General features: G+C 53.1%; 46 protein-coding genes, 2 tRNA genes and 3 pseudogenes (2 of these 51 cut by a window edge). 20 read left to right on the forward strand and 31 right to left on the reverse strand.

Annotated features, from left to right (window positions below; genetic code table 11):
• A protein-coding gene (rssA, locus tag F3J31_RS02420) for a patatin-like phospholipase RssA (protein WP_045908968.1) crosses the window boundary here: on the reverse strand, positions 1-208 show its start. Its footprint begins 695 nt before the window's first position; only the first 208 of its 903 coding nucleotides appear in the window; it begins with the start codon at positions 206-208; the stop codon falls past the left edge of the window.
• A 114-nt stretch (positions 209-322) separates the two neighbouring features.
• Here rssA and F3J31_RS02425 point away from each other — a divergent pair, with 114 nt between their 5' ends.
• From F3J31_RS02425 to F3J31_RS02440, 4 genes are all read left to right on the forward strand, one after another.
• Positions 323-781 (forward strand): YchJ family protein, encoded by a 459-nt coding sequence (locus F3J31_RS02425; RefSeq protein ID WP_045908969.1) that lies wholly within the window; start codon positions 323-325, stop codon positions 779-781.
• A gap of 46 nt (positions 782-827) precedes the next feature.
• A complete protein-coding gene (gene purU, locus F3J31_RS02430) occupies positions 828-1,670 on the forward strand; it encodes a formyltetrahydrofolate deformylase (RefSeq protein WP_023312104.1) in 843 nt (280 codons plus the stop codon).
• A 157-nt stretch (positions 1,671-1,827) separates the two neighbouring features.
• Positions 1,828-1,912 (forward strand) — tRNA-Tyr (locus F3J31_RS02435).
• A 35-nt stretch (positions 1,913-1,947) separates the two neighbouring features.
• Positions 1,948-2,032, forward strand: a tRNA-Tyr gene (locus F3J31_RS02440).
• Positions 2,033-2,109: 77 nt separating this feature from the next.
• On the opposite strand, the gene F3J31_RS02445 is transcribed toward F3J31_RS02440, so the two are convergent.
• A complete protein-coding gene (locus F3J31_RS02445; RefSeq protein WP_021240337.1) occupies positions 2,110-2,553 on the reverse strand; it encodes an Lrp/AsnC family transcriptional regulator in 444 nt (147 codons plus the stop codon).
• A 107-nt stretch (positions 2,554-2,660) separates the two neighbouring features.
• On the opposite strand from F3J31_RS02445, the gene F3J31_RS02450 reads away from it, so the two are divergent.
• A complete protein-coding gene (locus tag F3J31_RS02450; protein ID WP_167211140.1) occupies positions 2,661-3,557 on the forward strand; it encodes a DMT family transporter in 897 nt (298 codons plus the stop codon).
• Here the strand turns inward: F3J31_RS02450 and narI are convergent.
• From narI to F3J31_RS02475, 5 genes are all read right to left on the reverse strand, one after another.
• Positions 3,554-4,231, reverse strand: coding sequence for a respiratory nitrate reductase subunit gamma (gene narI, locus F3J31_RS02455; protein ID WP_023312107.1), 678 nt, complete (start codon positions 4,229-4,231; stop codon positions 3,554-3,556). The genes F3J31_RS02450 and narI overlap by 4 nt on opposite strands.
• A complete protein-coding gene (gene narJ / locus F3J31_RS02460; protein ID WP_167211144.1) occupies positions 4,231-4,941 on the reverse strand; it encodes a nitrate reductase molybdenum cofactor assembly chaperone in 711 nt (236 codons plus the stop codon). Before narJ ends, narI begins: the two co-directional genes overlap by 1 nt.
• The gene (narH, locus tag F3J31_RS02465) at positions 4,938-6,473 is read right to left on the reverse strand and encodes a nitrate reductase subunit beta (protein WP_111966460.1); all 1,536 of its coding nucleotides are present in this window, start codon (positions 6,471-6,473) and stop codon (positions 4,938-4,940) included. Before narH ends, narJ begins: the two co-directional genes overlap by 4 nt.
• On the reverse strand, positions 6,470-10,213 hold the full coding sequence (locus tag F3J31_RS02470; RefSeq protein ID WP_167211147.1) for a nitrate reductase subunit alpha: 3,744 nt from the start codon (positions 10,211-10,213) through the stop codon (positions 6,470-6,472). The genes narH and F3J31_RS02470 overlap by 4 nt, the downstream gene beginning before the upstream one ends.
• A gap of 380 nt (positions 10,214-10,593) precedes the next feature.
• A complete protein-coding gene (locus F3J31_RS02475) occupies positions 10,594-11,991 on the reverse strand; it encodes a NarK family nitrate/nitrite MFS transporter (RefSeq protein ID WP_167211150.1) in 1,398 nt (465 codons plus the stop codon).
• A gap of 309 nt (positions 11,992-12,300) precedes the next feature.
• Here F3J31_RS02475 and narX point away from each other — a divergent pair, with 309 nt between their 5' ends.
• Together narX and narL are read left to right on the forward strand one after the other, a co-directional pair.
• The gene (gene narX / locus F3J31_RS02480) at positions 12,301-14,097 is read left to right on the forward strand and encodes a nitrate/nitrite two-component system sensor histidine kinase NarX (RefSeq protein ID WP_045908976.1); all 1,797 of its coding nucleotides are present in this window, start codon (positions 12,301-12,303) and stop codon (positions 14,095-14,097) included.
• A complete protein-coding gene (gene narL, locus F3J31_RS02485) occupies positions 14,090-14,740 on the forward strand; it encodes a two-component system response regulator NarL (RefSeq protein WP_008499531.1) in 651 nt (216 codons plus the stop codon). Before narX ends, narL begins: the two co-directional genes overlap by 8 nt.
• 3 nt (positions 14,741-14,743) lie before the next feature.
• On the opposite strand, the gene F3J31_RS02490 is transcribed toward narL, so the two are convergent.
• Positions 14,744-16,150, reverse strand: a complete 1,407-nt coding sequence (locus tag F3J31_RS02490) for a YchO/YchP family invasin (RefSeq protein ID WP_048029744.1) — start codon at positions 16,148-16,150, stop codon at positions 14,744-14,746.
• Between the two features lie 177 nt (positions 16,151-16,327).
• Here F3J31_RS02490 and F3J31_RS02495 point away from each other — a divergent pair, with 177 nt between their 5' ends.
• From F3J31_RS02495 to F3J31_RS02505, 3 genes are all read left to right on the forward strand, one after another.
• A complete protein-coding gene (locus tag F3J31_RS02495; protein WP_008499522.1) occupies positions 16,328-16,681 on the forward strand; it encodes a DsrE/DsrF/TusD sulfur relay family protein in 354 nt (117 codons plus the stop codon).
• Positions 16,682-16,787: 106 nt separating this feature from the next.
• Positions 16,788-18,572 carry a methyl-accepting chemotaxis protein gene (locus tag F3J31_RS02500; RefSeq protein WP_008499521.1) on the forward strand — a complete coding sequence of 595 codons (1,785 nt, stop codon included), beginning with the start codon at positions 16,788-16,790 and terminating at the stop codon, positions 18,570-18,572.
• A 211-nt stretch (positions 18,573-18,783) separates the two neighbouring features.
• Positions 18,784-19,023, forward strand: a complete 240-nt coding sequence (locus tag F3J31_RS02505) for a DUF1883 domain-containing protein (protein WP_013096243.1) — start codon at positions 18,784-18,786, stop codon at positions 19,021-19,023.
• A gap of 30 nt (positions 19,024-19,053) precedes the next feature.
• On the opposite strand, the gene F3J31_RS02510 is transcribed toward F3J31_RS02505, so the two are convergent.
• Both F3J31_RS02510 and chaB read right to left on the reverse strand, forming a co-directional pair.
• Entirely contained in the window at positions 19,054-19,749 is a 696-nt protein-coding gene (locus tag F3J31_RS02510; protein WP_023618421.1) for a gamma-glutamylcyclotransferase, read from the reverse strand.
• 177 nt (positions 19,750-19,926) lie between these two features.
• Positions 19,927-20,157, reverse strand: a complete 231-nt coding sequence (chaB, locus tag F3J31_RS02515) for a putative cation transport regulator ChaB (protein WP_045908986.1) — start codon at positions 20,155-20,157, stop codon at positions 19,927-19,929.
• 270 nt (positions 20,158-20,427) lie between these two features.
• On the opposite strand from chaB, the gene chaA reads away from it, so the two are divergent.
• The gene (gene chaA, locus F3J31_RS02520) at positions 20,428-21,528 is read left to right on the forward strand and encodes a sodium-potassium/proton antiporter ChaA (protein ID WP_045908987.1); all 1,101 of its coding nucleotides are present in this window, start codon (positions 20,428-20,430) and stop codon (positions 21,526-21,528) included.
• A gap of 114 nt (positions 21,529-21,642) precedes the next feature.
• On the opposite strand, the gene kdsA is transcribed toward chaA, so the two are convergent.
• The 6 genes and pseudogenes from kdsA to hemA all read right to left on the reverse strand — a co-directional run bounded on the left by kdsA (position 21,643) and on the right by hemA (position 26,687).
• Entirely contained in the window at positions 21,643-22,497 is an 855-nt protein-coding gene (gene kdsA / locus F3J31_RS02525) for a 3-deoxy-8-phosphooctulonate synthase (protein ID WP_023312123.1), read from the reverse strand.
• A gap of 36 nt (positions 22,498-22,533) precedes the next feature.
• A complete protein-coding gene (gene sirB1, locus F3J31_RS02530) occupies positions 22,534-23,343 on the reverse strand; it encodes an invasion regulator SirB1 (RefSeq protein ID WP_024907069.1) in 810 nt (269 codons plus the stop codon).
• A 29-nt stretch (positions 23,344-23,372) separates the two neighbouring features.
• Positions 23,373-23,495 (reverse strand): annotated as a pseudogene (locus F3J31_RS23355) (siroheme synthase); the annotation flags it as partial.
• A complete protein-coding gene (gene prmC, locus F3J31_RS02540; protein WP_167211153.1) occupies positions 23,477-24,307 on the reverse strand; it encodes a peptide chain release factor N(5)-glutamine methyltransferase in 831 nt (276 codons plus the stop codon). The gene prmC and the pseudogene F3J31_RS23355, both read right to left, overlap by 19 nt.
• The gene (prfA, locus tag F3J31_RS02545; RefSeq protein ID WP_021240360.1) at positions 24,307-25,389 is read right to left on the reverse strand and encodes a peptide chain release factor 1; all 1,083 of its coding nucleotides are present in this window, start codon (positions 25,387-25,389) and stop codon (positions 24,307-24,309) included. Before prfA ends, prmC begins: the two co-directional genes overlap by 1 nt.
• Before the next feature lie 41 nt (positions 25,390-25,430).
• A complete protein-coding gene (hemA, locus tag F3J31_RS02550) occupies positions 25,431-26,687 on the reverse strand; it encodes a glutamyl-tRNA reductase (RefSeq protein WP_024907067.1) in 1,257 nt (418 codons plus the stop codon).
• 201 nt (positions 26,688-26,888) lie between these two features.
• On the opposite strand from hemA, the gene lolB reads away from it, so the two are divergent.
• The 4 genes from lolB to dauA all read left to right on the forward strand — a co-directional run bounded on the left by lolB (position 26,889) and on the right by dauA (position 31,243).
• Positions 26,889-27,500 (forward strand): lipoprotein insertase outer membrane protein LolB, encoded by a 612-nt coding sequence (gene lolB, locus F3J31_RS02555; protein WP_063621904.1) that lies wholly within the window; start codon positions 26,889-26,891, stop codon positions 27,498-27,500.
• Positions 27,497-28,366, forward strand: a complete 870-nt coding sequence (gene ispE, locus F3J31_RS02560; RefSeq protein ID WP_167211156.1) for a 4-(cytidine 5'-diphospho)-2-C-methyl-D-erythritol kinase — start codon at positions 27,497-27,499, stop codon at positions 28,364-28,366. Before lolB ends, ispE begins: the two co-directional genes overlap by 4 nt.
• 125 nt (positions 28,367-28,491) lie before the next feature.
• Positions 28,492-29,439, forward strand: coding sequence for a ribose-phosphate diphosphokinase (gene prs, locus F3J31_RS02565; protein ID WP_003856663.1), 948 nt, complete (start codon positions 28,492-28,494; stop codon positions 29,437-29,439).
• 124 nt (positions 29,440-29,563) lie between these two features.
• On the forward strand, positions 29,564-31,243 hold the full coding sequence (gene dauA, locus F3J31_RS02570) for a C4-dicarboxylic acid transporter DauA (protein WP_063621908.1): 1,680 nt from the start codon (positions 29,564-29,566) through the stop codon (positions 31,241-31,243).
• Here dauA and F3J31_RS02575 read toward each other — a convergent pair.
• Positions 31,229-32,287, reverse strand: a complete 1,059-nt coding sequence (locus F3J31_RS02575) for a MerR family transcriptional regulator (RefSeq protein WP_167211159.1) — start codon at positions 32,285-32,287, stop codon at positions 31,229-31,231. The two genes, dauA and F3J31_RS02575, sit on opposite strands and share 15 nt — an antisense overlap.
• A 120-nt stretch (positions 32,288-32,407) precedes the next feature.
• Positions 32,408-32,683: a stress-induced protein YchH gene (gene ychH, locus F3J31_RS02580; protein ID WP_024907062.1), complete on the reverse strand. Its 276-nt coding sequence runs from the start codon at positions 32,681-32,683 to the stop codon at positions 32,408-32,410.
• Between the two features lie 274 nt (positions 32,684-32,957).
• Here ychH and pth point away from each other — a divergent pair, with 274 nt between their 5' ends.
• The 5 genes and pseudogenes from pth to F3J31_RS02605 all read left to right on the forward strand — a co-directional run bounded on the left by pth (position 32,958) and on the right by F3J31_RS02605 (position 42,042).
• Positions 32,958-33,542, forward strand: coding sequence for an aminoacyl-tRNA hydrolase (pth, locus tag F3J31_RS02585; RefSeq protein ID WP_023336005.1), 585 nt, complete (start codon positions 32,958-32,960; stop codon positions 33,540-33,542).
• A gap of 126 nt (positions 33,543-33,668) precedes the next feature.
• Positions 33,669-34,763, forward strand: a complete 1,095-nt coding sequence (gene ychF / locus F3J31_RS02590) for a redox-regulated ATPase YchF (RefSeq protein WP_003856650.1) — start codon at positions 33,669-33,671, stop codon at positions 34,761-34,763.
• 214 nt (positions 34,764-34,977) lie between these two features.
• Positions 34,978-35,231, forward strand: a pseudogene (locus tag F3J31_RS02595) (Arm DNA-binding domain-containing protein); the annotation flags it as partial.
• Between the two features lie 419 nt (positions 35,232-35,650).
• On the forward strand, positions 35,651-40,624 hold the full coding sequence (locus F3J31_RS02600; protein ID WP_167211162.1) for an AAA domain-containing protein: 4,974 nt from the start codon (positions 35,651-35,653) through the stop codon (positions 40,622-40,624).
• Entirely contained in the window at positions 40,621-42,042 is a 1,422-nt protein-coding gene (locus F3J31_RS02605) for a hypothetical protein (RefSeq protein WP_167211165.1), read from the forward strand. Before F3J31_RS02600 ends, F3J31_RS02605 begins: the two co-directional genes overlap by 4 nt.
• A 792-nt stretch (positions 42,043-42,834) precedes the next feature.
• On the opposite strand, the pseudogene F3J31_RS23360 reads toward F3J31_RS02605, so the two are convergent.
• The 13 genes and pseudogenes from F3J31_RS23360 to tssI (F3J31_RS02665) form a co-directional block, all read right to left on the reverse strand.
• Positions 42,835-43,224, reverse strand: a pseudogene (locus F3J31_RS23360) (tyrosine-type recombinase/integrase); the annotation flags it as partial.
• Positions 43,225-43,588: 364 nt separating this feature from the next.
• Positions 43,589-44,062: a hypothetical protein gene (locus F3J31_RS02610; protein WP_167211168.1), complete on the reverse strand. Its 474-nt coding sequence runs from the start codon at positions 44,060-44,062 to the stop codon at positions 43,589-43,591.
• Positions 44,059-48,474, reverse strand: a complete 4,416-nt coding sequence (locus tag F3J31_RS02615; protein WP_240152737.1) for an RHS repeat-associated core domain-containing protein — start codon at positions 48,472-48,474, stop codon at positions 44,059-44,061. The genes F3J31_RS02610 and F3J31_RS02615 overlap by 4 nt, the downstream gene beginning before the upstream one ends.
• 3 nt (positions 48,475-48,477) lie before the next feature.
• The gene (locus F3J31_RS02620; RefSeq protein ID WP_167211171.1) at positions 48,478-48,918 is read right to left on the reverse strand and encodes a DcrB-related protein; all 441 of its coding nucleotides are present in this window, start codon (positions 48,916-48,918) and stop codon (positions 48,478-48,480) included.
• 72 nt (positions 48,919-48,990) lie between these two features.
• Entirely contained in the window at positions 48,991-50,067 is a 1,077-nt protein-coding gene (locus F3J31_RS02625) for a hypothetical protein (RefSeq protein WP_167211174.1), read from the reverse strand.
• Positions 50,068-50,070: 3 nt separating this feature from the next.
• A complete protein-coding gene (locus F3J31_RS02630) occupies positions 50,071-50,625 on the reverse strand; it encodes a hypothetical protein (protein ID WP_345790436.1) in 555 nt (184 codons plus the stop codon).
• Positions 50,626-50,700: 75 nt separating this feature from the next.
• Entirely contained in the window at positions 50,701-51,198 is a 498-nt protein-coding gene (locus F3J31_RS02635; RefSeq protein WP_240152738.1) for a hypothetical protein, read from the reverse strand.
• Positions 51,191-53,113: a type VI secretion system tip protein TssI/VgrG gene (gene tssI / locus F3J31_RS02640; RefSeq protein WP_167211180.1), complete on the reverse strand. Its 1,923-nt coding sequence runs from the start codon at positions 53,111-53,113 to the stop codon at positions 51,191-51,193. The genes F3J31_RS02635 and tssI (F3J31_RS02640) overlap by 8 nt, the downstream gene beginning before the upstream one ends.
• Positions 53,114-53,173: 60 nt before the next feature.
• Positions 53,174-53,611: a hypothetical protein gene (locus tag F3J31_RS02645; RefSeq protein ID WP_240152739.1), complete on the reverse strand. Its 438-nt coding sequence runs from the start codon at positions 53,609-53,611 to the stop codon at positions 53,174-53,176.
• A gap of 364 nt (positions 53,612-53,975) precedes the next feature.
• Positions 53,976-55,076 carry an ADP-ribosylarginine hydrolase Tri1 gene (tri1, locus tag F3J31_RS02650; RefSeq protein WP_167211187.1) on the reverse strand — a complete coding sequence of 367 codons (1,101 nt, stop codon included), beginning with the start codon at positions 55,074-55,076 and terminating at the stop codon, positions 53,976-53,978.
• On the reverse strand, positions 55,076-56,416 hold the full coding sequence (locus tag F3J31_RS02655) for a PAAR domain-containing protein (protein WP_167211190.1): 1,341 nt from the start codon (positions 56,414-56,416) through the stop codon (positions 55,076-55,078). Before F3J31_RS02655 ends, tri1 begins: the two co-directional genes overlap by 1 nt.
• A gap of 2 nt (positions 56,417-56,418) precedes the next feature.
• On the reverse strand, positions 56,419-57,213 hold the full coding sequence (locus F3J31_RS02660; protein WP_167211193.1) for a DcrB-related protein: 795 nt from the start codon (positions 57,211-57,213) through the stop codon (positions 56,419-56,421).
• A gap of 11 nt (positions 57,214-57,224) precedes the next feature.
• Positions 57,225-57,671, reverse strand: the end of a protein-coding gene (gene tssI / locus F3J31_RS02665; protein ID WP_167211196.1) for a type VI secretion system tip protein TssI/VgrG. It continues 1,482 nt past the right edge of the window; only the last 447 of its 1,929 coding nucleotides appear in the window; the start codon falls outside the window, past its right edge — the gene reads right to left on this strand; it ends in the stop codon at positions 57,225-57,227.

A 57,671-nucleotide genomic window follows, 5' to 3' on the forward strand; every position in this document is an offset into this window, starting at 1 on the left:
CGTCCCAGTAGCTGAAGGAGCGCACCCATGTCTCGAGCTCCGGAAGCTTCCCGCACGCGTAAGCGGAGCCGACAAGCGATCCGATTGAACACCCTGCAACAATATCGACGGTAATGCCCATCTGATTTAAGGCATTAATCACGCCGATGTGCGACCATCCCCGGGCGGCACCTGAACCCAACGCCAGCCCAATTTTAACCTTTCTCATTAGTCCTGTTTTACTTCCCCTGGATTCCTGACATAGCGTCAACGCAACGCCTCAGTTAACATAGTGCTACCCGAAGCGTTTTACGCCTTTATATTTTGTTCCAGGAAGAGAATCGTGTCTCAACTCTGCCCTTGTGGTAGCGCTCTGGAGTATAGCCTATGTTGCCAGCGATATCTTTCTGGCGATCAGGTTGCACCAGACCCGTCACACCTTATGCGTTCACGGTACACTGCTTTTGTGATCAAAGACGCAGACTATCTGATTAAAACCTGGCATCCATCCTGCCGCGCAGCCGATTTCAAACAGGACATCGAAGCCGGGTTTGCGAACACGCAGTGGCTCGGCCTCACCGTCTATGAGTCCTCTCCAGGCAGTCATGTGGATGAAGGTTACGTCAGCTTTGTTGCCCGTTTTACCGAGAATAATAAACCGGGTGCCATTATCGAGCGTTCCCGGTTCTTAAAGGAAAGCGGGCAATGGTATTATATTGACGGAACGCGCCCACAGTTTGGTCGTAACGATCCCTGCCCGTGTGGTTCAGGTAAAAAATTTAAAAAGTGTTGCGGGCAGTAATGCCTGACAACCCAGACTTCGCAAATACAAACAGGATTTCCCGGCGATGCAATCATTACAACGTAAAGTTCTGCGCACCATCTGTCCCGATCAAAAAGGGCTGATCGCACGAATTACCAACATTTGCTACAAACATGAACTGAATATCGTGCAGAACAACGAGTTCGTTGACCACCGTACCGGCCGCTTCTTCATGCGTACCGAACTGGAAGGTATTTTCAACGACACCACGCTGCTGGCCGATCTGGACAGCGCGCTTCCGGAAGGCTCCGTACGCGAGCTGACCCCTGCGGGCCGACGCCGCATCGTGATCCTGGTGACCAAAGAAGCACATTGCCTGGGTGACCTGCTGATGAAGGCCAACTACGGCGGTCTGGACGTTGAAATTGCTGCCGTGATTGGCAACCACGAGACGCTGCGTACGCTGGTCGAGCGCTTTGATATTCCGTTCGAGCTGGTCAGCCATGAAGGTCATACCCGTGAAGAGCACGACGATTTGATGGCGCAGGCCATTGAAGCGCATAACCCGGACTATGTGGTGCTGGCGAAATACATGCGCGTGTTAACGCCATCTTTCGTGGCGCGTTTCCCGAACAAGATCATCAACATCCACCACTCGTTCCTGCCGGCCTTTATTGGCGCGCGTCCATACCACCAGGCCTACGAGCGCGGCGTGAAGATCATCGGCGCGACAGCCCATTACGTGAATGACAACCTGGACGAAGGTCCCATCATCATGCAGGACGTGATTCATGTGGATCACACCTACACCGCTGAGGACATGATGCGCGCAGGCCGTGACGTTGAGAAGAATGTGTTAAGCCGCGCGCTGTATCAGGTGCTGGCTCAGCGAGTCTTCGTTTACGGTAACAGAACCATCATTCTTTAATCTTTCGGAAAATGAATTGATTAGCTTTGCGCCTTTACGGATAAAAAGCAGGCAAACAACTTCGTTTCCCTAAAGGAATGCTTTACAGGGGCGTCTCATTTGATATGATGCGCCCCGCTTCCAGCAGGAAGCAGGCCAGTAAAAAGCATTACCCCGTGGTGGGGTTCCCGAGCGGCCAAAGGGAGCAGACTGTAAATCTGCCGTCATCGACTTCGAAGGTTCGAATCCTTCCCCCACCACCATCTCTCAGCACGACCTCAAAATTTGAATTACCCCTGGTGGGGTTCCCGAGCGGCCAAAGGGAGCAGACTGTAAATCTGCCGTCATCGACTTCGAAGGTTCGAATCCTTCCCCCACCACCATCACTTCCCCAACATAAAAAAACCAAGTCCGCCTTTGTAGGCCGGGTAAGGCGCAGCCGTCACCCGGCGAAAAATGGCTACATCGGCGGCAAACGACGCCTGACAGGCGAACTCTTCACAATCGACGTATTACACTGAGCATGCTCTGCCAGACCATCCAGCAGCGCATCCAGTTGCTCTATCGATCGCACCACCAGCCTAATCACAAAGCAATCTTCCCCGGTCACTTTGTCGCTCTCAATACACTCCGGCATCGCCTGAATGTACTTATCCACCTTATGCAACAGACCCGGTAAGGGGCGAACCCGTACCAGCGCCTGCAGCGTATACCCCAGCGCCGCCAGATTCACCCGTGCACCATAACCCTGGATCACACCGCGCTCTTCCAGCCTCTTCAGGCGTTCTGCCGTGCTGGGGGACGTCAGACCGATGCGGCCGCTGAGCACCTTCAACGACATGCGCGCATCCTCAACCAGACAGGCTAAAATTTGTCGGTCGATATCATCGATAAGGCATTCCATTCTTTTCACCTAATTTTAAAAAGTCATTTACCTTTTCAACCTTATATCACCCCTGTAAAACCCGACAGCGATTTTCGACAATAGCGTCATTAATCAGGAGGTGGGTGATGCGTGATTTACATAAAGGCGTCTGGCAAATGAGCCTGGCGATGTTAATTTCCGGCTCTATCGGCGCGTTTGTTTTGCTCTCCGGTCTGCCGGTGACGGAAGTGGTGTTCTGGCGCTGTCTTATCGGGGCTATGGCGCTTTTTATTTTTATCCGGGTCAGTCAAAAGCCCTTTAGTCCCCTCACCCGCACCACGCTGCTGCTGGCTATTCTCGGCGGCGTGGCGCTCGTGGTGAACTGGCTGCTGCTCTTCGCAGCCTATGAGCGGATCTCGATTGGCCTTTCGACCGTGGTCTATAACACCCAGCCGTTTATGCTGGTCTTGATGGGGATGTTTTTCGGAGAACGCGTCAGCCTGGTGAAATGGGGCTGGCTGTTTCTCGCCTTTGGCGGCGTGGTGATACTGCTCTCCAGCGAGCTGACCGGCGCGCATGGCGGTGAATGGCTCGCCGGAATCGGTCTGGCCATGGCCGCGGCCTTCTTCTACGCGCTAACGGCCATGATTGCCCGCAAGCTGAAATCCATCGCACCGCAGCATATCGCCTTTATCCAGGTACTGACGGGCGTCGTGATGCTTTTGCCGTTTGCCAGCCTGCCGTCATTATCCGGTGATTTTCCCTGGCCGATCCTGCTCACGCTGGGCATTGTCCATACCGGCATTATGTACCAGTTGCTCTACAGCGCGATTCAGAAGCTGCCGACGCCCATTACCGGCTCCCTGTCGTTTATCTATCCGGTGGTAGCAATTGTGGTTGATAATCTGCTGTTCGGACATGCGCTGAGCCTGACGCAGCTGGCGGGTGGCGCGCTTATCCTGTTTGCTGCCGCGGGTAACAACCTGGGCTGGGGCGAAAAAAAACCCCGCGAGTGCGGGGTTGGTATCAAAACGGCAAATTAGCGACGGGCGCGTACTATCTGGTATTTGCGCGTCAGGTACTCCACCGGCGCGCTCCAGATATGCACCAGGCGGGAGAACGGGAACAGCACAAACAGCGTCATCCCCAGCACCAGGTGAACACGGAAGATAAACGCTACGCCGTCCAGGTGCGCAGACGCTCCGCCGTGGAAGGTCACCACGGACTGCGCCCAGCCCACCAGCTTCATCATTTCACTGCCGTCCATATGCTGCGCCGAGAACGGAATGGTCAACAGACCCAGCGCGCACTGCACCATCAGCAGGGAGAGGATCAGGATGTCCGCAGCGGTCGTGGTAGCACGCACGCGTGGGCTGAACAGACGACGTTTCAGCAGCAGCAGGCCACCGACTAAGGTCATCACCCCGCAGGCACCGCCGGCGATCATCGCCATCTTCTGCTTCACCTCAATCGGTAGCCACGCTTCATACATCCAGTGTGGCGTCAGCATCCCGAGGAAGTGACCGGCAAAAATGCCCAGAATACCGATGTGGAACAGGTTAGAGCCCACATGCATCCCTTTGCGATCCAGCATCTGGCTGGAGGCGGCACGCCAGGTGTACTGGCCGTAGTCATAACGCAGCCAGCTTCCCACCAGGAACACGGTGCCCGCGATATACGGGTAAATGTCAAAGAAGAACATATTCAGGAAGTGCATTAGTGCCGTCCTCCGTTAGAGATATTCAAATATTGCGGGGCCACGGCACCGGCAAAACGACGCTGATGCGCTGAGATTTCGGATTCCCCGCAGTTCTGGTCAGCAAAGAATTTCACCTGCTCTTCTTCCCATACCGCATCCAGTGCCTGTGGCGTATCGTCACGGGCTTCATCGGCGATTTTCTCCGCCACTTTTTCACTGTCGACCGCGGCGTTGGCCAGCTTCACCAGCAGATCGAACAGCACCGCATAGCGGCTCTCACGCTGCTGAAGACGCGCGCCGAGCAGCGCCAGGATCGGCGCGATGTCCTGCAGACCACCCAGCGCCTCCTCTTTCGGCAACTGCGCCAGATACTCCAGATAGAGCGGCAGATGGTCCGGCAGCTCGCGGCTGTCGAGCTGCAGGCCGTGCCGTTCGTACTGGGCCATCAGATCCACCATCGCCTGACCGCGGTCGCGGGATTCACCGTGAACGTGTTCAAACAACAGCAGGGACGTTGCACGTCCACGGTCAAACAGCTGGCTGTAGTCCGCCTGCGCGTCCAGAAGGTCGCGCGCTAACAGGTCACGGAGGAAAACGCCAAGCTTCTGGGCATCCTCTTTATCCAGGTTTTCTGAAGACGCGAGTGCATCAAAGAGTTCCTGCTGATGCTGCGCTAGCGCCGCATCCGGGTACTCAAGCAGTCGAGAAACAATGACAAGTTCAATCATGAGTGCGGCTCCGTTTTACTGGTCACATCCATGGCGTCGATGCGGCGGCTGTTGAACAGGTTGAATTTGCTGTCTGACCCGTGGCAACCGTCGCCAAAGCTAAAGCCACAGCCGTTTTTCTCCGGGAAGGCTTCGCGGGCCAGCTCACGGTGGCTGCTCGGCACCACGAAGCGGTCTTCGTAGTTGGCAATCGCCAGATAGCGGTACATCTCCTGCGCCTGCGCTTCGGTCAGACCAACCTCTTCCAGCGCGCGGGTATCGGTCACGCCGTCCACGGTTTCGGCACGCTTGAAGTGGCGCATCGCCAGCATACGTTTCAGCGCCAGCAGGACCGGCTGAGTATCCCCTGCGGTCAGCAGGTTTGCCAGGTACTGCACCGGAATGCGCAGGCTCTCCACATCCGGCAGAATGCCGTTGCTGCCCAGCTCGCCCGCGTCAGCGGCAGACTGAATCGGCGACAGGGGCGGCACGTACCAGACCATCGGCAGCGTGCGGTATTCCGGATGCAGCGGCAGGGCCAGCTTCCAGTCCATCGCCATCTTGTACACCGGAGATTGCTGCGCGGCGTCAATCACGCTCTGCGGAATGCCGTCCTTCAGCGCCTGCTCAATGACCTTCGGATCGTTCGGATCGAGGAACACGTCCAGCTGACGCTGATACAGATCCTTCTCGTTCTCGGTGCTCGCTGCGTTTTCAATCGCGTCCGCGTCGTACAACAGCACGCCGAGGTAGCGAATACGGCCTACGCAGCTTTCGGAACAGACGGTCGGCATACCGGCTTCGATACGCGGGTAGCAGAAGATGCACTTCTCAGACTTGCCGCTCTTCCAGTTGAAGTAGATCTTTTTGTACGGGCAGCCGGTGATGCACATACGCCAGCCGCGGCACTTGTCCTGGTCGATCAGCACGATGCCATCTTCTTCACGCTTGTAGATGGCGCCGCTCGGGCAGGTCGCCACGCACGCCGGGTTAAGGCAGTGCTCGCACAGGCGCGGCAGATACATCATGAAGGTGTTTTCGAACTGGCCGTACATCGCCTTTTGCATGTTCTCGAAGTTCTGGTCTTTGGCGCGTTTCTCAAACTCGCCGCCCAGAATCTCTTCCCAGTTTGGGCCGCTGGTAATTTTGTCCATGCGCTGACCGGTGATCAGCGAGCGAGGACGGGCGATCGGCTGGTGTTTGCCTTCCGGCGCGTTGTGCAGGTTCTGGTAGTCGTAATCAAACGGCTCGTAGTAATCATCGATGCCCGGCAGATGCGGGTTAGCGAAGATTTTTCCCAGAAGCCAAGCACGGTTACCCATGCGCGGCTGCAGCTTGCCGTTGATTTTGCGGATCCAGCCGCCCTTCCACTTCTCCTGGTTTTCCCAGTCGGTCGGGAAGCCGGTGCCCGGCTTGCTTTCCACGTTGTTGAACCAGGCGTATTCCATACCTTCACGGCTGGTCCAGACGTTTTTACAGGTGACCGAGCAGGTATGGCAGCCGATGCATTTATCCAGATTCAGCACCATGCCGACTTGTGAACGAATTTTCATTTTACGCTCTCCTGTACCTGGTCATTACCTTCGCCGTCTAACCAGTTAATATTCTTCATCTTACGTACCACCACGAACTCATCGCGGTTCGATCCTACGGTGCCGTAGTAGTTAAAGCCGTAGGCCAGCTGCGCATAGCCACCGATCATGTGGGTCGGCTTCGGTGTAATGCGGGTCACGGAGTTGTGGATCCCGCCGCGCTGCTCGGTGATCTCTGACCCCGGCAGGTTAACGATACGTTCCTGCGCGTGGTACATCATGGTCATCCCGGCCGGTACGCGCTGGCTCACCACCGCACGCGCCGTCAGGGCACCGTTGCTGTTGAACACTTCGATCCAGTCGTTATCTTCAATACCCAGATCTTTGGCATCCGTTTCGCTCATCCAGACAATCGGACCGCCGCGCGACAGGGTCAGCATCAGCAGGTTGTCGCTGTAGGTGGAGTGGATCCCCCACTTCTGGTGCGGCGTCAGGAAGTTCAGCGCCTTCTCCGGGTTACCGTTCGATTTCGCGCCCATCACCGCTTTCACGGAGCGGGTGTCGATTGGCGGACGGTACACCAGCAGGCTTTCACCGAAGTCGCGCATCCACTGGTGATCCTGATACAGCGACTGGCGGCCGGACAGAGTGCGCCATGGGATCAGCTCGTGAACGTTGGTGTAGCCGGCGTTATAGGACACATGCTCGTCTTCCAGGCCAGACCAGGTCGGGCTGGAGATAATCTTGCGCGGCTGGGCCTGAATATCGCGGAAGCGGATTTTCTCTTCCTCTTTATTCGTCGCCAGGTGCGTATGGTCACGACCGGTGAACTCGCTCAGCGCCGCCCAGGCCTTCACCGCCACGTGGCCGTTGGTTTCCGGCGCCAGGGTCAGGATCATCTCTGCCGCATCAATTGCCGTGTTGAGCATTGGCTGGCCTTTCGCTGGACCGTCCGCTTTGGTGTAGTTGAGCTTGCGCAGCAGGTCCATTTCGCTCTGGGTGTTCCAGGCGATCCCTTTCCCGCCGTTACCGATTTTCTCCATCAGCGGGCCGATAGAGGTAAAGCGCTCGTACGTTGCCGGGTAGTCACGCTCAACCGGAATGATGTGCGGTGCGGTCACGCCCGGGATCAGATCGCATTCGCCTTTTTTCCAGTCCTTCACGTCCAGCGGCTGCGCCAGTTCGGCGGCAGAGTCGTGCTGGATGGGCAGCGTCACCACGTCGGTCTCTTTGCCGAGGTGCCCCACGCAGACTTCGGAGAATGTCTTCGCGATGTCTTTGTAGATCTCCCAGTCGCTTTTCGATTCCCACGCCGGGTCAACGGCCGCAGACAGCGGATGAATAAACGGATGCATATCCGAGGTATTCATGTCGTCTTTTTCGTACCAGGTGGCGGTAGGCAGCACGATGTCGGAGTACAGGCAGGTACTGGACAGACGGAAGTCGAGAGTGACCACCAGATCCAGCTTGCCGTCGAGACCGTTGTCTTTCCACTCCACCTCTTCCGGCTTCACGCCGCCCTGCTTGCCGAGATCTTTCCCCTGGATACCGTTTTCGGTACCGAGCAGGTACTTCAGCATGTACTCGTGGCCTTTACCGGACGAGCCCAGCAGGTTGGAGCGCCAGATGAACAGGTTACGCGGATGGTTTTTACCGTTCTCCGGCTGTTCCGCCGCGAAGCGGATTGAGCCTTCCTTCAGCGATTTCACGGTGTAATCCACCGGTGACATGCCCGCTTTCTTCGCCGCTTCCGCAATGCGCAGCGGGTTAGTGCCCAGTTGCGGCGCAGACGGCAGCCAGCCCATACGCTCGGCGCGCACGTTGAAGTCAATCAGATGGCCGCTGTAGCGGGATTTATCCGCCATCGGCGACAGCAGCTCCTGCGCGGTGACCGTCTCGTAGCGCCACTGGCTGGAGTGGTTATAGAAGTAAGAGGTGCTGTTCATGTGGCGTGCCGGACGCTGCCAGTCGAGGGCAAACGCCAGCGGCTGCCAGCCGGTCTGCGGACGCAGTTTTTCCTGGCCCACATAGTGTGCCCAGCCGCCGCCGCTCTGGCCGACGCAGCCGCAGAAGATCAGCATGTTGATCAGGCCACGGTAGTTCATATCGAGGTGATACCAGTGGTTCAGACCCGCACCGACGATGATCATTGAGCGACCATGGGTTTTGTCGGCATTTTCCGCGAACTCGCGGGCGATACGCACGATCTGCGCGCGTGGAACGCCGGTGATCTGCTCTGCCCATGCCGGGGTGTAGGCTTTCACGTCGTCATAGCCGGTGGCGCAGTTTTCATCGCCCAGGCCGCGTTCCAGGCCGTAGTTCGCCATAGTCAGGTCATAAACGGTGGTGACCAGCGCGGTAGACCCGTCGGCCAGCTGCAGGCGTTTTACCGGCAGCTTGTGCATCAGTACGTTTTTCAGTTCAACCTTGTTGAAGTGCTCGGAACCTTCACCGCCGAAGTACGGGAAGCCCACCTCGGCGATCTCGTCCTGGCTTCCCAGCATGCTCAGGCGCAGCTCCGTCTCTTCACCGGTCGTGCCGTTACGCTGCTCAAGGTTCCACTTGCCCTTCTCGCCCCAGCGGAAGCCGATAGAGCCGTTTGGCGCCACCAGCTCGCCGTTGCTGTTATAGGCAACGGTTTTCCACTCTGGGTTATTTTCCTGGCCCAGCGCGTCCACCAGATCGGCGGCGCGCAGCGTACGGCCTGCTGCGTAGTACCCGTCACGCTCTTCCAGCATCACCAGCATCGGCATGTCGGTGTAGCGACGGACGTAGTCGGTGAAGTACTGGCTTGGTTTATCCAGATGGAACTCGCGCAGCATGACGTGGCCCATTGCCATCGCCATCGCCGCATCGGTACCCTGCTTCGGTGCCAGCCACAGATCGCAAAGCTTAGCGATTTCCGCATAGTCTGGGGTCACCGCCACGGTTTTGGTGCCTTTGTAACGGACTTCGGTAAAGAAGTGCGCGTCCGGTGTACGCGTCTGCGGCACGTTAGAGCCCCAGGCGATGATGTAGCTGGAGTTGTACCAGTCCGCGGATTCCGGCACGTCGGTCTGCTCGCCCCAGGTTTGCGGAGACGCCGGCGGCAGGTCGCAGTACCAGTCGTAGAAGCTCAGGCAGGTACCGCCGATTAAGGAGAGATAGCGTGCGCCGGAGGCATAAGAGACCATCGACATCGCCGGGATTGGCGAGAAGCCCGCCACGCGGTCAGGACCGTAGGTTTTCACGGTGTAGACGTTGGAGGCGGCAATCAGCTCGTTCACCTCTTTCCAGGAGGAACGCACAAAGCCGCCGCGGCCGCGAGCCTGCTTGAAGCTTTTTGCTTTATCCGCGTCTTCAATGATAGAGGCCCAGGCATCCACCGGATCGCTGTGTTGCACTTTCGCTTCACGCCACATTTTCATCAGGCGCTTGCGCATCAGGGGGTATTTCAGACGGTTCGCGCTGTAGAGATACCAGGAGTAGCTGGCGCCACGCGGGCAGCCGCGCGGTTCGTGGTTCGGCATATCCGGGCGGGTGCGAGGATAGTCGGTCTGCTGCATTTCCCAGGTCACCAGACCGTTCTTAACGAAAATCTTCCAGCTACATGAGCCGGTGCAGTTCACGCCGTGGGTCGAACGGACGACTTTGTCATGCTGCCAGCGCTGGCGGTAACCGTCTTCCCAGTCCCGGTTGGTATCCAGAACCTGGCCGTGCCCATCGGCAAACGTTTCGCCCTTCTGCTTGAAGTAGCGAAACCGGTCCAAAAATTTGCTCATCGGGTATCTCCTGTGTGGAGCCTGTGGCTCTCTAAATCGACATTGCTGATTTGCAGCGAAGGTAACGCCCTGAAAGAGGGGGAGAATTGATAACGATCAAGACGACGAGGGACTTTCAGGCGAGGGGTTACACCGAATACCACCAAAGCGGTATCATTTAAAATTTCATATCCATATGAAATATATCGTTATTTTTAATTTATCGTACAAACCGCCAGGCAAAATTTAACCTCGCAGGTATTAAGGGGTAGAGCGCCCTGTAAAGCGATGGCGATCACAGTGCTGCCTGCGGATTTCCTCTGCATGGCAACCAGTATGTTGTAACTATTTTGACGCCAAAAAAAACGCGGCCCGAAGGCCGCGTAAACGGATAATCATACTTACTTATTTTTCTTGGTATTACGGCCATATACCAGCCACGTAATCACGACGCAGGCGATATAGAAGACGAGGAAGACTTTCATGGCACCGGCTGGAGAGCCGGTCAGGTCCAGAGAGATACCGAACGCTTTCGGGATAAAGAAGCCGCCAATCGCGCCGATGGCGGAGATAAAGCCCAGCGCCGCAGCCGTATCCGTCGCCGCTTCGCGCATGGCCTGTTCTTCGCTTCCGCCCTGCGCTTTTACGCGGTCCATGGTCAGCTTACGGAAGATCACGGAGATCATCTGGAAGGTGGACGCGCTCCCCAGCCCGGCCGTCAGGAACAGCACCATAAACACGCCGAAGAAGGCGATGAAGTTACCGCCCTGTCCGTCGGCTGGCAGCGTGAGGAACAACAACGCACAGAAGACCGCCATCACGACGAAGTTAACCAGCGTCACGCGGGTACCACCCAGACGGTCAGACACCATGCCGCCCAGCGAGCGAGCAAGGGCGCCAATAAATGGGCCGAAGAAGGCGAATTGCAGGATCTGCACGTCCGGGAATTGCGTTTTCGACAGCATCGCGAAGCCCGCCGAGAAGCCGATAAACGAACCGAAGGTCGCCAGATACAGCAGCGCCATCACCCAGAGGTGTCCACGCTTCAGCACCGGCAGCTGTTCGCTCAGCGACGCCTTCGACGCGGACAGGTCATTCATAAAGAACCAGGCTGCGAGGGTGAAGACCACGAGGAACGGTACCCAGATCCAGGCTGCGTTTTGCAGATAGAGGGAAGAACCGTCCGCCTGCTCAACGCCACCGCCGCCAAAGGCTGCAAAAATGGAGACCGAGATCGCCAGGGGAGCGATCAGCTGCATCACGCTCACGCCCATATTGCCCAGACCGCCGTTAATCCCCAGCGCGCCGCCCTGCTTCGCTTTCGGGAAGAAGAAGCTGATGTTGGCCATGCTGGAGGCGAAGTTCGCCCCGGCAAAGCCGCACAGCAGGGAGATAATCACGAACACGCTGAACGGCGTGGAGGTATCCTGCACCGCGAAGCCCAGCCACACGCAGGGCATAATCATGATGCCCGTACTGAACGCCGTCCAGCGACGGCCGCCAAAGACCGGCACCATAAACGCGTAAGGGACGCGCAGCAGCGCGCCTGACAGCGACGGCAGCGCGGTCAGCATAAACAGCTGATCGGTCGTGAACGTAAAGCCGACTTTGGGCAGATTTACCGCCACCGCGCTAAACAACATCCATACGCAAAACGCTAATAACAAACACGGCACGGAAATCCACAGATTCCGGCTTGCTACACGATGGCCGCGCTGTTGCCAGAACGCCGGATCCTCTGGACGCCAGTCAGTAATAACGGCACCATTTTCCCTTTCGGGAGCGGATGAGTGACTCATAGACACCTCTGATTCTCGAATGATGCTGCAAACATTAGGGTTTTAGGGCGGCGGTAAGTTGATATAAATCAAAGGAAAAGTGGGAGGATTTGCGGCACAAAAAAAGGTGTTATCCTTAGTGAGTAGGCTAATTCGGTAAAAAAGACGTGGTTTTTCACGGCACTGACGATTCCCTGCAACGCCCACCTCTTGCCCCCTACTCCGTTGGCAATTTAGGGGTAATCCTTTATTGGTATGGGTATACTCCAGGGTATGCACCAGAATAGCGCCATTCCTGCAAGCAGGCCACGTCAGGAGCACGCCCACTCAATGTTAAAAAGATGCTTATCTCCGCTAACGCTCGTGAATCAGCTCGCCCTGATTGTTTTGCTGTCCACCGCCATCGGCGTGACCGGCATGGCGATCTCCGGCTGGCTGGTACAAGGGGTACAGGGTAATGCGCATGCCATCAACGAGGCAGGCTCACTACGCATGCAGAGTTATCGCCTGCTGGCGGCGGTTCCCCTGACGCAGGACGATCGGCCTTTAATCGATGAAATGGAGCGCACGGCGTTCAGCCCCGAGCTGGAAAACGCCGCCATCCGCGCTGGCCAGCAGTCCCAGCTTAAGGCCCTTCAGGGGTACTGGCACACCCAGCTGCAGCCCGGCCTGAAACAGGCGCGCAGTACAGAAGCCGTTGCCCAGGACGTGGCGGGGTTTGTCTCCCGCATTGATGCGCTGGTCTCCGCTTTTGACCAGACGACCGAATTACGCATTGACCGGGTGGTGATAGTACACCGGGCCATGGCCCTGTTTATGGGCCTGCTGCTGATCTTCACCATCGTCTGGCTCCGCGCGCGGCTGTTAAATCCCTGGAAACAGCTGCTGGCAATGGCCCGCGCGGTGACCGCACGCGATTTTACCCAGCGCACGCACATCAGCGGGCGCAACGAGATGGCCATGCTCGGCCAGGCACTCAATACCATGTCGGCAGAGCTCTCCGAGAGCTACGCGGTGCTGGAACAGCGCGTTCAGGAAAAAACGGCCGGGCTGGAGCAGAAAAACGAGATCCTCTCCTTCCTCTGGCAGGCCAACCGTCGGCTGCACATGCAGGTGCCGTTGTGTGAACGTCTTTCGCCGGTGCTGAACGGCCTGCAAAATCTGACCCTGCTGCGTGACCTGGAGCTACGGGTCTACGATGTGGAAGACGAAGAGAACCACCAGGAATTTACCTGTCAGTCCGATATGTCCTGCGATGACAAAGGCTGCCATCTTTGCCCTCGCGGCCTGCCGCCGCTGGCCTCCGGCGGCACGACCCTGAAGTGGCGCCTGACGGACAGCCACACCCAGTACGGCATTCTGCTGGCCACCCTGCCAACCGGACGCCACCTGAGCCACGACCAGCAGCAGCTGGTGGATACGCTGGTTGAACAGCTGACGGCCACGCTGGCGCTCGACAGGCATCAGGAAAAACAGCAGCAGCTTATCGTCATGGAAGAGCGCGCGACCATCGCCCGCGAGCTGCACGATTCCATCGCCCAGTCTCTCTCCTGTATGAAAATGCAGGTGAGCTGCCTGCAGATGCAGGATGCGGAGATGCCCGAAAGCAACAAACAGCTGCTCAGCCAGATCCGCAACGAGCTAAACACCTCCTGGGTGCAGCTGCGCGAGCTGCTGACCACCTTCCGCCTGCAGCTGACCGAGCCGGGCCTGCGCCCGGCGCTGGAATCAAGCTGTCACGAATTTAGCGCCCGGCTGGGGTTCCCGGTGAAGCTGGATTATCAGCTGCCGCCGCGGTTTGTCCCCTCCCATCAGGCCATCCATCTACTGCAGATCGCCCGCGAAGCGCTGAGCAACGTGCTTAAACACGCTGAAGCAACGGCGGTCACGGTCACCGTCAGCCAGCACGACAATCAGGTGAAACTGACGGTTCACGATAACGGCCGCGGCGTGCCGGAAAATGCCGAACGCACTAACCACTATGGTTTAATCATTATGCGAGACCGCGCCCAAAGCCTGCGCGGTGATTGCCAGGTTCGCCGGAGAGAAACGGGCGGCACGGAAGTTGTCGTCACCTTTATTCCCGAGAAACCGCTCACAACTGCTCAAGGAGAAACCCATGACTAATCAGGAACCGGCATCCATCCTGTTGATCGACGACCATCCGATGCTGCGTACTGGCGTGAAACAGCTGGTCAGCATGGCACCCGATATCACCGTGGTGGGCGAAGCCAGTAACGGTGAACAGGGCATTGAGCTTGCCGAATCCCTCGATCCCGATCTGATCCTGCTCGATCTGAATATGCCGGGCATGAACGGTCTGGAGACCCTCGACAAGCTGCGGGAAAAATCGCTTTCCGGCCGCATCGTCGTCTTTAGCGTGTCGAACCATGAAGAGGACGTGGTCACGGCGCTGAAGCGCGGTGCGGATGGCTATCTGCTGAAAGACATGGAGCCGGAAGATCTGCTTAAGGCGCTGCAGCAGGCGGCGGCGGGCGAGATGGTGCTCAGCGAAGCCTTAACGCCGGTTCTGGCCGCCAGCCTGCGTGCCAACCGCGCCACCTCTGACCGTGACGTCAGCCAGCTCACGCCGCGCGAGCGCGACATTCTCAAACTGATTGCCCAGGGGCTGCCGAACAAAATGATCGCCCGCCGTCTGGATATCACCGAAAGCACGGTGAAAGTGCACGTGAAGCATATGCTGAAGAAAATGAAGTTAAAATCTCGCGTTGAAGCCGCCGTGTGGGTGCATCAGGAACGCATTTTTTAAGAATTACTCCTCCGGCAGCAGCTTCCAGCGCGGATCGTCGTCAGGCAGTGCGACCAGCGGCTGCACCACGGCCAGCGTGATCTCATTGGACGAGACGCGCTGGCCTTTCTCATCTTCCACCACCGCCGACAGGTGCCAGCGGTTTGTCGCCCCTTCCCGATCATCCCAGGCAGGGATAATCACGCTCCAGCCGTCGCTGCTGTTACTTTTGGCCGGCGACGTCAGGCTCAGTGCCTGCGTATCGCCCTGCCAGTGGATCTGACGGATGCCGTGCGTGCTGCGAACCTGCAGCTTCAGCATCACGGTCTCACCCCCTTTCAGATCCCACGGCGGCGTGGCCAGCCAGACGGATAGCGTTTTACGCTGGCGGAACTCCATCACCGGCAGGCTGGTGCGCTCAGGTGAGTCGTAGCGGCTGCCGCGCAGGGATCGCGTGGCGGCGACCTCATCGGCGGATAGCTGCTTTGCCAGCGGCACGCCAAAGCGGTAGTTGAGCTTCAGTCCAAGGTTATTCTGGCTCTCGCCGCTTTCGCCCTGCTTGTGCCCGGCGGTCAACGTCACCAGCGGAACGGGGGTATAGTTAAGCCCCAGATTGACCGCAACCGGGTTGTGGTAGCCGGTGCCGCTGTTGAACAGGTCAACGTTATCGCCAAAGTACTGCTCAAAGCTGACGCTGGTATTCAGATGATGGAACCATGGCAGCCAGGCTTTAGCGGTCACGTCATATCCGCGCGCCATGCGCTGCTCCTGAACGTCAGATCGCGCGCGCCATCCGGCAAAGGGCTGATAATAGTTCGCTGACAGGCGCAGATTTTCCCCCCACGCTTCCGCCCCCAGCCCGGCACGCTGCAGGTTTTCATCCAGAAGATTATCGTAAAAGGTGTTGTAGCCCAGCAGCCACTTCCCGGCGACCCAGCGCTGACCGATTCCGGCATTGCTGACCAGGCCATCCGTCTGCTGCGTCAGGCCAAGCTGGCTCCAGCTCAGGTAGCGGTTAGTATCATTCCACGGGATAAACCAGCTCCCGCTGCTGCCGTTAAATTTGCCGTCGTTATCCACCAGCAGGTTCACGCTGGCGTTTCCCCAGGGCGACAGCCAGGACTCAATCTGCTGGTTCACTTCCCCGCTTACCGCGTCGCGCACCTGACCAAAGGCAAACTGACGCGCCTGCTCGCCGGTCGTCAGCCCGTTGTCGGTCATGCTGGCTTCACCAAAGGCTTTCGCCATTTCGGCCAGGTGTTTTTCCCCTTCGCCGGTGGGCGCCGCCATGCCGAGATCGGGCAGACTATCCCCATTATTATCAAAGGGGTGCTGGGCCTGATGCATAAAGGAATTCGGCGCACCGTGAACGGCTCCGGCCGACAGAAGGGAGAGTAATAGCAGAGAACGAATGCGAGACGATACAGCCATCAACGTCGGGATTTGCGCCTGAGTTTTGTAAAAGACGCTCTTACCTTAACGCTATTAAGAAAGAATTGCAGCCTTACGGGAAATTTCAGGAATATCCTGAAGTTTATTGACGGCTGCAGGCAGCGTAAACTCGGTAAACCCTATATTATTCGAGCCTTTATAAGAACAGGAGTCAACATGCAGAAGATTGTGATCGTCGCCAACGGTGCGGCCTACGGCAGCGAATCCCTTTTCAATAGCCTGCGCCTGGCCATTGCGCTGCGCGAAAAAGAGAGTGACCTCGCGTTACGCCTCTTTTTAATGTCGGACGCGGTCACTGCCGGGCTGAAGGGACAAAAGCCGGCCGAGGGCTATAACATTCAGCAGATGCTGGAGATCCTGACTGCGCAAAACGTGCCGGTGAAGCTGTGCAAAACCTGCACCGACGGGCGCGGTATCACCGGGCTGCCGCTGATTGATGGCGTAGAAATTGGCACGCTGGTTGAACTGGCCGAGTGGACGCTGTCCGCGGATAAAGTATTAACTTTTTAATAATAAACCCGTAAAAATATTATTTTCTTATGGACGCGGTTTCAGCATCAAGTTTACCTGCGGGGTTGCCGATAGGCATGGAAACAACACAGCAGGTATTTCACTTATGTTCAGATCGATTCGTGCACGCATCATCGCGGCGACGGCAGGCTGTCTGGTCGTCGCCCTTCTCCTCAATACCGTTATTAACTTCCAGGTCACACGCCAGGATAACCAGCAGTCACAGCGCGATATCCTGACCAGCACCAGCGCCAGCCATAACATGGCGATCGCCGACTGGGTCAAAAGCAAGATGACGGTGATTGCCTCTGCCCAGACCGTTGCGCTAAGTGACGATCCGGTTCCGGTGTTTAAACAGCTTGCGCAGGCGGGTGGATTCACCAACGTTTATGTCGGCTACGCCAGCAAAACGGCGAAATTCTCTGAGCCCGCGGGTGTCCCGGCGGATTATGACCCGACCATTCGCCCCTGGTATCAGCAGGTGGTCAGCACGGATGGCCCGGTCGTCACCGCGCCTTACGTTGATGCAGGTACCGGTAAACTGGTGGTGACCTTCGCCGTGCCGGTGAAAGAGAATGGCGCCCTGAAAGCCGTGGTGGCGGGCGATGTGGCCATGGACAGCGTGGTGGCGAACGTGCGCGGGATCCATCCAACTCCGTCCAGTAGCGGCTTGCTTCTGAACAGTGACGGCAGCGTGATTGCGGCTAACGATCCGGCGCTGACGCTTAAACCGTTTGCAGAGACCATTAAAGGCATCGATTTTGCTGCACTGAAAAGCGGTAACCTTGTCGACGGTACGCTTAACGACGTTGAAAAAACCTTCGTGGCGACAGCCGTGCCGGGCACAAACTGGCTGCTGGTCGTCGCCCTCGACAACGGTGACGCCACCTCCGGTATGCGTTCCCTGCTTAAGGCATCGGCGATTTCGCTGGTGATCCTGGCGCTGCTGAGCGCGGCCATTGTTCACCTCCTGATTGCCCGTCTGCTGAAGCGCCTGTCTGACATTCGCGACGCGATGCACAACATTGCCAACGGGACTAACGATCTGTCGCAGCGTCTGCCGGACAGCGGCGAGGACGAGGTGGCGCAGATTGCCCAGGCCTTTAACGCCTTCAGCGATAAGCTGTCGGTGGTGATGGTGCAGCTCCGCGATGCCAGCGAGTCGGTGAAAAATGCCGCCCAGGAGATTGCGGCGGGTAACCAGGATCTCTCAGGACGTACCGAGCAGGCGGCGTCCAGCCTGCGCGAGACGGCCAGCGCCGTGGAGCAGATCACCGCCTCCGTGACCCAGTCGAACGAGTCGGCGGCAGAAGCGAATGACCAGGCGAGCAAGGCCTCTGCGGCCGCTGCGCGTGGCGGCGAAGTAGTATCCCAGGCGATCAGCACCATGCAGTCCATCGAAGTCGCGTCGGCTAAAATTGGCGACATCACCAGCGTGATTGACGGTATCGCGTTCCAGACCAACATTCTGGCGCTGAACGCTTCCGTCGAGGCGGCCCGTGCCGGGGAGCAGGGTCGCGGGTTTGCCGTGGTGGCAGGCGAAGTGCGTAACCTGGCGAGCCGTAGCGCCCAGGCGGCGAAAGAGATCAAATCGCTGATCGATTCTACCACCGACAGCGTGGCCACCGGCTCCCGCTACGTGCATCTGGCCGGGGAAAGCATGGACGAGATCCGCTCCAGCATCGGCAGCGTCTCCGGCATCATGCGCGAAATCTCCATCGCCACCAGCGAGCAGATGAAAGGCATTCACGAGATCAACCACGCGGTGACTCATCTCGACCGCATGGTCCAGCAGAACGCCGAGCTGGTGGTGCAATCCGCTGCTGCTGCGGGTGCCCTGCAGAGCCAGGCGGGCGACCTTGCTGAAACCGCCGGCCATTTCCGCATTTAATTTTCTCGCGGCGCGCGTTTAGCGGGTAAAACGCGAGCCAGCGGAAATTTTGAGGGATTTTGTCATTTTTGTTTAATCGTTATGCCATTTTTTGATCAAAATCAGCATCCCACCCCCTCCCCTTTGGTGTTATGCCATGAGTGAATTGTGAACAACATCACGCTCGGATATGGCAGCAGGGAGAGCGTTGTTTAAGACTACGGGGTAAAAAATGGCACTGGTAAAAACAAGTTTGAAGCTGTTTGGCGGGGATACGGTTGTGGTGCGTTGCTCAGAGCGCTGTCGTATTCATCTCATGAGTGCGAAAGCACAAAAACAATCCCAGGCGGATATTCTGACCGTGCAGGACGATAAGGCCTGGCTTACCGTGCCATATACTGGCACGTGGGATGTGCTGATCGACAGCCACAGCCAGTCGCTGGAGCATTCCGTCAGTTACGTAGCGGCATAACGTCAAACGCCCGGCAAGCCGGGCGTATTTTCAGGCAAAACCCGGTCGCAGCGTGCCGTTGAGCGGGTTCCCTTCCAGCAGCGCCTTCACCTTCGCCACCAGCTCATTCAGACAATCGTCCTGCATGCCGAGGCGGGTCAACTCCTGATCGAGGGAGAAGAGATACTGCGCGTTGGTACCCAGCGGTCCGCTGGCGGCAGCAATCAACGGGGCGATGACCTGCGTGCGGGTGTCCGCTTCATACAGCGGATGGCGCGGGTCCATGATAAACACCAGTGCATTGACGGTGCGTCCGTCGTCCAGCTCCAGCTTGCACCAGCTCGGCATATAGCAGCCGGTGATCATCTCACGCTTCCAGAGCAGCGTAAGCTCCTCTTCCAGCGTGGCATCCGGGAGGCGATACGCCACGCCCGTGGTGCGCCCGCCCTCTTTCAGTGCAAGCATACGTCCGGGTTGGCACGCGCTGCCGCGTCCGGCCGTCAGACGCAGGCAAAATGCGCGGTGCCAGCCAGGCAGCGTGCCCGTTGCCGATTCGACAAATTCCAGAGCCGGGTTCCACATCAGGGAACCGTAGCCAAAAATCCATACCGGGCCATCATCCGGGCGGCAGGCAAGCGTGGCAGCAAGTGACGCCGCACGTTGTTCAGCTGACCAGAGAAGCGATTCCTCAATAGCACCAAATGCCGTCTTACAATCTGCCTTCATTAAGAAATCACGCGTTAACACTTTCCACCTCCGCCACTGCATGCTTCCTTGCGACATCTGTAATTCGCCTTCCCGGCATTATGTGCTGGTCATTTTGCCAGCAGTTAAATAACGATAAGCAATTAGCGGACCAGTTGCAATACAACGGCAGTTCAACCGCCTGAAAAGTCAAAATGAAGGCAGCGAATTATTTCACGGCTATTTCTTTTTGTGCCATTTATCGTCGTCTCCTTTTTCATATTCATGTTTTACGGCGGCCCAGGCGACTTTGTGTGCCGTCTCTTCACGACTGGCATCATCCCGGCGATCCTCCTTATCTTTGTACTGATCCCAGGCACTGTTAAACGCCTCTTTGTAGATATCCTGCGCGTGAGCGGGCAGCACGTTTTGCACGTTATCGGGTAATTCGCGTTTCGTTTTATATGGCATCACTCACCTCTCTTTTGCTTAAAGAGATAAGTGTGGACGACGATATGCCAGCGTGCCACCCGGTCTTAATTTATGGATTTACATTATCTTTAATTAATTGTTATTTAATAAATATTATGTAAAAACCGTCAATTACAGGAGTCAGGCATTAAATTTATGACAAAGGGTAAAATTAAGTAAAAAGTTAAGGGTGTTTAACAGAGATCTGTTAATTTAATGCCCTCAAAAATCTATCTATAATTACAAGCACCTGCATTGATGGAGAAGCACATGACAGCAACACACGAGGCGGTAAAGACCCGCCACAAGGAGACGTCTCTCATTTTCCCGGTTCTGGCACTGGCTGTGCTGCTCTTCTGGGGAAGCAGTCAGTCACTGCCAGTGGTGGTTGGTATCAATATTCTTGCCCTGGTCGGTATTTTAACCAGCGCCTTTAGCGTCGTTCGCCATGCGGACGTACTGGCCCACCGTCTGGGCGAGCCCTACGGATCGTTAATTCTCAGCCTTTCCGTCGTTATTCTCGAAGTCAGCCTGATTTCCGCGCTCATGGCGACCGGCGATGCCGCGCCGACGCTGATGCGCGACACCCTTTACTCGATCATTATGATTGTGACGGGCGGCCTGGTGGGCTTCTCTCTGCTGCTGGGCGGGCGTAAATTCGCGACCCAGTATATGAACCTGTTCGGCATTAAACAGTATCTGATTGCCCTCTTCCCGCTGGCGATTATCGTGCTGGTCTTCCCGATGGCGCTGCCGGGTGCAAACTTCTCCACCGGTCAGGCGCTGCTGGTCGCGCTGATTTCCGCAGCCATGTACGGCGTGTTCCTGTTGATTCAGACCAAAACGCACCAGAGCCTGTTTGTGTATGAGCATGAAGACGACAGCGACGACGATGACCCGCACCACGGTAAGCCGTCGGCCCACAGCAGCGCGTGGCATACGGTTTGGCTGATCGTGCATCTGATTGCGGTGATTGCCGTCACCAAGATGAACGCCAACCCGTTGGAAACATTGTTAACCGAGCTGAACGCGCCGGTAGCCTTTACCGGCTTCCTGGTGGCGCTGCTGATCCTGTCTCCTGAAGGGCTGGGCGCGCTGAAAGCCGTCTTAAACAATCAGGTACAGCGCGCAATGAACCTGTTCTTCGGCTCCGTGCTGGCGACCATTTCACTCACCGTGCCGGTGGTGACGCTGATTGCCTTTATGACCGGTAACGAGCTGCAGTTTGCGCTGGGCGCGCCGGAGATGATTGTAATGGTAGCCTCGTTGCTGCTATGCCAGATTTCGTTCTCAACCGGGCGCACCAACGTGCTTAACGGGGCAGCGCATATGGCGCTGTTTGCGGCTTACTTGATGACAATTTTTGCGTAGCCTTTTTGCCCAGCGGCGCTTCGCTTGCAGGGCCTACGGGTTTTGTAGGCCGGGTAAGCAAAGCGCCACCCGGCAATATGCCCCATAAAAAAACCCGCCGAAGCGGGTTTTTTATTATTTGCTGGTATCCAGCTCGTCGAAGCTCTTCACCAGATCGTCAATTGCTTTGATCTGTTTCAGGAACGGCTCCAGCTTATCCAGCGGCAGCGCGGATGGACCGTCGCATTTTGCGTTATCCGGATCCGGGTGCGCTTCAATGAACAGACCTGCCAGACCGGTTGCCATACCGGCACGCGCCAGTTCGGTCACCTGAGCACGACGGCCACCGGACGCGGCGCCAAACGGGTCGCGGCACTGCAGCGCGTGGGTCACGTCGAAAATCACCGGAGACTGGCCGGAGACATTTTTCATCACGCTGAAGCCCAGCATGTCCACCACCAGGTTGTCGTAACCGAAGTTAGCGCCACGGTCGCACAGGATCACCTGATCGTTACCACCTTCGATAAACTTATCGACGATGTTGCCCATCTGACCCGGGCTCACGAACTGTGGTTTTTTCACGTTGATCACGGCACCGGTTTTCGCCATCGCGGCAACCAGGTCGGTCTGGCGAGCCAGGAATGCCGGGAGCTGAATCACGTCAACCACGTCTGCCACCGGCTGCGCCTGAGAGGCTTCATGCACGTCGGTGATCACTTTCACGCCAAAGGTCTGCTTCAGCTCCTGGAAAATCTTCATCCCCTCTTCCAGGCCCGGGCCACGGTAAGAGTTGATGGAGGAGCGGTTGGCTTTGTCAAAAGAGGCTTTAAACACGTACGGGATGCCCAGCTTCTGGGTCACGGTCACGTAGTGCTCGCAGATACGCATGGCGAGGTCGCGGGATTCCAGCACGTTCATGCCGCCAAACAGCACGAAAGGCAGGTCGTTTGCTACCTTGATATCACCAATGCTAACCACTTTTTGTTTCATAGGATCGCCTTATTCAGGTGTGAATCGGAATTAAGATTAATGCAGTGTAATTTGCTTGTGCGAGATCGCGTTGATCTGCGCACGAATCATTTCGCTAATGGGGTCTTCCGGACACTGCTCAACGAAATAGCTCAGATCGTTTAGCGCCACGTGCTCGCAGTCGAGCTGGGCATAGATCAGCCCGCGGTCGCGAATTTCGTACGGGTCTTCCGGATTAAACTGCAGCAGCACTTCGCTGGCGCGCAGGGCCAGCTCCATCTGACGCTCTTCCATTAACGCAGACTTCAGCGTATCGAGCAGCTTTCGGATCACTTCTGCGTTATCCGCCTCGTCGAGATCTTCGTTGAAGAGCTCAGCCACCGGGCTGATGTTGCCTTTCAGCCACACGTCCAGCGTATGTTCATCCAGCGTGTCGCCGTTGAAGGGATTAATGAGCCACATCTCGCCGTCCAGCCACTCCGCACGCAGGATCATCTGCGTCGGGAAAATGACCGGCACCAGCGGAATATCCAGGCGGTGCGCGACCCACAGTAAAATAGAGCCCAGCGCAACGGCGCTGCCCTGACGATTTTTTAAGACCTGGTCCAGCCATAATGCGTCAGACAGGCGATACACGCCCCGCGTGTCGCAGAAACCCCATTCGCCGTAGAAAAGCTCAAGCAGCTTCTCTAATTGCCAGTCTTGCGGGCGAGCCTGATTAATCTCTTCACGCGCCAGGCTGACCAGATTCTCCAGCTCATCGTAGACAAACTGCGACGTAAAATCGTCGCGAATCATCTCAGAAATCAGGATCATGCCATCGCAAAGCGGCACTTTATTAAATTCGAAATCGGCTAAGGACCTCATGACTTACCCCAGTAACGACCGAGCGCACAGCGACGCCCGGACGAGATAAAACTCAAAACGATGTAGATGATAACGCCAAACCGCCTTTCAGTCAGCCTTACGCCTTTATCAGTAAATGGCAGATAGCCTGCACTCATAGCCACTGCCCCAGCGTCAGGCGTTCATTGCCGCCGTAGTCGCGGCAGGTTTTGACGTCGGCGTAGCCCGCCTGGGTAAACAATGCCCGCACGCTTTCTCCCTGCGTCCAGCCATGCTCCACAAGAAGCCAGCCGCCGGAAAGTAAATGTTGTCGTGACATTGTCACAATGTGATCGAGGTCGGCTAAACCTTCCCTGGCGGCGACCAGCGCCGTCAGGGGTTCGAAGCGCACATCCCCCTGCGCAAGGTGCGGATCATGCTCGTCAATATAGGGTGGATTACTGACAATGATGCCGAACGTCTGGTTCTCCAGCGCGCTAAACCAGCTGCTTTGCAGCACCGTTACGTTGGTCAGGCCAAGACGTTCCACGTTGCGCTGCGCCAGCGCCACCGCGTCGGGCATCACATCTACCGCCGTCACCGCGCAGTCGGGTCGTTCACTGGCGAGCGCCAGCGCGATGGCCCCGGTGCCTGTGCCGAGATCGAGAATGCGGCAGGCCGCCGTCGGTAAACGCGCCAGCGCCTGTTCGACCAGACACTCGGTGTCGGGACGCGGGATCAGCGTCGCCGCCGAGACGTAAAGCGGTAACGACCAGAACTCGCGCTCACCGACAAGGTGCGCCACCGGCTCGCCGTGCTTACGGCGGGCAAGCAGCTTGGCGAGCCGTGCTTCCTGCTCAGCGGTCAGTTCGGTTTCACCGAAGGCCAGCAGGTACGTGCGGGCTTTGCCCGTCACATGCTCAAGCAAAATTTCGGCATCGCGTTTCGGGCTTTCGCTTTCGGAAAGCTCAGCGGCAGCCTCACGTAACCAGCGCTGAAAATCCATTATTCCTGCTCGGACAGTGCCGCCAGCTGGTCGGCCTGGTATTCCTGCACGATAGGCTCAATCAGCATATCCAGCTTGCCTTCCATCACTTCATCCAGACGATACAGCGTCAGGTTGATGCGGTGGTCGGTCACACGCCCCTGCGGGAAGTTGTAGGTGCGATTACGGTCGCTGCGATCGCCGCTCCCCAGCAGGTTACGACGCGTAGACGCTTCCGCCTGCTGGCGTTTCGCCATTTCGGCCGCGTGGATGCGCGCACCCAGCACGGACAGCGCTTTGGCTTTGTTTTTGTGCTGTGAACGCTCGTCCTGACATTCGACGACGATGCCAGTTGGCAGGTGGGTAATACGGATGGCGGAGTCGGTGGTGTTAACGTGCTGACCACCCGCCCCGGAGGAGCGGAAGGTATCAATACGCAGATCCGCCGGGTTGATGTCCGGCAGCTCCGCTTCCGGCAGCTCCGGCATCACCGCCACCGTACAGGCGGAGGTGTGGATACGGCCCTGAGATTCGGTGGCCGGAACGCGCTGCACGCGGTGACCGCCGGATTCAAACTTGAGACGACCGTATACGCCGTCGCCGCTGATCTTGGCGATAACCTCTTTGTAGCCACCGTGTTCGCCTTCGTTGGCGCTCATGATCTCCACGCGCCAGCGACGCGACTCGGCGTAGCGGCTGTACATGCGGAACAGATCCCCGGCAAACAGTGCCGCTTCGTCACCGCCGGTCCCGGCGCGGACTTCCACGAACGCGTTACGCTCGTCGTCCGGATCTTTTGGCAGCAGAAGCACCTGAAGCTGCTGCTCCATCTCCTCAGAACGCGCTTTCGCATCCTGCAACTCTTCCTGCGCCATCTCGCGCATTTCAGGATCGTCGAGCATCATTTGCGCGGTTTCGATATCTTCCTGAACCTGTCGCCAGTCGGTAAAGCATTTAGAAACATCACTTAACTGCGCGTATTCACGTGAGAGCGCGCGAAAACGCTCCTGGTCCGCAATGGTCCCGGCATCGCCGAGCAGCGCCTGGACTTCTTCATGGCGCTCGTGCAGAGCTTCCAGTTTAGCGACGATAGAAGGCTTCATAGGCGTAAGTGCACCTTGTCTTAGAAAATGGGTATAGGGCGCTATTCCAGCCCGAGGCTGTTGCGCAGAATAGTCAGGCGTTCATCATCCCCGTCACGGGCAGCCTGCTGAAGAGATTTGGTTGGCGCATGGATCAGGCGGTTGGTCAGTTTCCACGCCAGATCCTGCATAATTGCATGTGCGTCGCCGCCCTGCTCCAGGGCCGCTAACGCTTTGGCTGTCAGGTCGTCACGCACCTGCTCCGCCTGTCCGCGATACTCGCGGATGGTCTCGCTGACGCTTTGCGCGCGCAGCCAGGCCATAAACTCACTGGTTTCCTGCTCAACAATGGTTTCCGCCTGCACCGCCGCCGCTTTACGCTGGGCGAGGTTGTGCGAAATGATGCTTTGCAGGTCATCCACGCTGTAGAGGTAGGCGTTAGGCAGCTTGCCCACTTCCGGTTCAACATCGCGCGGGACGGCAATATCCACCAGCAGCATCGGCTGATTACGACGGGACTTCAGCGCACGCTCCACCATCCCTTTGCCGATAATCGGCAGCGGACTGGCGGTCGAGCTGATAATAATGTCCGCCTCTTTCAGACGTTCATCGATGTCGCTCAGGGCAACCACCTCTGCGCCCACTTCATCCGCCAGCACCTGCGCGCGTTCGCGGGTGCGGTTAGCGATAATCATCTTTTTCACTTTATGCTCGCGCAGATGGCGCGCCACAAGTTCGATGGTTTCGCCCGCGCCCACCAGCATCACGGTGACGGTGGAGAGGGATTCAAAGATTTGGCGCGCAAGGGTGCAGGCCGCGAAAGCAACGGAAACCGCACTGGCACCAATGTCGGTTTCCGTTCGCACACGCTTCGCCACGGAGAATGACTTCTGGAACATACGCTCCAGCTCGCTGGCCTTCAGATGCCCTTTTTGCGAATCCGCAAAGGCTTTTTTCACCTGACCCAGAATTTGCGGTTCGCCGAGCACCAGCGAATCCAGCCCGCTGGCCACGCGCATCAGATGGCTGACGGCATCGTTGTCCTGATGCCAGTACAGGCTGTTGCGCAGCTCGTCTTCATTGAGATTGTGGTAGTCGCATAACCAGCGGATCAGCGCTTCGTGCAGGTTGTCCTGCTCTTCCACGCTTAAATAGAGCTCGGTACGGTTGCACGTCGAGAGCACCACGCCACCCTGCACCATAGGCTGTGCAAGCAGGCTGTCCAGCGCCAGGTCGAGCGTATCTGGCGAAAACGTTACGCGTTCTCGCAGCGAAACCGGGGCCGTTTTGTGGTTGATGCCGAGTGCTAATAGGGTCATGTTGAGCGGGAGTAGTACCAGCGTTAATAAGGTTAGCAGAACGCATCATACAGGATGCGCGAGATCAATAAAAGAGACAGCCCCCTTTCGGAGTAATAGGTTACACAACGCTTTGAGATAATTTGAACGTAGACGGTAGCCCCCTTCGACGCTAGCATTAACAGTTATAACTGCAACGTATCTCAAGGATTTGTCCTCATTATGACCCGACTGATTCGCCTGCTGCCCCTGGCGGCACTGGTTCTGACCGCGTGTACCGTCACTCAACCAAAAGGCCCGGGCAAAAGCCCTGACTCGCCACAGTGGCGTCAGCACCAGCAGGACGTCCGTAATTTGAACCAGTACCAGACCCGCGGCGCGTTTGCTTATCTTTCGGATGAGCAAAAAGTGTATGCACGCTTCTTCTGGCAACAAACGGGTCAGGACAACTATCGCCTGCTGCTGCTGAACCCGCTGGGCAGCACCGAGCTGGAGCTTATCGCGAAACCGGGCGAAGCGCAGATCACCGATAACAAAGGCCAGCACTACACCGCAACCGATGCCGAAGAGATGATTGGCAAGCTGACCGGAATGCCTATCCCGCTCAACAGCCTGCGCCAGTGGATCCTCGGCCTGCCGGGTGACGCCACCGACTATACCCTGGACGATCAATATCGTCTGAGCCAGGTGAACTACACCCAGAACGGCAAAACCTGGAAAGTGGTGTACAGCGACTATGACAGCAAGAGTAAACCGTCGCTGCCATCGAATATGGAACTGACCCAGGGCAGCCAGCGCATCAAGCTGAAAATGGACAACTGGATCGTTAAATGATGACCCACTGGCCTTCTCCGGCAAAACTGAATCTGTTTTTATACATTACCGGCCAGCGCGCTGACGGCTATCACACCCTGCAGACGCTGTTTCAGTTTATTGACTATGGCGACACGATCTCCATTGAACTGCGCCAGGACGGGCAGATTTGCCTCCTGACGCCGGTCGACGGCGTGGCGCATGAGGACAACCTGATTGTGCGCGCCGCGCGTCTGCTGATGAACGCCGCAGCGGAATCAGGTCGTCTGCCTGCGGGAAGCGGTGCGGATATTCGTATCGAGAAACGTCTGCCGATGGGCGGCGGTCTGGGCGGCGGCTCATCTAACGCCGCCACGGTGCTGGTTGCCCTGAACCACCTCTGGGGCTGCGGGCTGTCGCAGGACGAACTGGCCGCCCTGGGCTTGACGCTGGGCGCGGATGTTCCGGTGTTTGTTCGCGGTCATGCGGCCTTTGCCGAGGGCGTGGGGGAAATCCTCTCCCCGGTCAACCCGCCGGAAAAATGGTATCTGGTTGCTCACCCCGGCGTGAGCATTCCGACCCCGGTCATCTTTAAAGATCCTGACCTGAAAAGAAATACCCCGATTCGGTCAATAGAAACGTTATTAAATTGTGAATTCAGCAACGATTGCGAGGATATCGCAAGAAAACGTTTTCGCGAGGTTGATGCGGTGCTTTCCTGGCTGTTAGAATACGCGCCGTCGCGCCTGACTGGTACAGGGGCCTGTGTCTTTGCTGAATTTGACACCGAATCCGCCGCTCGTCAGGTGCTTGAGCAAGCGCCGGTTTGGCTGCATGGTTTTGTAGCGCGTGGGATGAACATTTCCCCCCTACAGCAGGCCATTCTGGCGCAGACTGAGTTTCGGTGACAACGTCACCCTGTTCCAGACGTTGCATCGCGCTCTTTAATACACCGCCTGGATAGCCTTTGCCTGGCCCGCACAGTTTACGGCGAACGCTATCCACCACTGGACGCATGCCTGAGGTTCTTCTCGTGCCTGATATGAAGCTTTTTGCTGGTAACGCCACCCCGGAACTAGCACAACGTATTGCCAACCGCCTGTACACTTCCCTCGGCGACGCCGCCGTAGGTCGCTTTAGCGACGGCGAAGTCAGCGTACAAATCAACGAAAATGTACGCGGTGGTGATATTTTCATCATCCAGTCCACCTGTGCTCCAACGAACGACAACCTGATGGAACTGGTTGTTATGGTCGACGCCCTGCGTCGCGCTTCCGCAGGCCGTATCACTGCTGTAATCCCTTACTTCGGCTATGCCCGCCAGGACCGTCGCGTCCGTTCCGCGCGTGTGCCAATTACCGCGAAAGTTGTCGCTGACTTCCTGTCCAGCGTTGGCGTTGACCGCGTACTGACCGTTGACCTGCACGCAGAGCAGATCCAGGGCTTCTTCGACGTCCCGGTTGATAACGTATTCGGCAGCCCAATCCTGCTGGAAGACATGCTGCAGCTGAACCTGGATAACCCAATCGTGGTTTCTCCGGACATCGGCGGCGTGGTACGTGCCCGTGCTATCGCTAAGCTGCTGAACGATACCGACATGGCGATCATCGACAAACGTCGTCCGCGCGCTAACGTTTCTCAGGTGATGCACATCATCGGTGACGTGGCTGGCCGCGACTGCGTGCTGGTTGACGACATGATCGATACCGGCGGTACGCTGTGTAAAGCGGCTGAAGCGCTGAAAGAGCGTGGTGCCAAGCGCGTATTCGCTTACGCGACCCACCCGATCTTCTCCGGCAATGCCGTAAACAACCTGCGCAACTCCGTGATTGACGAAGTTGTGGTATGCGATACCATCCCACTGAGCGACGAGATCAAGGCACTGCCAAACGTGCGTACCCTGACCCTGTCCGGGATGCTGGCCGAAGCGATTCGTCGTATCAGCAACGAAGAATCCATCTCTGCAATGTTCGAACACTGATCGAGCACGGCCAAAAAACCCGCTGCGGCGGGTTTTTTTGTCTCTGGGTTTTATTTGTATGATTAATGCCTCCTTCACCTGCCATTCATATGACAGATGATGCGCATACGGATGATAGATAATTGTGAAAAACGTAGCCTCCTCACATGTTCTGCCCTTTCGCGCCCTCATCGACGCCTGCTGGAAAGAGAAGTACACCTCCTCACGCTTTGTGCGTGACCTGATTGCCGGGATCACCGTCGGCATTATTGCCATCCCGCTGGCGATGGCGCTGGCGATTGGCAGCGGCGTTGCGCCGCAGTACGGCCTGTACACCTCGGCCGTGGCCGGGATCGTCATCGCTCTGACCGGCGGCTCGCGCTTCAGCGTCTCCGGCCCGACTGCCGCCTTTGTGGTGATCCTCTACCCGGTTTCACAGCAGTTTGGTCTGGCAGGCCTGCTGGTCGCCACCCTGATGTCCGGGGTCTTTTTGATTCTGTTTGGTCTGGCCCGCTTTGGGCGGCTGATTGAGTACATTCCCCTTTCCGTCACGCTGGGGTTCACCTCGGGGATTGGGATCACCATCGGAACCATGCAGATCAAGGATTTCCTCGGCCTGCAAATGGCTCACGTCCCTGAACACTATCTGCAAAAAGTGGGCGCGCTGTTTATGGCGCTGCCGACTGCGAACCTCGGCGACGCCGCCATCGGGATGGTGACGCTGGGCACGCTGATCGTCTGGCCTCGTCTGGGCATTCGACTGCCGGGCCATCTGCCCGCGCTGCTGCTGGGCTGCGCGGTGATGGCTATCGTCAATATGTTCGGTGGTCATGTCGCGACTATCGGCTCACAGTTCCACTATGTTCTGGCGGACGGGTCACAGGGCAGCGGCATTCCGCAACTGTTGCCGCAGCTGGTGCTGCCGTGGGATATGCCCGGATCCAGCTTTACCTTAAGCTGGGACTCCCTGCGCGCCCTGCTTCCCGCCGCGTTCTCGATGGCGATGCTGGGGGCGATTGAATCCCTGCTCTGCGCCGTCGTTCTGGATGGGATGACCGGCACCAAGCACAAAGCTAACAGCGAACTGGTCGGTCAGGGACTGGGGAACCTCGTCGCGCCGTTCTTTGGCGGTATTACCGCAACGGCAGCCATCGCCCGTTCCGCGGCCAACGTGCGCGCGGGGGCAACGTCACCCGTTTCGGCAGTTATCCATTCCGTACTGGTGATCCTCGCCCTGCTGATCCTCGCCCCGCTGCTCTCCTGGCTACCGCTTTCCGCCATGGCCGCTCTGCTACTGATGGTGGCCTGGAACATGAGTGAGGCGCACAAGGTGGTGAACCTGCTGCGTCGTGCGCCGAAAGACGACATCATCGTGATGCTGATCTGTATGTCGCTGACCGTGCTGTTCGATATGGTCATCGCCATCAGCGTCGGGATCGTGCTGGCGTCCCTGCTGTTTATGCGCCGTATCGCGCAGATGACGCGCCTCTCCCCGGTCAACGTAGAGGTGCCTGACGATGTGCTGGTTCTGCGCGTGATCGGCCCGCTGTTCTTCGCCGCGGCGGAAGGTCTGTTCAGCGATCTGGAATCCCGCATCGCGGGCAAGCGGATTGTGGTGCTGAAATGGGATGCCGTGCCGGTGCTGGATGCGGGCGGACTGGACGCCTTCCAGCGCTTTGTGAAACGTCTGCCGGAAGGCTGCGAGCTGCGGGTGAGTAACCTCGAATTCCAGCCCCTGCGCACCATGGCGCGGGCGGGCGTGCAGCCGATCCCTGGCCGCCTTGCCTTTTATCCTAACCGTGAAGCCGCATTAGCGGATCTGTGAATTGCCTGATGCAGAGGAACGTCTCTGCATCATCACCCCAATCGCCTGCTGAAGCCACCCAAGCACGGCAGGCGTCATCCATGTTCCTTTCATCAGATGCGGCTCCTGCTGCATGGCCGTGCGAAACTTTTGCTGGGTCTCCGGGCTGGTGCCTGCATACGACTGGAATAACGCCAGCCAGTTTTCAGCCAGCTTTTGCGCCTCCTCCGAGGCGGGATCGATATTCTCCCGCTGCGCCTGATGCAGGTTTGCCACCAGCGGCGGCCACTCCATCATGCGGTCAAAGTAGTGCTTCCGGGTAAAGGCCATCTCCTCGGCGGAAAGATATTTTTCCCAGATAATCAGCTTCGACTCGGCGAACGCCCGCGTAATGTAATCGGTCATTTCCGGCGTGATGCCGGTCTGCACCTGCATCTGTGGCTCCACGCTGTGCATCTCGTTCAGCCGGGTGAGAAACTCCGGCTTGCCCGCCGTGTCCTGCTCCAGGCGTTCCATCCAGCGCGTCGCCAGGTCCATCGCCCGCGGGTCCGTGACGGGTATGTGCTGTTTCAACAGCGTGTTTGCCTCCGCAACCAGCCCTGACCAGATGGCCGCCAGCGCATCCTTCTGCACCGCAAACGGCAGCTGCTGTAACTCTTCTTTGCTAAACCAGCGATCGTACATATTCATTAACTCCAGAGTCTGTAGCCAGGATTCCAGATCCGGCGTCGCATCGTTGAGCAGCCCGGTGCGCAGTTCGACCAGCCGGTCGCGCAGCGTATGTATGCTGCGCAGCTGTTTATCCAGCAGCGTGATTTGCGCATCGAGTAACTCGGTTAACGACAGCGACTCCTGTTCCAGGAAATCCCTGATTTCAGCAAGTTCCAGCCCCGCTTTTGCCAGCGCCTGAATCATATGCAGACGCTGAACATCCGCCAGGTTGTAGAGCCGGTAACCTGCTGCGCTTCTGGCAGAAGGCAGCAACAACCCTGTTTGCTCATAGTGATGCAATGTGCGTACGGTGATCCCGGCCCGTTTCGCCAGCTCACCCACCTGAATCAACATAACTGCTCCTTTTACTTTGCCAGTGCCGCTACTCTGGAGCCTTACGTTACGTGAGGGTCAACCCTTGATGCAAAAAAAACGACTCCCTGAGGAGCCGTTTCGGTATTCTTTAACGTAGCGTCAGCTGTGCTTATGCTGATCGCGACGACAGCGTTTGTCGTAGTGACGCACCCACCAGTATTTATCACACACTTCCTCATGGCCGCTCACGCGTGCTCCCGCCAGCCACAACACTGCACCAATGAAGATGCTCAATATCGCACCATGCGCAAAGTATTGCGGGAGATCAAGCTGCGGCAGTTGGTTTAAAATTGAATAACCCACGCCGGCTACCATCACGAACAGCCCCAACCCCATCAGCACGTTACCGAGTAACGAAGCGTTTTTGCGTTTCATGTGTCACCTCCGGAACTTTGGGTTGTCAGGGGAAAAGCCCCTAATCCTTGTGTGTAAAGTATAGACAACGCCCCTTTTATGAGTTGCGTGAATGATCACAATTACAGATAACTCCCAAACAAAAGTTTACAAATAACACGTTGAACAGCTTGAAATTCTAATTGTTCAGATAAGTAATTATTCGTATTTCGCTGGGACGATCGCAGAATTTTGTCAAGCGGCGCGCCAGACAGTAAACTACGCGCCAGATCTGGAACCCATTAGGAATTGAATCGTGACGATTAAACTGATTGTCGGCCTCGCCAACCCGGGCGCAGAATATGCGGCTACCCGCCACAATGCCGGGGCATGGTACGTCGATCTGCTGGCCGAGCGGTTACGTGCTCCCCTGCGTGAAGAACCTAAATTCTTCGGGTATACCTCACGTATCAACCTTGCTGGCGCGGATGTTCGTTTACTGGTGCCTACCACCTTTATGAACCTGAGCGGTAAAGCCGTGGCGGCAATGGCGACGTTTTATCGCATCAATCCGGATGAAATCCTGGTGGCCCACGATGAGCTGGATCTTCCCCCTGGCGTGGCAAAATTCAAGCTGGGCGGCGGGCACGGCGGCCACAACGGCCTTAAAGACATCATCAGCAAGCTGGGCAATAATCCGAATTTCCACCGTTTGCGCGTGGGAATCGGCCATCCGGGCGATAAAAACAAAGTTGTCGGTTTCGTGCTCGGTAAGCCACCGGTTTCTGAGCAGAAACTGATTGACGAGGCGGTAGACGAGGCGGCACGCTGCACGGAAATCTGGCTGAAAGACGGCTTAACCAAAGCGACAAACCGCTTACACGCTTTCAAAGCGCAATAATCCGCCCGATACGGCTTTTTTACCGCGCGTCATGCGGGTTACGTGTATAATAGGCGTAGTTATTTACTTTTCATCAATCGGTTATCGTTAACGGATTGATTATCAAGATATTAAGGTGATTTAGAAATGGGATTCAAATGCGGTATCGTCGGTCTGCCAAACGTGGGCAAATCCACCCTGTTTAACGCGCTTACCAAAGCGGGTATCGAAGCGGCGAACTTCCCGTTCTGTACCATCGAACCTAACACCGGCGTTGTGCCAATGCCTGATCCGCGTCTGGACCAGCTCGCGGAAATCGTGAAGCCGCAGCGCATTCTGCCAACCACCATGGAATTCGTGGACATCGCGGGCCTGGTAAAAGGCGCATCCAAAGGCGAAGGTCTGGGTAACCAGTTCCTGACCAACATTCGTGAAACCGAAGCGATCGGCCACGTTGTGCGCTGCTTCGAGAACGACAACATCATCCACGTTAACAACAAAGTGGATCCGGCTGACGACATCGACGTTATCAACACCGAGCTGGCGCTCTCTGACCTCGACACCTGCGAACGCGCGATTCACCGCGTGCAGAAGAAAGCCAAAGGCGGCGACAAGGACGCGAAAGCGGAACTGGCTGCGCTGGAAAAATGCCTGCCACAGCTGGAAAACGCCGGCATGCTGCGCGCGCTGAAAAACCTGACTGACGAAGACAAAGCGGCGATCAAATACCTGAGCTTCCTGACCCTGAAGCCAACCATGTACATCGCCAACGTTAACGAAGACGGTTTCGAGAACAACCCGTACCTGGACAAAGTGCGTGAAATTGCCGCGGCGGAAGGTTCTGTGGTTGTGGCGGTTTGCGCGGCCGTTGAATCCGACATCGCCGAGCTGGACGACGCCGACCGTGAAGAGTTCATGGCCGAGCTGGGTCTGGAAGAGCCGGGCCTGAACCGCGTGATCCGCGCGGGCTATGAGCTGCTGAACCTGCAGACCTACTTCACCGCTGGCGTGAAGGAAGTGCGTGCGTGGACGATTCCTGTGGGTGCAACGGCGCCTCAGGCTGCTGGTAAGATCCATACCGACTTCGAGAAAGGCTTTATTCGTGCGCAGACTATCGCGTTTGAAGACTTCATCACCTACAAGGGTGAGCAAGGCGCGAAAGAAGCAGGCAAGATGCGTGCAGAAGGGAAAGATTACATCGTTAAAGATGGCGATGTGATGAACTTCTTGTTTAACGTCTAAATAAAATCTGCTGTCTCATGAGGTTTCGCTGAATCTCATAACAACGGCAAAACCCTATAAAATCCACGCAATTGCGTGGATTTTTCATTTAACAATGCCTCAATTCATCTCATAACAACGCTGTCAAAAATGAGTACATGGATGAGTACAACATTCTTCCATCTTCATTTTAAGTGAGTGCAATAACGGTATAATAAATAAACAAGGCCCCGTTATGCTCACCAATACGCAATGCCGCACTGCTAAGCCGAAAGAAAAACTCTATCGACTTAATGATTTCAATGGTCTCTACCTCGAAGTGAAACCCAATGGCAAAAAGGCATGGCGCTATCGGTTTAAACTCAACGGTAAATCCAGCATGTTTGCGCTGGGTGAGTACCCGACGGTCAAACTTGCCGAAGCTCACGAAAATGCGAGCAAGCGCGAAAGCAGGTCGCGGATGGAGTTAGCACAACACAAGCTCGTCAGTTTGAATCGCCACAGGTTTATGAAGACTAAATCTTACCATCCTCATACCTGCTGAGCCGATCAGTTGAATATCTTCCCCCCTTCAAGGGGGCCAATAACGACTAGCGCCGCCCGTCTTGTAGGTTGGGAATCACAAAATACGATGTCAGTGGAAAGCTCTTTCGGTGTCGCGAAATGCCATTTATAGCCTAGATTTGACCTGTTGATCTTCACCGCGCTAACTACAATGGCTTGCCTACCCCCTGCGGTCTCTACCGGAACACAACATTACATATGTTCAGTCTTCTGAAAAAATCACTACTATTGTCTCTAGAAATTAAAAAGTTAGTGAACATCACATAAACCAACTGGATAGATGACAGCAACAATTTACAGTGGTATTTTTTCTCAGTCGCTAGTAGATATATTGAGGAATAATTTTGGAAATAAAAATTTGGGAAGGCGGATTACAGGCACAAGAACTGAATGCTATTGAAAAAATAAAATCGACCTTTAGCCCACCACCGCCAAAACTGCCTAGCCATGGCAAGTCAATGCAAGAACAGTTACGTAACATATCAGATTCAAGCATGTTTCCCTGGAAAGGATATGCTGGCTTTCGATTTGTAGATGTGAATAGTGGATACGAGGGTGAATTCGACTTAGTGATTGTTACTCATTGCAATGTGCTAATAATCGAATTGAAAGATTGGAACAATGGGAAGGTTACTTCCAGCAAGGATAACTGGTACAAAAACTCTCGCTTAATGGGGCGTTCCCCAGTTAGCATTACCCGCAACAAAAAGTTTTTATTAGATAATAAAATTAAACGTGAAAGACATCGATTCACTAATAAAGACTTTCCTCCTTCAGTTGAGTTTCTTATCGTCATGACTGGTAACGCGGATTTCTCACAATTACCGGATCATGAACGACTTCACACACTAAGTTTAGATGATTTTCTTTCATTATCTGACAAAAAAACATTCCAAAAAAAGTTCAGGCCACATCCAGCAGCACAAGTATTAAACAAAGATTTTCATGTGTTTGACGACTTATTCAATATTAATGCAACGGCACCTAAACCAATTAGCGTTGGTGGGTATAAATCAAGCACATTAATATTTGATGAGCACCCAACAAAGCTGTATCGAGAGTTCTTGGCTATTTCAGAAGTATCTAGACAAGATGAGGCATTGTTGAGAGTATGGGACTTTAGTAAATTTCGCGGAGTTAAAGGAGGCACACCAGAAGGAAGGTATAGCATTGTCTCTCGTGAGCGTGAAGTTCTTGGTTATATTAAACACCAAAACCATGATCTCTACAAACACTGTTTACGTTCTTTAACTAGCATACAGAAAGAAGATATAACAACAGAATTCAATGAAATATTTGAACTTCCCCCGAGCCATAATCGTTTTAATGAATTTATTGGGAAATTCGGACTGAACTTTTCAGATACCGATCGTATTAACTTAGTTAAGTTGTTGATAGCGAAATTTGCTGATTTGCATAGAATAAAAATAGCCCATAGGGATCTTGCAGATCATAGTTTATGGATTTCACCAGGTAAAGAAATTGCCTTATCTAATTTTATCTCGGCATATTACCAACCCATAGGTACAGTTGGTGATTACAGAAGTCAGTTGTCAGTTATTGGTACAAAACCCGATAATGAACTAACTCCATTCCAAGAAGATGTTAAATCCATTGGTATTATTTGCTGGCATATACTCTCTAATTTGAGAATGTCTGAGATTAGTTTAGAGGAAATGCAGAAGAAACTCTCTGCCTCCACATTTTGGTATAGCGAAATTTTAATCAACGCCATCAATGGAAAATATTATTGTGACGCAGGAGAGCTTTTTGATGCTTTAAAATTAATAGAGCCAAAACTTGATAACCACTTTGACTTCGATGATTCTGAATTAGAACCATTTAGAAGAACAATAAATCATTCAAGGCAGTATAGAGATGATGAGTTTTTAGTTGAAACAGATGAGAAGGAAGTCTATATTTCAGGCGATCTCATAGTTAAAGCCTGGCTCAATATAAATCCTACTAATGATGAGCCATTACTGGGCTCAAAAATAGTACACTTTCTCAAACGTATTGAACGTATTGCATCCATAAACCCTCCTTATATACCTTGCATTAGAGAATATGGCATAGCGACAAAATCATCTAGCCTCTTTCTTGTTACTGACAAATGCACTGGAGATTTTTTTGATACTGTGCAAGTAACGCAGGATGAAAAAATAAGTATTATAAATAAGTTGATAGCTGCAATTGAACATCTTCATGGATTGGGCATTTATCATGGTGATTTACACCCTAAAAATATCCTAGTGAATGGCGAAGGCAGTGAAATTGAAATCATAATTATTGATATTCCTGACTTTTGTTTAGATGGTAATGAACCTAAAAGCCCTCGCTATTGTCCAGAACAATTTGACAGTTGCACTGGATTTGAAAGAGATAACTTTGCAGTTATGAGATTAAGCTGTGAGTTACTCGGTATCGAGTGGGGAGGTAATTCAGAACACTTTACCGAGCTTGCTGATTGCATAAAAAATGAACTTCAAGATCGTGAGGCTGGGTTCAAACATCTACTGCGTTTTAAACAAGCTTTATTACCCGCTAAAGATATTACAAACTCAATAATTGAAATTACTGCAAAAGAAATTTTTGAAGATTTAACAATTTATCCAGATAATGGAGAATTATACGTTCACGTTGAGAAAAGTAACACAAACAGCACTGATGTTATTATTACTTTCATTGGACTTGGTGGGCAAGTTAAAACTATTTACCGAACAACCGAAAAGGCATTCATCGTTTGTTTTCGACCGAATGTTAGAGATAACTTACGTAAATCAGATATTGAAAAATGTCAGTTAGTCTTGGATTTCTCTATTCATATACAATCTGGCTCAGTAATGGAACTATCCGGATTGTCCAAAGAACTTTCTACTAATGAAGCCTTTTTAAGAACGGTAGATACAATTTACAATCAGGATGAAGAACCAAAGATTGATGGTTTAACTGAACAATTAAAAGAAGCTTTTAGAAATTTAGATCAGGGCAATAATAAAGAGAATGTTCTCTCTATTTCTACCGCTAAACTCTGGAAAGCAATATTAGAAACCGAGACTGAAGCATATCCATACATCGAGATAGTGGGGGGGGTAGTATCTGTTGAAGATAATGACAACGAAATTATTTTGCCATACTCTTCAGATGTAGATGCCCTGGGAGGGTTTGCAAAAACTGATATTGTAGAAGCTTTACAAACTAAAGGTGATGAAGAAGTCAGATTAGGTGAAGTCATACTAAAACAAAGTGCACTCAATGAAATTCGATTACATAAACTTAGCTTTAAAGCCAAACATTTAGAAGATGGCGATCAAGTTTTCTTTAGAACCAAAGCAGATAAAGCTTCATATATTAAGAGAAAAACAGCCCTTCAAAGAATATTAGATCGTGAAAGTGTTATAAGTAATTTATCTCAGTATTTTGATCCTGACTGTAATATTGATGCTACTCAATATAAAATTGAAATTACAGATAGGGATTTTTCACGATACGATCGAAAAGATGATCATGGAAATAATATAATCCTTAATGAGCAACAGCGTAATGCTTTTTCAAAATTACTAAACAATGGCCCATTATCCTTACTACAGGGTCCTCCTGGCACTGGAAAAACAGAGTTCATTGCTGCTTTTGTTCATTATCTTATTGAAAAGCAGAAATCCAAAAGTATCTTATTGGTTAGCCAATCACATGAAGCAGTAAATACTGCTGCTGAACGGATCAGAAAGCACTGTATACGCTTAGGGACACCTTTAAATATTGTGAGGTTTAGCAATCGCGAAGGGGCCGTATCAACAGGACTTAAAGATGTTTACTCAAATGCTATAATTGCAGAAAAAAGAGAACTTTTTAGAGCAGAGTTTAAATATCGAGTAGAATTCTTATCTCAAGCATTAGGATTACAGCCTGAGTTCATTTCCTCTATAGTCGAAGCTGAACTTGTTCTATTTAAACAAATCGAAAATTTAAGTAAGTGCTTTAATGCTATACAAAACCAACAGCTAGAAAAAGACGAGCAACACCAGTTGAAATTGAATATTGCATCTCTTGATGCGAGCATACGAAAATCCTTATTTCAAGTGTATTGTCTAGATTACCCTGCAGATAAAGATATAAGAATGGCTAAACGTGAAGTCATTAATCATTTATGCTCACGATATTCGGTTCGCCCTGATGAAGCAAAAAAAGCAACTGCTTTGGCTGCTGTATCTCGTGATATGATAGATGTTTTAGAAACAGAGCGTGTAAATTATGAAGAATTTTTTGCGCGCTCAAGGCAATTAGTAACCGGGACATGTGTAGGTATCGGACAAAAACATTTAGGCATAGCTGAAAATCAATATGATTGGGTAATAATCGACGAAGCTGCTCGCTCTATTGCAAGTGAGTTAGCTATAGCTATGCAATCAGGAAAACGTGTACTTTTAGTCGGTGACCATAAACAATTACCTCCATTGTATTCTGATGCTCATAAAAGAGCTCTTGCTTTAAAATTAGGTATTGCAAACAAGGATGTTGACTTAGATGCTATTTTACAGAGTGATTTTGCGAGAGGCTTTGAATCTCCGTATGGAATTCAAGCAGGAGCATCTCTGCTCACTCAATATCGTATGGCCCCTCAGATTGGTAATATTGTTTCTGCAACTTTCTATAACGGTGAGCTTGAAAATGGGTCTCGTTCAATTCCCGATATTTATAACGATGTCCCAGCTGCATTACATAGTATTGTTACTTGGATTGATACCTCTAAGTTGGGTAAGAAATGCTATCACAGCGAAGATAAAGGTATCAGTATCTATAATCGTACTGAAGCCGATATCATCATCAACTTGCTTAAAAATATATCCTGTAAACCAGATTTCGTTAACTCATTAAAGGACATAGTAAAAAAAGATGAGGCTGCTATTGGTGTAATTTGTATGTATGGTGAACAAAAAAGAATTATAAGGCAAAAATTCAATGAGATTGATTGGAATGATGATTTCAAATCATTGGTAAAAATTGATACTGTCGATAGTTATCAAGGTAAAGAGAATAGAATCATAATTCTTTCTGTAACACGTTCTAGTTCTGATAAAAAACCAAAATTTTTAAAAACCCCCAATAGAATAAACGTTGCAATATCTAGAGCTATGGATCGATTAATAATCGTGGGTTCAACACATATGTGGACAGGTGCGAATAAAGATCTTCCACTAGGAAAAGTTCTTAGCTTTATATCAGATCGTTCATCTGAAGATAAGCATAACTTTTCTGAGAAATCACCAAATTATCGAATAGTTGATATCGAGAAAAATCTTGAGGAGGTATCAAAATGAGTGAGCAAATTAGATTGAGCTATCATGAAATGGACTTTCTTGTTCCAGTTCATCGATTTAACATACAGTTTTCATATGTAACTAAGCAAGGCTTATCTTTCATCAGAGAATTTGTTTTACGCTTAGTACAGCTTGCACCTATGAAACCTTCACAAATAGCAACTTATATTGGATTAAATAAGGATGAAGTTGATGAAGCTATTTCTGACCTCATGGATAAGGGAGATCTGCGTTTTAATACGCATGGGTGTGTTGAACTTACACCTCAATCTACAGGATACTTTGATAGTATTGGTTCCCCCCCTAAGACTTCATCAATTCAGGAAACGGGTACTACATTGTCGTTCGAGTTATGTGGCTTTAATTGCATAGGAAATAAGCGTACATTCGATCACTGGAAGCAAGGGATTGAATTGCATGTTGACAACAAACTATTATCTTGCTCAGAAAATTTAGCTAAAGAAAAATTCCAGAAAGAATTTTATAAATATCTAGACAAAGGCTATCTCAAAGGTGTTAGAACTGAAGGGACGGATCGCCCAAGCATATACACAATGGATGCAGTAAACAAATTAACAAAAGATGCTCTTAGATTAACTTGCAAATTCTATGTTGATGTAGATGGAAGACCTATTGAACGAGAAGATTTCGATCTATTAGATGATTCCGCTGATATTCATGAAATGATAACAAAAACCCTAGGGCATAATAAAAGACCATCCAATATATCGGTGATAGCTACAGCTATGGCTAAGTTTGAAGATACATGGACTAAGAGAGTTTTTAATGATTTCTCTATCAGCCCCGCATCTTTTGCTATTGCATCCGCTGAATCTCTAGCCAGCTTGCAAAAGCCTAAAATACTGGCAGGGCCATTATATTCCAATTCAAATTGGAGTTTTATATCGAGTAAGATCCAAAAATACATTACTAATAGAACTACATCAGAAGACAAAAAAACAAAGCAACTAGTATGGTTAGCTCCGTCTGATCCTTATTGGGGGAAATCATCACAAATCATCGACTGTTTGAGTGAGTTAGAGAATCTCCAGCTGACAACAGGTAAAAATCCTGAGCGGGTATTTACGCCTAAATTATACCTTCCTCTATCAAGTCCTGCAGATAGAAGAACATTAAGCAAACTGGTTTATGATTTTAGAGAAAGTGCTAATTTAAACTATGGTGTTGCTGAAGGATTTATGGATGGTAACGTCGAAGTTTTATATCTAGAAAATGAATTTATTGTTGTTTTCTATCATATTAATTTCCCTGAAAGCTTACCTGTCACATTGCCAGTAGGTTTTATAACTGAGGATAAAAAAATCCTCAGCAAAATCTCTAAGTTGGTCGAAGAGTATATAGGCAGCTCAAGTTCTCATGACAAACCACATAGTTTAGGTCTTCTAAAAAACCTCTAACCTTAATATATCCCTCGCCAAACCGAGGGATATTTTATAATTTATTCTTTTTGCTATCGAATACAAACCATGGGTTGACTAAAGTGTATTTTATAAAAATCCTTGCTTGCAACCCTATATTTATAGTAACCATATCAATAAAAATCGACGTAATTTTATTTAATATTTAAAAGATAACTTCATTGCGTTTTCTATTAATCCTCTGGAATCATTCTTAATGCTGCATCAAGTTCATCATTTAACATGCTACCTACAAACGAACTTTATGAAGTAAAGTATTTTACGCCCGGGCCAAGAGCACCAACATGCTTTAAAATACGTTGCTGCGGTGCATAAGTTATGCCTTATTCTACTATCAACATCTTTCCACCATTTGAGACCATATTTTTTAATGTTCTTCCATTATAATACGCCTTGCTATCTTCCCCTTTATAAGAGGCTAATACACTAGCCCAAATCATTTTCTTGTGAATAGATAATGGCCGATAGTCCCATCTCTATTAAGTCATTTCGAACATTAGGATGTAAAAGTAAACTACCAACAAGTATTTTACGTTTTATCCACAAACATCTGGCACACTCTTAGATGCTTTTCTTCACTTCTTTTTCAAGATGTCTAGTATAAGTTGCCCAAGCTTCTAGATCATCAACTAATGATAATTTCTCAATTAGAGTTTGCTATTCGTTATTGAAACCGCTAAGCATGAATAATCCCTTCTATTGCAGTAATATATATTAATAATACATCTGTATTTGTTATTTTATCAGACCATCCAAATAATCCGCCCATACCTATAACCACTTACGGCACTCAGCATCATAATTATACAAATTATAAATTCCTTCAACGCCGCCAGGTGTATGCCCAATAGGTCTCTGCTACCTCATTTGGACACTGCAAACGAGATAACCCCGTCCGTACTGTACGACGCAGATCGTGCCGCGTCCAATTAGGCATATCAAGCATTTGGCCGCTTTCACGCAGACGCCATTAGTTTTCAGTTAAATACTTCTGCTGGATTGGCTTCTTTGTGGCTTGAGAAGGGAATAGATATTTGTCAGAGTAAGGCGTAGAACCTTGAGAAAGTCGATTGCCTGGTCAGATAACTGTACGTAGCGCTCTACCCCTGTTTTGCTTTCCCGCAGATGGATAGTGCTTTTCTGAAGAGCGACACCCCTCCAGTCGATCTGACTTAACACATTTACCTGTTGGGCTTAAACAGCAACTGAACCTCACCCAGCCCTCGAGATGAAAAAGCGTCTGTAAGGCCAAAATCTGTTTGAGAACGGGCACATGACACTCAGCTATGTAATGCTAAATATGTACGCCAGTAAGTACGCGAGATAATAGGAGTCGAACCTCCGACCTTCGCATTAAGAAAGCAATGCCAACTAAAAATGAGTATAGGAATGAGCATTCTTAAGGTAAATTTTTAAATTAAAGATTAATATCAATGAGATACACTAAAATTCGCGGTTCAACGTTTGATTGGTTTTGAATGAAAAAAAATCCACGCTTTGGCGTGGATTTTTTTCGCGTAATCAATCAATAGATGACTAGGTTGCCCGCTGGCCAAGTACCTGACCATCCACATGGCATATGCCCAGCTTCATAAACGTTAATTAATCCGTCAAAAAAGAATGGCTCTTGTAGTAGAGAACTATACGCATCTTCAAGCAAGAAATTCACAAGGTCCCATTTTAAGTTCTCAGCCATTGTACCTTTCTCAGACTCTGGGAAGGTGATTTTTGGAATAATATCATTCTCCACAACTTTCTTAGCGTCTTTGACCAAAGAGTTCCAGCATTGATATTTGTTAGTGTGTTTTTTTGCGAGATATCCCGTTATTTCATTACCAGCCTCCAAAGTGGCACTTTCCCATTCATCGCTTTTCAAGCCTTTTATAAATAAGCTAAGGGACTGAGCCTGGATAACCCCAGGGAGTGTCGTCGCCACGCCAAGATTAACAAACCAATTAATTTTATTTAACCTGTCTATTGCTAACTGGGATATTTTCATGTTTTAACCTGATTTATTCTTCCGGGGATCCTAGGTACGTTCATGCCACCAAGCGCACCATGCTCTATTCTATTTTGAATACTATACCTGACAGCTTCTTTAACCTGATTTGCTGGTAATCCTGCAGCCTCCAGTGAATGCTTCAATGCCTGAGTATATTGGAGGTTGGAAGGCATTTCTCGGTATGAAGCTCCGCCTTTCCTAAATTGATTCCAAAACTGTTCTAAAGATTTATGAGCTTCATAGTGCGGTGTACCTGGTTGAGTAAACGCATTACCTTCTAATTTGATCGCTGCTCCACTATTAGTAGGTATGATGTCACGGAATGCAGCATCCTGATTTAAGTGATGTGATTGTCCAGGCCGCAAGTCATTTTTTAAACTACCATGAGGACCTAAAATCGGACCATCTTCAGTAGACTTGCATTTCAACCCCCACGGATCCACCCACCCCAGCGCATTCGGCGCATACTGGTAAAGGTTTATCCCCCCCGCCAGCCCTATCGGGTCCTGCTGCGTAAACCTTCCGCAGTCCGGGTCATAATACCGGAACAGATTGTAGTGCAGCCCTGTCTCACGGTCCAGGTATTGCCCCTGCATCCGTAGGTTCTGAGAATATCCTGATACCTGCGTTTCGCTTTCTCGCAGCAGCTTGCCCCAGGCGCTGTTCACCCCTTCCCAGCGTACCTGCCCTTCGATATCCGTCATCCGCTCCGGCGTGCCGTTGGGCTGGCAGTGGAACCAGAAAATCTCCGGAGCATCAACGCCGTCAATACGCGCCAGCGGGTCGTAACTGTCCTGATCGCTGTAAACGTAGGTCAGCGGCACATCCCCGTGCACTTCCTGCAGTAGGCGGAACCCTTCCCAGACAAACCGGGTGGTCACCGGCTTGCCGGTTGGCTGTCCGCCCAGCATCTGGCGGCGCGTTTTGCTGATGCGGCGACCTAGCGGATCGTAGCGGAAGCTGACCTGCGTCTGCGGTTTGTTGCGATCCCGCGGCTGGCTGATGACTTCCGTCAGGCGATGTTCGCCGTCGTAGCGGTAGTGCCAGCGGGTCTGGCCGTTATCCTTCTCCACGGTGCGGCCGTGGATGTCATAACGCCAGCGAATGCCGTTCAGCTGCGTCAGGCGGTTGTGCGTGACCTTCTCAGCAGATCCTTCGAGCGGGTTACCGGCTGCATCCCAGCGCCACTGCTCCTGGCCAGGCAGCGTGCCGTCCTGAACGAGCAGGCGCCCGGCGCTGTCGTACTGCCAGCGGTACCAGCTGAACGGGTTATCGTCCCGCTCTTCGCGCACCAGATTATTGCGGTAGTCGTAATCCCAGCGGCGGGACCAGCGGCGCGGCGACGGGCGTTGCGCATTGCCGGTAAAGACGTCCCGGCGGTGCAGTCGGCCGAGGCGGTCGTACTCGCTGCGGGTGGTCAACAGCCCCTGGGTGCGGCTAGTCTCACGGTGGAGTTCGTCGCGAGTAAAATCGGAGACCGACAGCTTATCGAGAGCAATGCTGAGCAAATGCCCGCTGCCGTAGTAGAACTGCTTCAGCTCGCGACCATCGGGCAGCGTGACGGAGGTGCGGTTGCCCAGCGCGTCATACTCCCACGCCAGCTCACCGTGCTCGCCCGCTTCGCGCGTCACGCGACCGAGCGCGTCATACTCAAAGGCAAGCTCCTGCTCTGCCTCGGTGGTCCACGCGTCGGGTGAAAGCGCAGGATGCAGACCAATCCGGCTTAATAGCCCGGACGGCGTGTAATGGTAGCGGGTCTGCCCTTCCGGTGTGGTGCGGGCGACCAGCTGGCCGCTTGCGCTCCAGGCGAAGGCGTGGGTGATAGCCTCCGGATGACCGGCGGCAAAGGTGCGCGCAATCGTGCGCCCGCAGGCATCATAGCGATAGTGCGAGGCTACGCCATCGAGCCCCACCTCTTCCAGCAGCAGCGAGTCTGGCCCCCAGCGGAACTGATACGCTTCGCCGTTCTCGTTTTCCAGGGCAATCAGACGCCCGCGGCTGTCCCAGCGGCGTCGCACTTCTTCACCCTGCGTATTACGGGTGGCGGTTAAGCGCCCCGCCTCATCGTATCTGAACTCGCTCTCTTTCCCGTCGGCGCCCGCATGTTTCACCGGCAGGCCGCGTTCGTTCCATTTGAGCGATTCCGTCCAGCCTTCCGGGCGATCGAGCTGCACCGGACGCCCTGCGGCGTCGTAGCGGTAGCGCGTCTCTTCACCGTCGGCGCCAGTCTCAGCCACCAGCCAGCCCAGCGGATGATAGCGATAGCGGGTAATACGCCCGGAACAGTCCGTCGAACGGACAATCTGCCCGGCCTCATTGTACTCCTGGTAGCGGCTGTTGCCTGCGGCATCGACCTCTTCAACGACCTGGCCAAACTCGTCCCGGCGCAGCTGCGTCGTCTGCCCCATCGGGTCCACCACGCGCTTCAGCCCGTGATGTTCGTCGTACCAGAACCGGGTGGCGCTGCCGTCGGCTTCGATAATGGCCGCGGGAAGCGCGCGGTGCTCCAGCCAGGTGGTGGTGCGGGTATTGCCGTCGGCATCGGTCTCCTGCACCCGGTTGCCCATCTCGTCGTAGACGAAGGTGACGGCGTTGCCGAGCGGATCGATGCGACGCGTGAGAAGCTCGTTATCATCCCACTCGTAGCGCCAGTTTTCACCGCGCTCGTCTACGTAGCGGACAATCAGATTCTGCGCGTTCCAGTAGTGGCGGCGCGTCTGACCATCGTAGTGCTCGACGGTCGTCAGCCCGGCGGCTAAATCATAGCTAAAGCGGCAGCCGTCGCCGGTGCTGGTGCGGTTTTCCACCACGCGCCAGTGGTCGAATTTTTGCCAGCGGTATTCGCTCTCCAGCCCGCCCGGCATCCGGTGCCAGACCATCAGGCCGTAGTCGTTGTAACGGTATTCACGCGTCACCACGCCGGAGGCGTCCGTCGCGCTCGCCAGCTGGCCGCGCGCATCGTAGCACCACTGCATCAGCGGCCAGGTTTGGTTGCCGTCGAAATGGCTGGCTGCGGTCACGCGCAGCGGGAAGCGCTCATCTTCATAGCGCAGGGTGACGTCGATGGCCCGCGGCTCATCATGGATACCAACCAGCCTGCCGTGTTCATCCCACGCCGTCAGCAGCGCGTTGCCGTACTCGTCGCTGAGGGAGGCCAGACGCAGGATAGAAGGATTCATGCGGGTCGGTTTGTACAGACGCCACACCGCGCCGTCATCGTCGGCAATCGCCACGTCGCCGCTTTCATTGCGGCGGATAATGATGCCTTCGCTGATGCTGTAAAACGCGCGGTCGACAGGCGGCAGTTCAAAGCTCAGCTCGCGCCCGGTTTCATCGAACCAGGTCGCATTGTTATCTTCCAGCGAGAGATAGCTGTCAAAGGTCGTTGCCCAGCCCAGACCAAACAGCCCTTCGCGGGTGGTCAGGCTGTTGTAGCTGCGCTGCCAGCGAAGCGGGAAGCGCCCCGGCAGCGAGAAGTCGAGCTCATCGTCGTCGTTCAGCACCTTCACGCCAGTGGCGGCGTGGACCGGGTGCGAGGAGCCAAACACGGCGTTGACCGCCATATCCGCCAGCATCCCGCCGCCGGCCGAGGCCAGCGCGCAGGGCATGTTTTTCAGGATCTTGCCCGGACGCCCGCGCAGCAGGGAGAGCGCAATCATCCCCAGCGCCAGACCCGGCGTTTTACCGCTTTTGATATCGCGGACCGTGAGCGTGTCCCCGCCGATGATCACGTTCGGGGAGACGTCGTCGGAAACGGTGCCTTCGCAGGTGGTGCGATCTTTCGCACGCACCGCGGGCTGGCCGTTGATGAAGACGCTTTTAGAACCTTCCGCCAGATACTGCGGCCCGGAGTGCTTTTCACACGCCACCTTGTCTTCTTCCAGCGGCGAGGTTCCCGCGGCGGCAGAGGCCACGCTCGGCTGCCACATTTCGCTGCCAAACTGTCCGGCGGCGGAAAGCAGCATGCCCGCGTAATCGGCAAAGCTGCCCGGTGACTGCGGCTCAGGGGACGGTGTATCGGCGGGCGTCAGCGTGCCTGCCGCGCGGGCGGCGGGGATTGCGTTGGTCAGTACGTTGTTCGAACCGGTGGTAATTTTACCCGCAGGCGACGGCGGGAAAAGCGCATTGCCTAACCCTTCCGCGGCGTTGCTGATGTCGTCGGTGATCCCCGCCACGTTCGCCAGCACGCCACCGATAATCCCGCTTAACAGACAGCTGGACCCAATCGCCGCCACGCCCGCTGCGGCGGCTCCGGCACCGAGGAGTGGCGCGGCGGCCGTAGCCGCCAGCCCCACTGCCGCGCCGATCACCGCATAGGCGGCACCTTCCGCCACGATGCTGGTGATGTCAGCAAAAATGCTGGAGTGAATAATCTCGTCGCCCTTACGGGCCGCGTTGTTATCGCTCATGCCTTACACATTCCGGTTGTCGTTTAGCGTCAGACTCTGCTTCAGCGCGCTCCAGCGCACCTCATCCTCTTTGGTAAAGGCTCTGAGCGCCGAGAGGGTAAAAATCATCAATACCGGTTTACCCGGCGTCTGCACGGCCAGCTGTTTTTGCCACAGGCGCTGCCCGTTACGGTCAAACGTCGTCTCAACTTCCAGCCCGTTAATTTTTCCGTCAGGCCCGGCTTTTACGTTCCTAAATTCGCTCTGGGCAATCTCACCCATCTGAGGACGCAGCACATCCCACTGGCGGTGAAATTCTTGTTCGTAGTCGCTGCCATCGGGAATCACGCCGCGGCTGACCACTACGGACAGCCCGCTTTCGTCATCGCGAATGATGTTCATGCTGTTGTCCTGCCAGGCAGCAGGAAAAAGGGAAAATGAACCTTCCTGGAGGGTGTATTTCATAAGTGAACTCGAGATGATTAATATTGAGAGAAACAAGAAGGCCAATCCATGCTGGCCTTTTGGCTGGCTGTTTTATTTACGCCATTGACCTGATTGTTCGACTAAAACATGGCTGCCTTTACTGACAAGCAATTTCACGGGTGCATACGTCACGGTATAAGCGATCTCGCCATTCTTGTACGTTGAGCCGATTATTTTACCTGCGGGGTCGTGTAACGTTTTTCCCTTTAAGGAGATCGTACTGTTATCGCTTTTGCGCACACCGAGATAAACCATCTGGTCACATTCACCCTCGAAACGCCCGCAATTGTTTATCAGAGAGATAGTGAACTTTTCGGTGTCCAGTTTTCTGGTTTCAGCGTAATGAACCGAAGCGGCTTTACGTAACATATAACGCAGCGGAGTATAATCATTTCCTTTTTGTGGAGGCGTTACCAGACGCCATTCCATTTCACTCCCCTTTATTTCCAGAACAGCCCTTCCGCCTGCGCCGCCAAACGATGAGTTGAACTCTACGTTCGCACGGTTTCCCGCGATCGTACCGCTAAGATTTCGCTCATCTTCTTCCGGGCAGTCGATGCGATTCCCTCTCTGGGAGATATAGCAATAAGACCCGGTGATACGGTTGCCTGATTCAGCTAACTGCAGGGTTAACGTCGAGTCGTTGCCAACCCCGCCTGTCCAAACCCCGTCAAACGCAGGTCTCGATTGGCTGTTCGTTGCAAACTGCATCGTATTGAATCTGGCGGCCCATTGCTGGATATCAGCATTAATACCCGGGCTATTATCAGAGGATTGGTAATGGATTACGTCCGACTCCGGAACCACCCAGGCCGCAAAGATTTTGCCATCAGGATTGATGACCAGCGCTGACGCGTTCTCCAGATAAAGATCTTTTAGCCAGCCTTCAACAAACAATCCGCCACCTGCGGTGGTGTGCGGTTCGCCAAAGACGTCAAAGTTATCAATAAAGGTTTGGTAATGATTTCCCAACAGCGTCCTGAGATTGTCTGTCACTTCACTGTCGTTAAGGATGCGACTTACCTTATCGAGCTTATTGTATTGCGATAATTCAAGTGCCGATGACGTTTCAACGACGCCTGTCAATAAAGCCGTGAACAATACGACTGCCAGATATTTTTTGGTCATAAATTATTCTTGAGAATCATTGTTGTAATTCATCGTTATTTTTATAACGTTCCCGCCTTTTATCTCAAAAGAAAGCACTTTTTTATCCAATTCGTAGGTAATCCACTGCTCCCCCGCATCATTGTCGACCTGACCGGTACCGTATGCGCTGTTCAGTTCCTTTCTCGTTGAACCCACATGGACACCACGCGGCGTTGCGAAGTCTTCGGCAGTCAGCGTAATCTGCGACACGATATAATCATCAACGCTTCGTTCAGCTTTATCCCACCAGAGATTGGAACTGAATATTTCTAACCCAGCCCTTTGATGCTGGTAGAATTTATAGTTCGTTCCGTCAAAAGGAACCTCACCGACAAAGTTGCCTTCCAACGGCACATCAATTTTACCGGCACTATCAGGAGACCATCGGTCGCCCAATGCGACAGCCTGGTCTTTGATCTGCACAGAAAAATCCCGTTTTGTCAGAACGGGAGGCATTATCTGAGCCAAAACCACATTGCTGCCGAGACAGGTAAACATCAGGATGGAACAAAGAAATATCGGCGTGTGTTTTTTCACGTTAATCGTCATTTATTGAATGTGTATTGCAATTATCACCCTGAAGAAACCGCCAGGACATGAGTGCAGTATTTCTTAGTCTGCGCTAATGACGACTGAACCCAGACAGTGAGGATTTTTCACGGTGAAACTGAAGCTCACCTTTTGTCCATTCATCTCTTTTCGGGCTGTATGGCTGGTCACTTCGTTCCCCGAGCGGCCTCGTGGATAATCAGTTAACGTCAGCTGCGGATAATGCTTTTTAACGGTATCCAGCGTTATGCATTGACCTGAGGAGGGTGAAAAATTCAGTAAAGGCGCCATGCCGTCGTTATCTTTGCTTAAACGTAACTCAATTGCGGTTATGTTCGTTCCATCAGCGAGTTTGATATCGTCGGCATTGTAGAAATTGATATATTCATTTTGCCTGGTCATCTTAAACGGTAACGGCGCATTACTAAGGGTTGTAACGGATAACGTCTTAAGCAATGCACTCATCCCGGCAATAAACATCCAGAGATCCTTTTTCTGCGCGTCTCCTCCAGCCATTCCCGTCGTTAGTAACGCGATAAGCACCGCACCTGCTTTACTCATCTTTGGCCGTAAATTTCGCCTGCACCGCCGCATCAATATCCCCCTTATGCCCCGATCCCGGTGCCGTCGTGCCCGGCTTGGTTCCCGAGGTATTCAGATGCAGCTTACCGCCCGTGGTGATATACCCATCCCCTTCCACGAAGAAGTTAAACTCTTTGCCGATGAGGTTAATCTTGCCGTTAGCATTCAGCTCAATGGCACTCTCACCGGAGACCAGCCGCAGCTTCGTCCCGGAAGCAATGACGTACTGCTCCACCGCCGCATCCAGCTTGCCTTTCCCCGTCAGGATCTCGGTGCCACCTTTCACGGCCTGAGTCTGATTCGCTTCCACGCGATGCAGTTCATTTTTCTTCACGTAATGGCTGCGCTCGCCGCCGACGCTGTGCGTTTCATCATTTTTAACGCTGGTGTCCATGTTACGCTCGGCCTGGATCCACACCTGCTCTGCACCCGCTTTATCCTCAAACCGCAGGGCGTTGGCGTTGTCCACGGAACCGTCTTTCGTGCGGCTCATAAAGCCCATCTGCGTCGCCGCAGCCGGCAGCGCCCACGGCGGCATGCTCGCGTCGTTGTACACGCGCCCGGTAATGATCGGACGGTCCGGGTCCCCGTTGATAAAGTCCACCACCACCTCATCGCCGACGCGCGGGATCTGCACCCCGCCGTAGCCCTGGCCCGCCCACGCGCTCGACACGCGCACCCAGCAGGAGCTGGTGTCATCGCCCTTCGCCAGACGGTCCCAGTGGAACTTCACCTTCACCCGGCCGTATTTGTCCGTCCAGATACTCTCGCCCTTCGGCCCCACCACTTTCGCCGTCTGAGGGCCGTAGGTGCGCGGCCACGCCGTGGTCTGCGCCGGACGGTACACCACCGCCGACGGGATGACCGTGAAATCGGTGCGGTGAATGGTCTCCCCCTCGCCGCTGGCATAGCGGTTCTCTTCGAGGTGGTAACCCGCCGCCGTGACCAGATACTCGCCGTTGTCGCTGAAGAACGGCGCGTTGGTTAAGGTGAAGGTGTGCCCGGGCGCAATCCCCGCCGCCGTGGCGGTGGCCTGAATCTGCTGATGCTCCACCTGCCAGCGCTCCTGACGGATACGGGCATAGAACTCCCCGTGCCCCTTGTCCACAAAGCGACCCGGCCAGTCGTACACGTCGATGCTGCCCGGCTTCGGCGACGCCGGGTTCTGCTGGGCCTGAAACAGCCACGCGTTCGGCTTGCGGAAGTCATAGTCGTCGAGGCTGTAAATCCCCGGCGTCACGCTGTCCTCCAGCGCCCACTGGCTGATGCCCTCTTCGTCCGTACTGCCGCCCGACGGCGTCTGGTGGTACGGAATGACCTCATAGCCGCTGAACGGCTGGTACTGCGTGGCGGCGTCGGTGAGCACCAGGGTGTGCTTGTCCGCCTCATGGCGGAAGTGATACGCAATCCCCTCCAGTTCCATCAGGCGGCTGATGAAGTCCAGGCTCGACTCCTGATACTGCACGCAGTAGTCCCACACCCGGTAGCTGCCGGTGAGTTTATCCTCAACGTTGACCTGATGCTCACCGAGCAGGGTTTTCACAATCTGCGGCACCGTCTGCCCCTGGAAGATACGCAGGTTACGGTCGCGCTTCATCGGCCACAGGTCCGGCTCCACCGTCAGCTGGTACACCGCATAGCGGGTGCCCGTCAGCTCAACGGCGCTGACCGCCACGCGGGTAATCTTGCCGTTAATATAGCGGGACGTCAGCAGATTCTGCGTCGGGATGGTCACCGTGACCGGCTGGCCCAGCAGCTTACTGCGGTCAATGCGCGCGTCCGTGCCGAGCACGGTCAGCGTCAGCGCGAACGACTCGGACATCGACTCGCGGCCCGTCAGTTTCCAGAACAGAAGCCCCTCCACCGGGAGCTGAACGGTAATTCGGTTGAGCATAATCTTTATTCCACTATGGACTAATCTCGGTGTTCATTGAGATATTTTTTTAAATCGTGCTTATTTAAGCCATAAACCTGAAAACATAAGGACGCTCCCCAGGGAAACTACGCTTTTAGCAACGATAAGTAAGCAAGGCGCAACGACGCGTGTTATAGACGATATTGCTTCATAATTTTCAGCATTGTATTTTTTGTGCCCTCCTGTAATCCCGGAAAAGATCGTGCAGAGCAGCACAACGGTAATTTTTAGTCCCCATACGCACAGGAAAGACATGGAAAAGATAATCGAATATTGTTTCGCTGTTGCGACGGAGAATAATGACATTGACTGAGCGAGCCATTTCAACGTAAAACCAATAACAACCGTAGCCACTAGCACCAGAACGAACATCAACCCAGCAAGGAACCATTGTTTTTTACTGAATAAGTCTTTTCCATTCCAGATAAGCGCTAGTGTCCAAATCATAAAGAGAATAAAGAAAAGCCATTGAATCATAACGTACCACATTTATACATATTGTTCTCCAGGCATTGTCGTGTCGTCATCTCACTTCGCATCACACTCCTTTTCCAAACCAAATACCATAAAACAACAAGATACAGCTTAACGCGGCGATAGATTTTGCTACCAGGCGTAATATTGGCCCGAACCGCTGATTGACTATATCAGTGACGCCATTAATTCAACCCAACTCAATATAATTTTCTTTATCCACAAACCATGGTCACCACATCTTCTCTTCTCGAAGAATGTGTATTGTCCAATTTTTGAGACGCCGGGACGCTTTTAACTAACAAACCATTAGGGACAGACAAAGAAAGAGGCACGGTACAATACCCGTGCCATATGACTAATATAATTATAAGAAATTATCCTCTGGAGCTCTATCGAACAGTTCACCTGCCATTTTGGCGATACGTTCGTGCTGTACGAGTTTGTTTTTCCACTCCTGCGGAATACCGGAATAACCATATAATGCTCCAGCTATTTGTCCCGCCGTCGCCGCAACGCTGTCAGCGTCATCGGCAAGATTGGCGGCCAGTAGAATTGCATCGCGGAAATTATCCGTATTCCATACCGACCACATCGCGGCCTCAAGCGTATCTATAACATAACCACTTGAACGAATCTGATTGCGAGTTTTTTGCTTATATTCACCCGCGTTGATAATCATTACGCGTGGCTGAAGCGGCATAACGTGCGGAGAAAAAACAAAATCTTTATTGCTACCGTTAATCATATGCACAAGCAAATAACTTAAATACTGTGTGCTATTTATTGCTTCCGCGGCACCGTGTGTTGCGATACTCTGTTTTTTAGCTTCATAAAACGCTTTGCTTAATGATTTTCTAAAAAAAATAGAGACAGGTGCTTGTCTGATAATGGAAGCATTACCTGCAGTTTCTGGTGCTGTATTACCGCTCCACCCAGGGCCAACAGTTAAATATTGCTCTAAAGCAAACCGAGTTGTATTTCCTATATCAAAACAGATGCCATTTGAACTGTTATAACCATGCCGATACCATTCCAGAAGCTTATTCCTGAAGCATATAGTATCAGCATCACCTTTCTCAAGAAGCGTTTCCGCAAGACATAATGCCATGGATGTATCATCCGTCCATTCACCTGCGCGGAGTCGAAATGGCCCACCACCTGTCATATCTTTGACGTGTGCTTTGTCACGAGGTAAAAATTCGAGCGTCGTCCCTACAGCATCTCCAACAGCAAGACCAATAAGCGCACCAACAGCACGATCTCGCGATTCCGCGAGTGAGATGTTACATGATGGTGTTAAGTCCCATTGTTTTTGTGCATCACTATTCGGCGATGATTCTAAGGGTTTATTATCATAAGTATACTGCATCCTCCGCTGAACCAAAGGACTGCTAACGGGTAAGTATTGTCGATATTTGTCCACATACTTTAGTAACGTATTTAAATCAGTGTGCAGATCGATCATTATAATTCCTTATATGTAAGCGCGGTTTTACCACCAGAATCAACACGCTCAACAACTTCAAATTTGGTACCTGGTTTGAAAAGCACTTCCGTTTCAGTTCCTTTATATTCAGAAAGAAAATCAATAGGCTTACCAGTTTTACCATTAATTGTAATCGTGGCATCTCCCGAAAAAGGAACTTTCTGATCGGTGCTCATAAATGCTGGATCAGAAACAACATTACCCACTTGGTTTTCCATTAGTACGTTTTCAGGTAACGTCGCGCCTCGATATGTTATCCCCTCATAGGAAGGAAGCTTATCAAGCGCGTTAGTGGCGTGATCCGCAAAGGCTTGTATTTCTGGTGTAAGTTCAGCCTGACCTCTTAGCGCATTGTTAACCATCGGATAACCTTCATTCGTAGTATAACCGTAAAGAGCCCCTACTTCATCATCGGTTAGCAGGGAGGAGAGTCGTTTATCCCCTTGTTCAGCAAGTTGTCTTCCCTTCGTTATCCATGTATTCGACAGGTCTTTACCTACAGCCTCGGATAAACTCATCTTCGGTTTATTTAAACCTGTAGCGCCTAATGGGCTTGCTTCGACAGGTCTAACTGCCGGTATTTTACCAGCCCGCCACGCATCAAACCGTGCCCCGCCTTTAATACCAGCCCCGCCGCCGATAACGGAGCCGATCAGCATCCCCCATTTCTGACCGTCGCTACCTTCGCCACACAGCATTCCACCCGCGTAGCCACCAATAGTCCCACCGCCCATCGCACCGAGGGTACTCAGAAGGGCGATTGCTGGACTGGCTAGCACCGCCATGGCTCCGGCACCAACGGCGAGCATCGTCCAGTTCACCCATTCCGGGATTTCAGGACTTATTTCATCGGTCTGAACCTTGCTTCCACCGATAATAACATTTCGCGATCCCTGGCTAATCTCAGCGCTGCATGTCAGCTTATCGCCAGTGCGAGAGGCGGGAAAGTTGTTGATGTAAACCTTTATCGAACCTTCGGCAACCCGTTGCAGACTACCGCTGTGTTCGTCACACTCTCCGGCTGACAGATGAGCGCGGATCGCCTTTCGGCTGTTGATAAAAACATTGGGTGAACCTTCTTTTAGCGTACCGGTAGTATGGCGTGGAGCCCATGACATACTGCCGAGGAGCTCACCCAACCCACCCGCAGCGCATGCCCCAGCCGCAACGGCAGAAACAGCAACCAGCGCGGTCCCTCCGGTGACGACAACGGCAGCTGCGCCCAGAATGGCCCCGCCCACCAATCCTGCAATCATCCAGCCTTTTGAGGCTGTATGTGCAATCTCATCATCTACGCGAGCAGCCTGACATTCGGACATGGCTATTCGGCTCGCTGTGCCATCAGATACTTACGGATCCGGTCGGCTGTATCAAGCGGGTCAGAACCAGACACCTGGCGGCATACGGAAAGCTGTGAAAGTAGGTGATGTGATTTGTCTGCGAAAGTCGTCCACAGCGCGTAACGAAGGGGTTGGCTGTCCGGAACGGGTGCAATACTGAGTGGTTTACCCTGTTTTTCAAAAAGCAAATATTGCCCCTCTTTCGCCCGCTGAAGCGAAAGATGTCCATACAGTTCCTGAATGTTTTCAAAGACACTCAATTCCTTACTCTCACTATCAAGCGCAAAAAATGGCCCCTGGCTGTCGGCAGCGAGCATTTCTCTAGTTTCAGTCTGAGCCGGTTTGTGGAACTTAATACTGCGGATAATTTCCTGATATTGATTATGATAATAATCGCTAAACTCGCCCGGGCAAGTACCGATATAACACACCATCTTTTGGCCGCCAGGATGGTCACCGAGCAAAATAACGGTCTGCCTCTGGAAAATGATCGCATTATCATTTTTGAATTGATAAAAAAGCTCAACCGCCGGGAGACCATCAACAGAGGTCATCTGCGAGGATTCGAGACGAAAGTCGGGCACCGTAATTTCCAGTTCACGTACCAGCCGTGTTGCCGCATCATGGACTTTATCTTCGTTTTTAGCACTCGCACGAGAAACAACAAAAGTAAACTCGCTGGCTCCGTTATCACTCAGGGTAAATAAATTCATGGTTCTGTCTTTAAATACATCGGGTAAGGCAAGGGATGCTTCCTGAAGAATATATTCAGCCATTCGGGTTACTCTTATTTATTGCCATTAATAACAAAAAAACTATCCACTTCCTGCTGGATTTCACCCTGAAGGGATGCGCCAGGCGGATCGATGACATTTTGTCCATCATCAGGGTTCAAATGTAATTCGCCGGAAAGCGTATTAATTTGCGCGTTCTGTTTCGCAGTAAAGTTAAAATTATTACCAATGATATGGACGCTGCCGTCTTTTGATAGCTCGATGGCGCTTTCACCACATTCCAGTCTCAGCGTATTTCCTGCGGAAAGTATAAAATTATTAACGACTTTATCGTTTCGACTGTTCCCCGTCAGGCATACCACATCGCCTTTAATCCCTGATTTCTGATTTTTCGCTACCCGTAAGGTTTCATCTTCGCCAACGAACTGGGTTCGATTTTTTTCAGTAGAATGTGTTTCGTCGTTTTTGACGTTAATATCCAGATTGCGCTCGGCCTGGAT

This window comes from Enterobacter sp. Acro-832 (assembly GCF_011752745.1).
Classification (GTDB): domain Bacteria; phylum Pseudomonadota; class Gammaproteobacteria; order Enterobacterales; family Enterobacteriaceae; genus Enterobacter; species Enterobacter quasiroggenkampii.

Excerpts from the sequence above, each read along its gene's own strand:
- purU (WP_023312104.1), top strand. The coding sequence starts at position 828 with ATGCAATCATTACAACGTAAAGTTCTGCGCACCATCTGTCCCGATCAA.
- F3J31_RS02445 (WP_021240337.1), bottom strand. The coding sequence starts at position 2,553 with ATGGAATGCCTTATCGATGATATCGACCGACAAATTTTAGCCTGTCTG.
- F3J31_RS02450 (WP_167211140.1), top strand. The coding sequence starts at position 2,661 with ATGCGTGATTTACATAAAGGCGTCTGGCAAATGAGCCTGGCGATGTTA.
- narI (WP_023312107.1), bottom strand. The coding sequence starts at position 4,231 with ATGCACTTCCTGAATATGTTCTTCTTTGACATTTACCCGTATATCGCG.
- narJ (WP_167211144.1), bottom strand. The coding sequence starts at position 4,941 with ATGATTGAACTTGTCATTGTTTCTCGACTGCTTGAGTACCCGGATGCG.
- narH (WP_111966460.1), bottom strand. The coding sequence starts at position 6,473 with ATGAAAATTCGTTCACAAGTCGGCATGGTGCTGAATCTGGATAAATGC.
- F3J31_RS02470 (WP_167211147.1), bottom strand. The coding sequence starts at position 10,213 with ATGAGCAAATTTTTGGACCGGTTTCGCTACTTCAAGCAGAAGGGCGAA.
- F3J31_RS02475 (WP_167211150.1), bottom strand. The coding sequence starts at position 11,991 with ATGAGTCACTCATCCGCTCCCGAAAGGGAAAATGGTGCCGTTATTACT.
- narX (WP_045908976.1), top strand. The coding sequence starts at position 12,301 with ATGTTAAAAAGATGCTTATCTCCGCTAACGCTCGTGAATCAGCTCGCC.
- narL (WP_008499531.1), top strand. The coding sequence starts at position 14,090 with ATGACTAATCAGGAACCGGCATCCATCCTGTTGATCGACGACCATCCG.
- F3J31_RS02490 (WP_048029744.1), bottom strand. The coding sequence starts at position 16,150 with ATGGCTGTATCGTCTCGCATTCGTTCTCTGCTATTACTCTCCCTTCTG.
- F3J31_RS02495 (WP_008499522.1), top strand. The coding sequence starts at position 16,328 with ATGCAGAAGATTGTGATCGTCGCCAACGGTGCGGCCTACGGCAGCGAA.
- F3J31_RS02500 (WP_008499521.1), top strand. The coding sequence starts at position 16,788 with ATGTTCAGATCGATTCGTGCACGCATCATCGCGGCGACGGCAGGCTGT.
- F3J31_RS02505 (WP_013096243.1), top strand. The coding sequence starts at position 18,784 with ATGGCACTGGTAAAAACAAGTTTGAAGCTGTTTGGCGGGGATACGGTT.
- chaB (WP_045908986.1), bottom strand. The coding sequence starts at position 20,157 with ATGCCATATAAAACGAAACGCGAATTACCCGATAACGTGCAAAACGTG.
- chaA (WP_045908987.1), top strand. The coding sequence starts at position 20,428 with ATGACAGCAACACACGAGGCGGTAAAGACCCGCCACAAGGAGACGTCT.
- kdsA (WP_023312123.1), bottom strand. The coding sequence starts at position 22,497 with ATGAAACAAAAAGTGGTTAGCATTGGTGATATCAAGGTAGCAAACGAC.
- sirB1 (WP_024907069.1), bottom strand. The coding sequence starts at position 23,343 with ATGAGGTCCTTAGCCGATTTCGAATTTAATAAAGTGCCGCTTTGCGAT.
- prmC (WP_167211153.1), bottom strand. The coding sequence starts at position 24,307 with ATGGATTTTCAGCGCTGGTTACGTGAGGCTGCCGCTGAGCTTTCCGAA.
- prfA (WP_021240360.1), bottom strand. The coding sequence starts at position 25,389 with ATGAAGCCTTCTATCGTCGCTAAACTGGAAGCTCTGCACGAGCGCCAT.
- hemA (WP_024907067.1), bottom strand. The coding sequence starts at position 26,687 with ATGACCCTATTAGCACTCGGCATCAACCACAAAACGGCCCCGGTTTCG.
- lolB (WP_063621904.1), top strand. The coding sequence starts at position 26,889 with ATGACCCGACTGATTCGCCTGCTGCCCCTGGCGGCACTGGTTCTGACC.
- ispE (WP_167211156.1), top strand. The coding sequence starts at position 27,497 with ATGATGACCCACTGGCCTTCTCCGGCAAAACTGAATCTGTTTTTATAC.
- F3J31_RS02575 (WP_167211159.1), bottom strand. The coding sequence starts at position 32,287 with ATGTTGATTCAGGTGGGTGAGCTGGCGAAACGGGCCGGGATCACCGTA.
- ychH (WP_024907062.1), bottom strand. The coding sequence starts at position 32,683 with ATGAAACGCAAAAACGCTTCGTTACTCGGTAACGTGCTGATGGGGTTG.
- ychF (WP_003856650.1), top strand. The coding sequence starts at position 33,669 with ATGGGATTCAAATGCGGTATCGTCGGTCTGCCAAACGTGGGCAAATCC.
- F3J31_RS02605 (WP_167211165.1), top strand. The coding sequence starts at position 40,621 with ATGAGTGAGCAAATTAGATTGAGCTATCATGAAATGGACTTTCTTGTT.
- F3J31_RS02610 (WP_167211168.1), bottom strand. The coding sequence starts at position 44,062 with ATGAAAATATCCCAGTTAGCAATAGACAGGTTAAATAAAATTAATTGG.
- F3J31_RS02615 (WP_240152737.1), bottom strand. The coding sequence starts at position 48,474 with ATGAGCGATAACAACGCGGCCCGTAAGGGCGACGAGATTATTCACTCC.
- F3J31_RS02620 (WP_167211171.1), bottom strand. The coding sequence starts at position 48,918 with ATGAAATACACCCTCCAGGAAGGTTCATTTTCCCTTTTTCCTGCTGCC.
- F3J31_RS02625 (WP_167211174.1), bottom strand. The coding sequence starts at position 50,067 with ATGACCAAAAAATATCTGGCAGTCGTATTGTTCACGGCTTTATTGACA.
- F3J31_RS02635 (WP_240152738.1), bottom strand. The coding sequence starts at position 51,198 with ATGAGTAAAGCAGGTGCGGTGCTTATCGCGTTACTAACGACGGGAATG.
- tssI (WP_167211180.1), bottom strand. The coding sequence starts at position 53,113 with ATGCTCAACCGAATTACCGTTCAGCTCCCGGTGGAGGGGCTTCTGTTC.
- F3J31_RS02645 (WP_240152739.1), bottom strand. The coding sequence starts at position 53,611 with ATGATTCAATGGCTTTTCTTTATTCTCTTTATGATTTGGACACTAGCG.
- tri1 (WP_167211187.1), bottom strand. The coding sequence starts at position 55,076 with ATGATCGATCTGCACACTGATTTAAATACGTTACTAAAGTATGTGGAC.
- F3J31_RS02655 (WP_167211190.1), bottom strand. The coding sequence starts at position 56,416 with ATGTCCGAATGTCAGGCTGCTCGCGTAGATGATGAGATTGCACATACA.
- F3J31_RS02660 (WP_167211193.1), bottom strand. The coding sequence starts at position 57,213 with ATGGCTGAATATATTCTTCAGGAAGCATCCCTTGCCTTACCCGATGTA.